Genomic DNA, 55721 nt, shown 5'->3' with positions numbered 1-55721 from the left:
GAGACGACTGTGCAGGAGATCGCGCAATTATGGACCGACGCGAGGGGGCTTTCGACCGCGCACATCGCAGACGGATGCGTGCGGGCGGGCCTAGAGGTCCGCTGCGGGCCCGCGGCGGTGACCGCCGTGGCTGATGACGCGCCGCGGCTCGCGGGGCGGTGTCTGCCAGTGCGCCATTTTGGCAGCGTGGACGTGTTCCTCGAGGCCATCGAACGGGCGCATCCCGGTGACGTGCTCATCGTCGACAACCAGGGGCGCACCGACGAGAGCTGCGTCGGCGACCTCGTCGCGCTCGAGGCGAAATCGGCGGGCCTCTCCGGCATCGCCATCTGGGGGTTGCACCGTGACACGCGAGATCTGCGCGACATCGGCCTCCCCGTGTTCAGCCTCGGGGCGCTTCCCGCGGGACCGAGACGCCTTGACGAGCGTCGTCGCAACACCTTCTCTTCGGCGGAGTTCGGCGAGCACACCATTCGCACGAGGGACACCGTTTTCGGGGATGAAGACGGGCTGATCTTCGTGCAGGAGGACCGAGTCAACGAGGTGCTCATGCACGCCCTGCAGATCCGCGACGTCGAACGGTCGCAGGCCTCGCGTATCCGCCTCGGTGCCACGCTCCGTGACCAGGTGCACTTCTCCGCCTACGTCCAGGCGCGCCGAAGCGAGCCTCAGCTCACGCTTCGTGAGCACCTGGTCCGGGTCGGCGGCGCAGTCGAGGTGTAGTGGGGGTCGCTGGCGTCAGCTCACTGTCTCGTTCAGGCGAAACGTCGCGGAGGTCGACTCCTCGCTGAGGCGCCAGAGGCGTTCGGCACGCTCGCGATCGCGCTGGGTGGCCGGCTTGTCGAGTTTCACCGGGGCGCCGCGCAGCGTGCGCGCAGGGCCGAGGTAGTCGCCGCCCGAGACGGCGTCGCTCGTGAGCGCGTGCACGGCGATGGCCGCCGCGCGGTGCTTGCCGTGCGCAAACGGGCCGGCGAGGCGAGAGGTGAACCTCTGCCACCCGGTCGGCTCGTTCACGCCTCGGCGCGCAGGGGTCGCGCCGTTCACCGGGATACCCGGGTCGACCACGAGCGCCTCGGCGGCGGCATCGGCCGCGCGAAGCCGGCGGTCGAGCTCGAAAGTGAACATCTCCAGCGCATGCTTCGATGCGGCGTAAGCGCGGCGCGGCTCGTAGAGGTGAGTGCTCTGCCAGTCCTCGAGGTCGAACGGGTAGATGCGAGTCGCGAGGCTGCCAACCGCGACGACGCGGCTCTTCCCGGACTCCTCGTCGTGTCCTGCCGGGTTCGAAGCGGCGAGCGCATCCATGAGCTGCGCCGTGAGCTCGAAGTGCCCAAGGTGGTTGGTCGACATCGTGAGCTCGCGGCCCGCGGAATCATACTCGCGCTGCGCGCCCGGCGCCATGTGCGCGGCGTTCAGCAGCAGGCCGTCGAGGCGCTCGCGGGTACTCAGCGAGGCGGCGGCGTTCGCGATGGATTCGCTCGAGGTGAGGTCGAGGAGGATGCGGCTCGTGCTCGCATCCGGGACCTGCTCGGTGATGGAGATGAGGGCCGTGTTGAGCTTGTCGATGTTGCGCCCGAGCAGGACAACATGATGGCCGCGGCGCGCGAGGTCTTCCGCGGCAAAGTAGCCGACGCCCTGCGTGGCACCGGTGATGGCGAAGGTCTTCATCGTCACACTCCTTCAAGCCTCGAACGTTTCGAGACTCAGAGTACAACGCTTCGATTGCTGAAATATTTCCGTGGCGTAAGGTACTGAATATGGATTCGCTGGAACGGGCGCTTCGTGCCGTCTACGAAACCGCGCAGAGCACCAACGAGGCTGCTGAGCGGGAACTCGAAGCGCTTGGCCTCACCTTCCCGACCGCGCAGGCCCTGTGGGCCATTGACCCTGACGCGCAGCCGCCGGCAATGAAAGAGCTTGCGACGAAGCTGCACTGCAATGCGTCGAACCTCACGTTCGTCTCGGACCGTCTTGTCGACCGCGGCCTCGTCGAACGTCGGGAGAGCGAACACGACCGCCGCTCGCGCGTGCTGACGTTGACCGTCGAAGGCAAGCGGGTCCGCAAGCTCGCGATCGCAGCGCTCAAACGGGCCTCGCCGCTCGCCGGCTGCTCAAGCACCGAGCTCAAGGCCATCGCGAAGAGCCTGAGTGCGCACAGCGTCTGACGGCAGCCCGGCCGCATTCGGAGGCGCGATCCCGTCGGAGCGGTGGACCACATCCTCCGTCGACGACATCGTCTGCGTCGAGCTCCCGCGCAGTTCGCGCCTGCTGGCGCTGACCATGGGGGCCGCGAACGTCATCATGCAGCTGTCCAACCCGGCCGTGGGTCAGGGAGTCGCGCACAGCCGAGTGGCGAGCGGGCGACTCGACGTGCATCCGATCAAACGCACCAGGACAACACTGAGCTACCTCGCAGTGGCGGTGCTCGGCACGGCTGACGAACGCCGCGCGTACCGCAGAGCTGTGACGCGCCAGCACGCGCAGGTCCGCTCCGACCGCGACCCGCGCGCTAGCGAGGAATATTCGGCGCTTCGGATCGACCTGCAGAAGTGGGTCGCGGCGTGCCTGTTCGTCGGGTCGCGTGACGTGCTCGAACTTGTCGAAGGGCCCCAGCCGGAGCCGGCCGCCGAGCGCTTCCTCCTTGAGGGGCGCGTGTTCGGCACGACACTGCAGATGCCGCCGAGCGCCTGGCCGGGCGGGACCGGCGCCTTCGAGGAGTACTGGCGGAGTGAACTCGCAAGGCTCCGCGTCGACGACGAGGTGCGCGCCTACCTGCTCGACGTGGCGCGGCTCGAGTTCGCGGCCGCGGTGCTGCCCGAGCGCATGCGGGCCTGGCACCAGCGACTCACGGTCGGCTTCCTCCCCGCCGAGTTCCGCCGAGCCCTCCGGGTTCGATGGACGGACGCCGACGAGGCCTGGTTCCTTCGTCAGCGGGCGGTTTTGGTGCGCGTCGAACGGTCGCTGCCGCTTGCCGTCTCCGGACTCGTCTACCGCCTGCTCCTCTCGGATGTCCGCAGGCGAATCCGACGCGGACAACCACTCGTCTGACCGGTTTTGCTCCCTCGGGGAGCCCCACAGCCCAGGGCGTGCACAGTCTCCCGACGCGTGAACGTAACGTGACGTCCACACTCCCGTAGCAGGGCCCCTTCAGGCTCACACCATGACCACCCGAGTAGACCCGTTCATCGGCACAGAGCCAACTGCGCTGCCGCCGCAGACGGGCCTCGCCGCGACCTGGTGGTGGCCGAAGCCGCAGATCGGCAACACGCATCCCGGTGCCACGTATCCGCTCGGGATGGTGTCGGCCTGCGCCTACTCCGGTGCCTACCCGACGGGGTACGGCAAATACGACCTCAGCCTCGAAGGCGTGCCTGAGACGATCTACGACCGGCCCCTCGCATCCGGGTTCACGCACTTCCAGCAGTCGGGAACCGGCGCGATCCGCAAGTACTACAACTACTTCCGCGTGACGCCCATGATCGAGCCGCTCGACGTGCTCGGCCGCACCTGGTCGCTCAACGACGAGGACGCCTCGCCCGGCTACTACGCGGCGACGCTCGGCAACGGGATCCGCGCCGAGATCACTGTCGGGCCCAAGAGCGCCGTGCACCGCTACACGTTCCCGAAGCACTCGAGCGCACGAGTTGTCGTCGACTTCTCCCTCGGCGGGCTCGCCATCCCGTACGGCGCGACGGTCCCGCTGCGGGCGCACCTCGAGACCGTCAGGCCCGGCGTCGCGACGGGGGAGATCGTCGCGGAGGGCGCGCCGCTCGCCGTGCACATCGAATGCGACACTCCGCAGTGGCGGCAGATGCTGTGGCACGACCGGCGCCTCATGCCGGGCGGCACGCGCCTCGACTTCGACCACATCCGACCCACGACTCTGCGCCCCTTCGGCCTCATGTGGGCGGGCCCGAGCGAAGAAGGGCAGGTTGTCGAGGTCCGCATCGGCTTCTCGCTGCGCGGCGTCGAACAGGCCGAGAAGAACCTCAGGGCCGACTGCGGCGACGGGGAGGCGCGGTTCGCCGACCGGCTCGCCGAGACTGAGCGCGACTGGCAGGACCTGCTCGACGAGATCGAGGTCGACACCGGGTCGACGGAGCGCGAGACGGTTTTCTCGACGGCCGTCTACCATTCGTTCGTCAAACCGTCGTTCGCCCTCAACGAGAGCCCGTTCTGGCCAAGCGACGGGCCGTTCGTCTTCGACCTCTCGACCATGTGGGACATCTACCGGACGCAACTGCCCCTCCTGACCGCGCTGCGCCCCGACAAGGCGGTGGAGCTCGCCAACGCGCTCCTCACGATCTGCGAGGAGGAGGGCAACTTCCCGATCGGCTACCGCATGGCGAAGGGCAGCGACCGGTTCTCGCGGCAGGGCAGCGCGCTCGCGCACACCTTCCTCGCCGACCTCTGCCAGCTCGGGCTGCCCGGCATCGACTGGGACTGGGCGCTTGTGCACATGGCCGACGACCTCCGGCGCACCTACGGCGAAGAGTTCCTGTTGCGCGGGGTCGCGCATCCCATCACCCACACGCTCGACCTCGCGTTCGGCTACTGGTGCACGGCTCGCGTCGCCGCTCGCGTCGGCGACCTGCAGCTTGTGCAGCAACTCGAGAAGCGCGCGGGGCAGTGGCGCAACGCCTTCGACCCCGAGACGGGGCTGCTCGTCGACTCGAACTTCTACGAGGGCTCGAAGCACAACTACTCCTTCCGCATCCTCCACGACATGGCCGGGCGGATGCAGCTGAGCGGCGGGGCTGAGGGCTTCGTCGCCCAGCTCGACGAGTTCTTCGGCTACGGTGCACCACCCGTCACGCAACCCGGTCGTTCGCCCGGCATCGAGGAGCTCGCCGCCGGCTACGCCCTCGGACGCTTCGAGGGGCTCAACAACGAACCGGACATGGAAGCGCCATGGGCGTACCACTACGCCGGCCGCCCAGACCGAACCGCCGAGATCGTGCACTCCGTCATCACCCAGCAGTACGCAACCGGCCGAGGCGGACTCCCCGGCAACGACGACTCGGGCGGACTCAGCTCCTGGTATGTCTGGGCGTCGCTCGGACTCTTCCCCGTCGCGGGGCAGGCGAGCTTCCTCGTCAACGCGCCGGCGTTCGCCGAATCGTCGCTCGCCGTCTACGGGGAGCGATTCCGCGTCACGACGACGGGCTTCCGTGAGCCAGCCCACGGCGGTCCCGTGCAATACGTGCAGAGCGCCCACCTCGACGGCCGCCCGCTCAGCCGCAGCTGGCTGTCACCGAGCGAGCTCATGGCGGCGCAGGAACTGCACCTCGAACTCGGCCCGGAACGGAGCGACTGGGGGACCCGCGAACAAGACCTGCCGACCTCGTTCCCAGCCCCCGCACTGAGCCCCACCACCACACCCGCACTACCACCCACCGTCGGCGGCCAGCCGTCGACCCCAACCCCGGGAGGACCCTCATGAACAAGATCCAGCACCGCCTCGTGATCGTCGTCCGCGCCGATCCAGTCATCTGCGGGCACTCCGTGGAGGCTCGCAACCTGGCGGAGGCCGCCCGCCTGCGCGGCTTCGACGAGGTGCGCATCGTCACCTGGCCCATCGAGCGCCTCCAGGCGGCAGGGTTGCCGCTCAAACCGCTCGACACCGTCATGCCGTACAGCGACGGCATCTTCGTCGACCGGCCAGCCCCGGTCGGCGACTACAAGGTGCCGGACGGCCGCTACCTCGCGGGCCTCGTCGGCCGTCTCGTCGAGCTCTTCACCGACGGGGTCCCGACGGTCTGCATGTCGTTGTACCTGAGCCCGCACACGCTCGCCGTGGCCGAGGCGCTCACCGTGGCGCGCTCGACGGGCCTGCCCGTCAACGTGACGACCATCGCCGAGGCCGTCGGCTCCGACGTCACCAACGTCGTCAAGCACGCCGTCGAGGAGGGCAGGCTCGGGGCCGCCGCCCACATCCTCTCCGCGTACCTGTCGCAGGATGTGTGCGTCGCCGTCTCCGAGTACACGCGCGACCTCATCGTGGGGGAGGCGGCCAAGGTGGATGCGCAGCACGGCACCCGCTACGCGCCGCAGTGCGAGGACCGCATCGACATCTCGTACCCAGCCATCGACTCGAGCGCGTACGTCGGGCTCGCGGACGCCGATATCACAGCCGCCGTCGAGGCGCGCGGGCTCAAGCGGGACGGCTACGTCATGTTCCTCTCGCGGCTCACAGAGGCGAAGGGCGTCGAGGACCTCATCGCTGGCTTCGAGCAGTCGCGCGTGGCCGACGACCCGGAAATCCAGTTGGTCATCGCCGGGCGCGGGCCGCAGGCCGAGGAGCTGAAGGCGATCGGGGCGGCCTCGCCGCTCGCGCACCGCATCCACTTCCTCGAGGACGTGGGCGACGCGGAGAAGCCGTTCCTCATGGCCGGCTGCGCCGCGTTTGTGCTGCCGACGAAGCCGCGTCCGGAGTTCATCGAGACGTTCGGCATCGCGCTCGCGGAGAAGATGCTCGCCGGCGGCGGGCCCGTCATCACTACCGTCACGGGCGGCGTGGGGGAGGCCGTTGGCGACCACGCACTCATCGTGCCGGTCAATAGCCCCTCGTCGATCGCCGAGGCGCTGAACACGGCCGTGCTTGAGACCAGCGCCGCCGAACGGCGGCTGCTCGCGGTGCAGGCGAGGGACTACGCGCTGCAGTTCGACCGGCTCGCCGTCTTCGACAAGCTCTTCGACCGGCTGCCCCAGGCGGCGCTCGCCGCCTGACGCAAGGAAGCCTGCCGCGCGGAAGCCTGCCGCAGGGAAGCCTGCCGCGCGTCCAGTGACCTGACCCCCTCCCCGCCTGACCAACGTGCGTGATGAAAGCCCCGGAGACCCGGCACTGAGTGCTGGATGCCGGGGCTTTCGTCACGCAAGTTCGCCGGTGATGGCGGCGCGAGCAGGAGCTGACGTCAGGAGGCGAGGAGCGCGTCGAGCTTCTCGTAGCCGGCGCGCACGCCGTGCTCCATGCCGCTCGCGACGAGGCCGTCGCGCATCTCGAACGACTCGAGCAGGCTGGTGCTCGTGACCCGCGTGCGACCGCCCTCCAGTGGCTCGAAGGTGATCGTCTCGAGCAGCACGCCGTCCGGGATCATCTCGAAGGTCTGCGTCTGCACGATGCGCTCGTTCTCGCGGATCTCGTGGAAGGAGCCGTAGAAGCTCGCGATCTCCTCGCCGTCCTGCAGGTTGGACCAGCGGTACGAGCCGCCCGTGACCGCGTTCCAGTGGTCGATGTTGGTGGAGACCTGGTGTGGCCCGACCCACTTCGTGAAGAGGTCTGGGTCGACAAACGCGCGGAACACGCGCTCAGGGGTGGCGTCGAACTCGCGCACGATGGCGACGTTCGGGAGGTCCTCGCCAACGGTGACGACGGTGTCCTTGGCTGATGTGCTGGTCATGATGGGGTTCCTTTCGTGGGTGCTGGTGCTGGTTGGTGCTGGCTCTCGTCGGCAGTCGCTTCGAGGAGCGCGTCGAGTCGGCGGAACCTGGCCTCGGCGTTCGCCTGGTAGCGCTCTATCCACTTGGTCATGAGGCTCAGGACCTCCGCTTCGAGGTGACGGGGGGCACGCACAGCGTCGCTCGTGCGGGACACGAGTCCCGAGTCTTCGAGGACTCGGAGGTGCTTCGAGATGGCCTGCACGGAGACGTCGTACGGGGCCGCGAGCTCTCCGACGGTCGCGTCGCCGTCTGCGAGCCTGGCGACGATGTCTCGCCGGGTCGGGTCGGCGAGTGCGGCGAAGACGGGGGAGAGTGCGTCGGCGGGCATGGCCCCTCATTTCGGTTCATCAACCTTTTGGTTGATGAATCGAGTCTGCATCGCCGGGGCGAAATTGTCAACCTTTTGGTTGATGAGTGGTCTGGATTGGCATCCGGACCCGGTTGAAGAGCGACCTGCGTTTGCGGGTGACCTGCGGACGTGCTCAGGCTCGGATCAGGGCCCTTGCCGCCTCGAGGGCGTCAGCTGCGGCGCGGCCGTCGACTCGGGCGATCGTGAGGGCGCCGACCACCGCGGCTGTCACGAGGGTGCCCATCGGGTCTGCATGACCGAGATGCTGAGTCCCTCGAGTGATGGCGTGCTCGAGTGTCGCGCGGTAGTCGGTGATGGATGCGCGAATCGCGGGATCCTCGGCAAGCGAGCTCGAGGCGGTTGCGAGGAGAAGGCACCCGCGAACGTCGTCGCGGCGGTCCTGTGTCAGGGCCGCCGTCGAGAGTCGCGAGAGGTAGTCATCGAGTGCGATGTTGGAGATCTGGTCCGCGCGGAGGGGGCTGAGGAGGGGGTGCACAACCTCGTCGAGGTAGCTCTGGATGGCGGCGTCGAAGAGCCCGCGCTTGCTGCCGAAGGTGTTGTAGATGCTCGAGCGGCTCAGGCCAGTGGCGGCTTCGATATCGCTGGTCGACGCCGAGTCGTAGCCCCGGCGCCAGAAGAGTGTCCTGGCGCCCGCGACCGCGTCCTGTCGGTCAAAGCCCGTCGTGCGTGCCATGCGGCCTCCGATACTGTAACGTTCGTTTCAGAATACACTGATCTAGGAGCATCCATGCTTGTCGCCGCCCTCGTCTTCGCCGCCCTCGCGGCCCTTCTGCACGTCTACATCTTCGTGCTCGAGTCAATCCGCTGGACCTCCGAGTCGACGAGGAAGACCTTCGGCGTGCCCTCACTCGAGGTTGCCGAAACGCTCAAGCCAATGGCCTTCAACCAGGGGTTCTACAACCTCTTCCTCGCGATCATGGCCGGCCTCGGGGTCGTGCTGGCATTCGATGGGCACACCGCGATCGGAGCAACGCTCGTCTTCGCCGGCGCAGGTTCCATGCTGCTGGCCGCCATCGTGCTCATCGCGAACGACCGCACGAAGCTGCGCGCCGGAGCCACGCAGGGCACCTTCCCGCTCATCGCGGTCGTCCTCCTCGGTATCGCTGCCGGAACCGGCGCGTTCGCGGGCTGAGCCGGGGTTCTCCGGGAGGGGAGCGGGTACGCTCGGTCCATGCAGGAAGCGTCCCTCGAGCGACAAGCATCGAACCAAGAGCAGCATGCGACGATCGCCGTCATCACGGTCTCCGATCGGTCGGCGCGGGGCGAGCGTGAAGACATCTCCGGGCCCGCTGCCCTCGAGGCGCTCGCGCGCCACGGCTACACGACGGTCACGCTGACGGTCGTCGCGGACGGGGCGACGGTGGTGCGGGACGCGATCGCGCACGCGGCGGATGCGGGTGCGCGGATCATCCTCACCCTCGGCGGCACGGGTCTCTCGCCGCGCGACGAAACCCCAGAGGCCACCTGGCCGCTCATTACGCGCGAGCTTCCCGGCATCGCCGAAGCGCTGCGAGCCACCGCCCGCGACCGGGTCCCGACCGCGGTGCTCTCGCGTGGACTCGCCGGGATCATCGACCGACCGGGCCGCGGGGCACCCAGCCTCGTCGTCAACCTTGCGGGCTCGCCGGGGGCAGCCCGCGACGGCGTCTCGGTGCTCGCGCCCCTCATCCCGCACGTTCTCGACCAGCTTCACGGCGGAGACCACGCTTCGTGAGCGCCAGCCCTCTCGCCCGCGTCACCACCGACGAGCTGCTGCTCGCGGAGCACCTTGCCGCCGTCGACGACCCCCACGCGGGCGCCGTCGTGACCTTCGTCGGGCAGATCAGGGACCACGACCCGGAGGCGGCTGGCAGGGTCGTCTCGCTCGACTACACCGCGCATCCAGAGGCCGAGCGTGTACTCGAGGGCCTGGTCGCCACGCACGCCCGCGACGGCGTGCGCGTCGCGGTCAGCCACCGCATCGGGCACCTGGAGGTCGGCGACATCGCCCTCATAGCCTGCGTCGCGAGCGCCCACAGGGGGGACGCCTACGACGTCAGCCGCTCCCTCGTCGAGGCGGTCAAGGCCGAGGTGCCGATCTGGAAGCAGCAGCACGAGGCTGACGGCAACGCCTCCTGGGTTGGCCTGCCATGACCGCAGTGCCCGTCACGATCGCGCGACGTCCTCGACTCGTGGAAGCCCAGCTGGCCGCCGCGCCCGGTGACCCGCTTGTCGACACCCATGGTCGAGTGCACCGCGACCTCCGCATCTCGCTGACCGACAAGTGCTCGCTGCGCTGCACCTACTGCATGCCCGCCGAGGGCAACGAGTTCCTCGAGAGGGACAGCATCCTCACGACCGACCAGATCGTGCGTCTGGCCCAGCTCGCCGCTGCCTCCGGCATCACAACGTTCCGACTGACCGGCGGTGAGCCGCTGCTGCGGCGCGACGTCGTCGACATCGTGCGACGCATCTCCGCGATCGAGGGTCCGGCCGGGCCCGTGCAGCTCGCGATGACCACCAACGGGATACTGCTGCCCCGTCTGCTGCCGCAGCTCATCGACGCGGGACTCGACCGACTCAACATCTCGATCGACACGCTCCGACGCGACCGCTTCGCGTCCCTCACGAGGCGCGACAAGCTCGACGAGGTGCTTGTCGGCATCAGGGCAGCCCAGGCCTCGTCGCTGCGCCCGCTCAAGCTCAACGCCGTCGCCATGCGGGGAGTGAACGACGACGAGATCGTGGAACTCGTCGAGTTCGCCATGGAGCACGACGCACAGATGCGCTTCATCGAGCAGATGCCCCTCGATGCCGGCCACACGTGGGACCGCACGCAGATGGTGACCAGGGAAGAGCTCCTCGACTCGCTCGGCGCGAGGTTCTCGCTCGAGCCGGTACCTGGCCGCGGCGGTGCGCCCGCCGAACGCTGGACGATCGACGGCGGCCCGCACACGGTCGGCGTCATCGCCTCCGTCACGGCACCTTTCTGCGGCAACTGCGACCGCCTGCGACTCACGGCAGACGGGCAGCTCCGCAACTGCCTGTTCTCGACAAGCGAGTACGACCTCATGCCGATCCTGCGCGCCGACAAGAACTTCGCGGCTGACGACGACGAAGCTGCGAGCGTGCGCCACTCCGCGGGGCGCTGGACCGACGCAGAGCTGGCGGCCGACTCCATGCTCCGCTCGTGCATCCACAACAAGCTGCCAGGCCACGCCATCAACGACCCGAGCTTCCTGCAGCCCGCCCGTGGCATGAACGCCATCGGCGGCTAAGGACGCCTGCGACATCGGCGGCGAGGCGTTTCCCGTCAGCCTCCTGCGAAGGGCGGGAGCACGTCGACGGATGCGCCTGGCGTGATGCGCGCCTCGGCGTCGGAGGTGCGCACTCCGTCCACGAGAAACGAGCAGCGGGCGAGCACCTCAGCCACTTGAGCGTCGGCCGTCGGGTTGAGTTTCTGGAGGAGCGACGCGATCGAGTCGACCTCGAGCGCGAATTCGCTGCCGCCGACGGCTTCCGCGGCGCCGGCGAAGACGCGCACTCGGGACGGCCCGCTCATGCGCCGTGCTCCCAGGTGAGGGCACGCGCGGTCACGAGTTCTGCGAGGCGAGCAAGGGCCTCGGGCGACTCGGCGGCGGAGCTCTGTCGCCCCAGTGCGACCCCAAGCGCGAACGTCGTCAGCGGCGCCGCTGGCCGTGCGACGTTGTGGGCGACGTCCCTGGCGACGTCGAGCAGGGCGCCGACATCGATGTCGTCGCCGATCTCGAGTACACGCTTCACCTCGGCGAGCCAGTCGTCGAGTGCCTCCGGCGGCAGGTGTTTCGGCTTCTCGGTCATCGTTGACGTTCCTTTCCGGTGCTGATTTCGGTGTGCATGAGGGCCGTCTGGCGAGCTCGGGCTGCCGCGAGCTGCTCTGGGGTGTCGATATCCTCGCTGGCACCCTGCGTGTCTGCCAGGGGCGTGAGGTCGAGCGACTCGAGGATCCGCCGGATGGGGAGACCATGCGCGTCTGACTCCGCGGTGGCGACTTCGAGCGGTTCCCTGACCGCCTGGGTCCGGTACAGCCCCGCGAGCCACTGGGGACGTCCGTCGGCGTCGACGATCAGTCTGCCGTCGGACCCGGACCCGGACCCGGACCCGGACCCGGACCCGGACCCTGACCCGGACCCGGACGGCGGATCGGCGCTCGGGCCCGATGCCTTTCCGGTGCCGTCGAGCAGGCGCGCGACGAGCTCTGCGGCCCTCGGGAGGTCGCACGCCAGGAGGAGCAGTCGCGGTGCGGTGACGCTGGGGAGCGCGGCCGCGAGGCCTGCCGCGGGGCCGCCGAACGGCGGGTCTTCGGTGACACTCACAGCCGGCGCATCCACGGCAACCGGACCGACGACAATGACGCGGCACGCCCCTGCATCCACTGCAGCACCGACCGCGATGTCGACGAGGCGGCGGCCACCCACCTCGAGGTCGCCCTTGCTGACGCCACCGAGCCGCGACCCGCGCCCACCCGCCAGGATGACCGCGTCGAATTCGCCCTCCGCCCCGGTGCCGCGGGTCGGCTGCGCTACTGCTCGCGCTTCCACGGGCCCGACTTTCCGCCGGTCTTCGCGATGAGCTTGATGTCGCCGATCGTCACCGACTTGTCGATGCCCTTCACCATGTCGACCAGCGCGAGCGCGGCGACCGACACGGCCGTGAACGCCTCCATCTCGACGCCCGTGCGGTCGGCCGTGCGCACGGTCGCGGTGATGAGCACGCCGTCGTCTCGCAGTTCGAGGTCGACGCTCGCCCCGTGCACGCCGATGATGTGGGCGAGCGGGAGGAGCTCGGCGCACTTCTTCGCGCCTTGGATGCCGGCGATCCGTGCAACCGCGAACGCGTCGCCCTTCGGCACCGAGTCGTTGGTGAGCGCCTCGAGCACCTTTTCACCGCAGTAGACCATGCCGGAGGCAGTCGCGGCCCGCACGGTGGGCTGCTTCTCGGTGACGTCCACCATGCGTGCGTGGCCGGCTGCGTCGAGGTGCGTGAAGTTCGTCATGCTCAGAGTCTGGCATCCACGTCCGACACCAGCCGAACCACCTGCACGACATCGCCCGCCTGCACCCGCTCGATGCTCGCGTCGACGACGGCGTAGCCGTTGGCGTCGGCGAGGCTGCCCACGAGGTGCGAGCCAGACCCCCTGGCGGCGGCGGGGGAGACCGTGACCCCCGCATCCGTGGTGCGGATGCGCGCGGGCAGGTACTGGCGGCGGCCAGGCGGTGTGCGCCAGCCGACGTCGGCGTGCGCGCTGAGCTTCGGGTCCTCGACCGTGGATGCTCCCTGCAGTGCGCGCAGGCAAGGGCGGACGAACACCAGGAACGAAACCCAGGCGCTCACCGGGTTTCCCGGCAGGCCGAAAACGAGCGGGCCGAGCTCGCCCTCGTCGACCCAGGGTGCGGCGAGGCGGCCGAAGCCCTGCGGCTTGCCTGGCTGCATCGCGACCTTCTCGAAGCGCACCTGCTCGCCGGGGGAGAGGAGCTCCTTGACGGGGTCGTAGGCGCCCATGCTCACGCCGCCCGTCAGGACGATGACGTCGCAGCGGCTCGCGAGTCCACGCAGCGCGGTTTCGAGCTCGGCGACCTCGTCGGACACCCGGACGACGTCGACAAGCTCCGCCCCGTGCTCGACGGCAAGCGAGGAGATGAGCAGCGAGTTGGAATCGGGGATCTGCCCGCGATCGAGCGGCTCGCCTGGCGCGACCAGCTCGCTGCCCGTCGCGATGACGGCAACCCGCGGGCGCCGCGCGACCTTGATTCGGCCGAACCCGGCGGAAGCGAGCGCCGAGAGCACCTCGGCGCCAGCTCGCGAGCCGGCTGAGACGAGGGCATCACCCGGTTGGCGATCTTCACCGGCCGAGCGGATGTGCACTCCAGGTGCAGCTGGTGCCGTGATGGTAACGCGCAGCTCGCCGCCGTCGGTCGCCTCGACGGGCACGATCGCATCGGCATCCGCGGGGACGGGAGCTCCTGTCATGATGCGAGCCGCCTGCCCTGGCAGGATCACCGGGTCGGCCGCGGTGCCGGCTGGCAGATCGGCGATGACCTCGAGCGAGACGGGGGCCGTCTCGCTGGCCGACGCCACGTCTTCCGAGCGCACCGCGTAGCCGTCCATCGCGGAGTTCGTCCACGGGGGGAGCGCGTAGCGCGACACCACGGTCTCGGCGATGACCCTGCCGTGGGCCGCGGCGAGCGGCACCGTGTCGCTCGGCAGGGGGCAGGCCTCCGCGAGCACGCGCGCCAGCTGAGTCTCGACCTCGATCATGCGCTCGCCCCGCCTTGTGATGCGTCCACGCGAGATGCCCCTGCTGGTCCACGAAGCACGCTGAGCTCTGGCGTCTGCACGACGCGGACCTCGATGCCGTGCGAAGCGATCAGTCGCGCCGCGCGTCGCGCCCGCGTCGACGACACGCAGTAGAGGTTGAGGGGCGAACCGTGCGTCCCGGCGTGCTCGCCGGCGATGCGGTGCAGGCGTGCCACCAGCTCGGACGGCTCGCGATCCAGCTGGAGCAGCTCGCTCAGCGGCAGCGACACGGCGCCTGGCAACGCATCAACCGCGTACTCGTCGGGCTCGCGCACGTCGACGAACCGGCCGCGAGCATCCCGAACCGCGTCGAAGTCGAGCGGACTCGGCTGCCCTGGCGGGGCCGTTTCCACCGGCCGATCCCGGGCGAGGGTCTGCGCCGAGGCCTGCGCCGAGGACTGCGCCGTGGGCTGCCCGGTGAGCTGCTTGGTGACCGCGCGGAGCGGCACCTCGGAGATCCGCATCGTGAGGGCCTCCACAACAACAAGCCGCCCGAGCAGCACGTCGCCGATGCCCGTGATGAGCTTGATCGCCTCGACCGCCATCATCGAGCCGACAACACCGCACACGGCGCCGAGCACCCCCGCCTCAGCGCAGGACGGCACGGACCCGGCCGGCGGCGGCTCGGGGAACACGTCACGCAGCGTGACGGCGTCGGCGGGGTCAGGCGGGGACGACCAAAAAACGCTGAGCTGCGCGTCGAAGCGCAGCACCGAGCCCCAGACCAGCGGGAGACCAAGGGCCACGCAGGCATCGGCGACGGCGTACCTGGTCGCGAAGTTGTCCGCCCCGTCGAGCACAAGGTCGTAACCGCCGAGGATCGCAGCGGCGTTCCCCTCGTCGAGGCGCTCGTCGTGCTCGATGACCGTCACGTCGGGTGCGAGCCTCCGCAGGCTGCCGGCGGCGCTCGCGGTCTTGCGCTCCCCGACGTCGCCGATGCCGTGGATGACCTGCCTGTGCAGGTTGCTCGGCTCGACCGCATCCGCGTCGATGATCCCGATGGTGCCGACTCCGGCCGCCGCGAGGTACTGCAGGGCAGGGGCTCCGAGGCCGCCGGCGCCCAGCACGGCGACTCGGCTCGCGGCGAGGCGGCGCTGCCCGATCTCGCCGAGCTCGGGCAGGCGTCGCTGGCGCGCGGTTCTGGCGAGCTCGTCACCGCCGAGTTCAGGGGAAGGTCCGACAAGCGGGGCGAGGCGCATGGCGTCACCCTACAGCCGCATCCCGAGCCGCTCACGACCGCGACGCGGCCTCTCCACTGGAATGCTGGTGCGGACGGAAGGCGTATCGGGTGCTCGGTGCAGATGCGCGGCGGCGGCTAGCATGGGCGCGTGGGTCGGATCACGGTGCGGCGAAGCGTCACTCGGCTGAGTCTCGGGAAGCCCCCGAGTCGGAAGGCCGATTTTCTCGCGGCCGAGGAACCCCTCGAGATCCGCGTCGGCGGCCAGCAGCTGGCCATCACGATGCGCACGCCGGGCAATGACTTCGAGCTCGCGGCTGGCTTCCTCGTCTCTGAGGGGGTCATCGCCCGAGGCGATCAGTTCCGGTCGGCGATGTACTGCGCGGGCGCCGACGGCACTGCCGACGGGCTCAACACCTACAACGTGCTCGACGTGCTCCTGTCGGCGGACACCCCGCAACCTGACCCCGACCTCGCGCGCAACTTCTACACGACAAGCTCGTGCGGCCTCTGCGGAAAGGCGAGCATCGACGCCGTCGAGCTGACCTCGAGCTACGACGTCTCGATCGACCCCGTGACACTCGACGCGGAGATTCTCGTGACGTTCCCCGACAAGCTCCGCGACCAGCAGGCGGTCTTCGAGAAGACGGGCGGCCTGCACGCCGCCGCGCTGTTCGACGCCGCGACCGGAAAGCTGCTCGTGCTGCGAGAGGACGTCGGGCGCCACAACGCCGTCGACAAGGTCGTCGGCTGGGCCGTGCAGAATCACCGGCTGCCGCTCACCGGGACGGTGCTGCAGGTGTCCGGCCGATCGAGCTTCGAGCTCGTGCAGAAGGCGAAGATGGCGGGCATCCCCATCCTTGCCGCCGTCTCCGCGCCGTCCTCGCTTGCCGCCGAGCTCGCCGAAGCCAGCGGCATGACGCTGATCGGCTTCCTCCGCGGGGAGTCGATGGTCATCTACTCGCGCCCCGACCGCATCCTTCACACGGAAGAGGCCGAAGCATGATCGTCGACACCTGGGAGAGCTTCTTCGTCGCGACTGTCGGTGCTGGCGCAGCCCTGGCCGGCCTCATCATCGTGGCGATGTCGGTGAACGTCGCGACGATCATCAAGATCAAGAGCATGCCGTCCAGGGCAGGCGCGACTATCGCATCCCTGCTGCTCATCGTCATCGTCGGAGCGACGGGCCTGATCCCCGGCATCAGCAACATGGCGTTCGGCGGCGTGACGCTCGCGTTCACCTTGATCGTGGTGGTCCTGTACTGGCGCACGAGCGTCATCGGCTTTCAGAATCCCCACGGGCACCTGCGGGAGCACGTGCTGCGCGCTGTGTTCAGCGCCCTGCAGCTCCTTCCCATGCTCATCGGCGGAGTCCTCGCATTTGGCACGTGGGAGGCGCTCTACTGGGTGGCCGCGGGATTCCTGCTCACCTTCGCCGGGGCGACCCTCAACGCGTGGGTGCTGCTCGTCGAGATTCTCCGGTAGCGCGGTGAGTTCGCGCTCATCCGACGAGCGTGAGCGCACCTGCGGGTCGAAACCCAAGCTGACTGACGCATCTGCGGTTCGCCGTGAGAGGATGCCCGCATGCCAGAACAGCGATACCGGGTCAGCGAGGCAGCGTCGCTCCTCGGGGTCAGCGACGACACGCTGCGACGCTGGGGCGCAAGCGGCCGCCTCGACCTCGAGGGCGAGGCTGGTGCGAAGACGGTCTCCGGCGTGCAGCTCGCCTCCCTGGCCAAGGACCTCGCGGAGAGCGACGCGCGTGGTGACCTCGTCGAGCTGCCACCCGCATCCGCTCGCAACCGGATGCGCGGCATCGTCACAAAGCTGACGCTCGACACCGTCATGGCCCAGGTCGATGTCCAGGCGGGGCCGTTCAGAATCGTTTCATTGGTCTCGCGTGAGGCCGTCGACGAGCTCGGCCTCGAGGTCGGAAGTCTTGTTGTGGCGAGCGTGAAGGCCACCAACGTGGGAATTGAAGGAGTGCACAGTGCGTAAGACGCGGAGACTCGGAATGGTGCGCGCGTTCGCCGCCTCCGCTGGCGTGCTCCTGCTGGCTGCCCTGGCGGGCTGCGCACCCGCGGGTGGTCCGGCAGCACCTTCCGGCAGCACCGAGTCCACGCCATCTCCCACCGAGACGGGCCCGACTGGCACCGTCACCGTCTACGCGGCCGCCTCGCTCACCGAGACGTTCACGCAGCTGGCGGAGGAGTTCGAGGCCGACCACCCCGGCGTCACGGTGACGCTCAACTTCGGGGGCAGCTCGACGCTGGCCGAGCAGATCGTGACGGGCGGAGCCCCGGTCGACGTGTTCGCCTCCGCGAGCGACGCGACGATGAAGCCGGTTGTGGATGCGGGGCTCGTCGAGTGGACACCGGCGACGTTCACCCGAAACGCGCTGGTCATCGTGACGCCGGAAGGGAACCCGGCCGGCATCACGGGGCTGAAGGACTTCGCCGACCCCAAGCTCAAGATCGCGCTCTGCGACGAAGAGGTGCCGTGTGGTGCGGCGGCCGCGAAGATCTTCGAGCAGACCGACATCGTGCCCCAGCCGGACACCCTCGAGAGCGACGTCAAGGCAGTGCTCACGAAGGTGAGTCTCGGGGAGGTCGACGCCGGCCTCGTCTACGCGACCGACGCGAAGTCGGCGGCTCTCGAGGTCGACCCGATCGAGTTCCCTGAGGCGCTCGACGCGGTCAACAACTACGGCATCGTCCCGCTCAAGGCGGCGCCGAACCCAGAGGCCGCGGCCGCGTTCACCGAGTTCATCCTGACAGCTCGCGGCGTTGAGGTCTTCGAGGAAGCCGGCTTCCTCAGCCTGACATGACCGGGGTAAGCCGCCGCCCGCCTGCGGCGCTGACGCCGTTCGCGCTCGTGGCTCTTGCGCTGCTCGCGTTGCCCATCCTGGCCCTCGTCCTCCGCGTGCCGTGGGCTGAGTTCCCGGAGATCGTCGCTCAGCCGGTCGTCGGCCAGGCCCTCTGGCTTTCGCTCTCCTGCGCCGTCGCGGCGACGGCCGTCTGCCTGGTCATCGGGGTACCGCTCGCGTGGTGGCTGGTCTCGCTCGCGGAGCTGCCCGGTCAGCGCCTTTACCGCGTCGTCCGGGTGCTGGTGCTTGTTCCGCTTGTGCTCCCGCCGGTCGTCGGTGGCCTCGCACTGCTGCTCCTCTTCGGCCGCTCCGGCCTCCTCGGCGCCCCGATCGCCCAGCTCACGGGGTTCAGCCTCCCGTTCACGAGCGCCGCGGTTGTCGTGGCCCAGACGTTCGTTGCCCTGCCGTTCCTTGTCATCGCCGTCGAGGGGGCGCTGCTGGGGGCGGACCGCCGGGTCGAGGACGCGGCGGCGACGCTCGGCGCGACCCGCTGGTTCACCTTCTCGCGGGTCACGCTGCCGATGGTCGGGCCCGCGATCGGGGCCGGGGCGGTGCTCGCTTTCGCCCGCGCCCTCGGCGAGTTCGGCGCGACCATCACCCTCGCCGGCAGCCTCCCCGGCGTCACGCGGACGATGCCGATCTCCACCTACCTCGCCATGCAGTCGGATCCGGATGCGGCAATCGCGCTTGCGCTCCTGCTCCTGCTCGTCTCGGTGGTTGTGCTCTTCGCGTTGCGCGGCCGTTGGGTGTCCGGCGTCGCAGGAAGTCCAGCGGTGCTCGGCGCCTCTGTGACCGCGCGGGCGAGGGGCGTGCGGACGAGCGGTGCGGGGCGCAGCGGATGAACGCGGGACTGGCCATCGGCGCGAGCGTTGCCGTCGGCGGCTTCCACGCGAGGTACGAGCTCGAGGTGCGGCCTGGCGAGGTGCTCGCCGTGCTCGGCCCGAACGGGGCAGGCAAGTCGACGCTCCTGCGCGCGATCGCCGGCCTGGCGCCACTCGAACGGGGCACCTTGGAGCTCGGAGGCCGACTCGCGGAAGAGGCGCCCGGGGGCGTCCGGCTTGGCGCGAGGGAGCGACAGCTTGGCGTCGTCTTCCAGGAATACGTCCTCTTCGGCCACCTCAGCTCGCTCGATAACGTGGCTTTCGGGCTGCGCGCTCGAGGAATCGGCCGCCGGGAGGCGCGCCGAGTCGCCGCCGAATGGCTGGAGCGCTTCGGCATCCACGACCTCGCGGCCCGTCGCCCAGCCCAGCTCTCGGGAGGGCAGGCGCAGAAGGTTGCGCTCGCTCGGGCGCTCGCGACCTCGCCGAGGGTCCTGCTGCTTGATGAGCCCCTCTCCGCCCTCGACGTGGAGGCTCGTTCGGAAGTTCGTGCCGAGCTCCGCCGCGTGCTCGCCGAATTCGAGGGGGCAGCCCTCGTCGTCACGCACGACCCGGCGGATGCTGCTGCGCTGGCCGACAGGATCGCGATCGTCGAACGCGGCGCGATCACCCAGCTCAGTACACCGGAATCCATCGCCGCGGGGCCGGCGAGCGCCTACGTCGCGGCGCTTGTCGGACGAACCGGGTTCGAGGTCGAGCTGCGCGAGCCGGGGGTCGCGACGCACAGCGACCTTGGTGAGATCCGTGGCCACCTCGTCGGCCAGGCGGGTGCACCGGGGGAGGCGCACGGCCCGGCCGGGCCTGGCGAGCGGCTGTTCGCGAGCATCCGCGCTGATCGTCTCGAGCTCGTTCTCCCAGGGACGGAGGATGCTCGGGCACCTGCCGCGGAGGCCCGGCTGCTCGCCCCGAACTCCTGGCACGCTGAAGTCCTGCGCCTCGAACGAGACCTCGGCTTCGTGACGGCTACACTCCTTGTTGGCGAAGAACGGACAACGACCCGCCTCACGGCGCGGCTTCCGCTCGACACCGGCTCGCGCATTCCAGGGGGACTGCACGAATGCCAGTCGGTGATCGTCCACCTTCCACCTGCTCACGTCGCTTTCGCCGCGACCCGCTGAGCGACGCGCCGGGGAATGCCGCGCGCGCTTTCAGCGTTAAGAGCGAACGTGCGGGCGTGCCCGCACGCCAAGACCTGAACCTTCCAAGGAGTACTGTGACCGACTCGCGCACCGCGACCCGCGACGCCGAACCGACCCCAGCCGGGTCCGCATCCGCGGGCCAAGCCACTTCCGCGAGCCAGCAGGGCACCGACCCGCGCACTCGCTTCGTCATCCCGCTCCTTCTGGTCTCGGCGTTTGTCGTCATCCTGAACGAGACGATCATGGGTGTGGCGCTGCCAGCCCTCAACGCCGACCTCGGAATCCCGCTCGCCACCGGCCAGTGGCTCACGACGGCTTTCATGCTCGTCATGGCCGTCGTCATCCCGATCACCGGTTTCCTGCTGCAGCGTTTCCACGTGCGCCAGGTGTTCATCGCCGCGATGGTGCTCTTCTCCGTCGGAACGCTCATCTGCTTCCTCGCGCCCGGCTTCGAGCTGCTGCTCCTCGGCCGCATCGTGCAGGCCTCGGGAACCGCCATCATGATGCCGCTGCTGATGACGACCGTCCTCAACATGGTTCCGCCGGAGCGTCGCGGCCGCACCATGGGCAACATCTCCATCGTCATCTCCGTCGCACCCGCGATCGGACCGACGGTTTCCGGCCTCATCCTGCAGGTCTTCGAGTGGCGCTGGATGTTCGGATTCGTGCTCCCGATCGCCATCGCCGCGCTGGTCCTCGGCGCGCTGTTCATCAAGAACGTGACGGAGCCGCGCCAGGCGAAGATCGACGTCCTGTCGATCATCCTGTCGGCCTTCGCGTTCGGTGGGCTCGTCTACGGCTTCTCCGGACTCGGCGAGAGCTCGGCGACGGCGCTCATCCCGGCGTTTGTGCCCATCACGGTGGGCGCGCTTGCACTCGGCGCCTTCATCTGGCGCCAGATCTCGCTGCAGAAGCGGGACGTCGCGCTGCTTGACCTCCGCGTCTTCACGAGCCGCCAGTTCACGGTCTCGCTTGTGCTGCTCGCCGTGAGCTTCATGTCGCTCTTCGGGACGATCATCCTGCTGCCGATCTACATGCAGGAAGTGCTCGGCTACGACACCCTGCGTGCCGGCTTGACCCTGCTGCCCGGTGGCCTCACGATGGGGCTCCTCGCGCCGTTTGTCGGCCGCCTGTTCGACCGCTTCGGCACGAAGCCGCTCATCATCCCAGGCTCCCTCGTCGTGAGCGCGGCGATCTGGGGCATGACGATGCTCAGCGAGAACTCCGAGCAGTGGATGGTCATCGCAGCTCACGTCACGCTGTCGGTTGGCCTCGCGCTCATGTTCACGCCGCTCATGACCAGCGCGCTCGGCGACCTGCCGAAGTCGCTCTACTCCCACGGTTCCGCCGTCGTCACGACGGCGCAGCAGCTCGCGGGTGCAGCAGGCACGGCGATGTTCGTCGTCGTCATGGCGAACTCGACGGTTGCCGCTGTCGGCCAGGGCTTCGGCCCGATCTCGGCCGAGGCGCAGGGCATCCACTCGGCGTTCCTCGTGGGCGCCTGCATCTCGCTAGTCACGATCATCGGCACGTTCTTCGTGAAGTCGACACCGAAGCGCGAGGGCGCCGAGGCGCCCGCAATGCACTAGCACCGCTGACTTCAGCGGTTCGCGCACGCAGGGCCCAGCACCAGGTTTCTCCTGGCGCTGGGCCCTGCTGCGTGTCTGGCTGGACCGGGTGGACGCGCTTTGCGGGGAGGTTTGCGAGGATGGGGAGTCGAACATCCACCGAGCTGAGGAGCGACCATGGCTGACGCGCCCGAGATCGTCGAGAAGTCCATCACCTTCGAGGCTGCGCCCGAGCGCCTGTGGAGCATGCTGACGGAGCAGGAGTCGTTCGCCAGCTGGTATGCGTTTGGTGGGGCGACGATCGAGGCCGAGCCTGGCGGAGTGCTTGCCGTGCATTGGCCAGAGCACGGCACGTTCCGCGGCGAGGTGACGCTCGTGGAGTCACCGCGCCGTTTCGGCTACCGGCTCGCCGCCGTGCCGGAGGAAGACCCGCAGCCGCAGAACAGCACGGTTGTCGAGTTCACGATCGAGCCAGCGGATGGCGGCTCCGCGCTGACCGTGCGTCACTCTGGCTTCGAGGACCTCGAGGGGCTTGCCGCCGACTCGACGTCAGCCGAGATCGAAACGATGGCGTGGACGGCGGCGCTGCCGTTGCTGCGCGAGGCGCTCGGGGAAGCTCCCGCGGAGGACCTGCCGCTGCTCTGAGCCGAGGCCATTCGGCGCTGCTGCCGCTGCCGCCGCTGCCGCGCGGGTTGCCTCAGGCTGGCTCAGGCGACGGCCGCCGCTTCGAGCTGGCGCAGGCCGCGCTCGAAGTCGGGGCCGAGGAACTTGTCCATCGACATGAACTTGAAGACGAGGGCCGCCATGCCCTTGTGCTCGCCGGACATGACCCATCGCACGTGGGTGCCGCCGTCGATGGGTTCGAGGATGAACGAGGTCGGGTTGTGGGCCTTGAACGGCTTGTCGAAGTCGATGACGAGGTCGACGCGCTGGGGTGCTGAGGCGACGATCGTCATGGAGCCTTTGCCGGCCTTGCGGTTGCCCTCCCACTCGTAGTGGGCGTCCTTCCCAGCCTCTGGGCCAGAGAATCGGCGGTCCATGGCGGGGTCGACGTCTTCCCACGGAGACCAGGAGCTCCACTTGTGGAACGAGTTGATGAGGGCGTGAACGCGCTCGATGTCTGCCGGGATGACGGCCTCGCGCTGCACTTCGTACTGGGTCATGTCTGCATAGTGACAGAAACGTGGCTATGCATGGACTCAGCAGAAGTTACGGGCCGGAAACATGAGTGTCACGCGCCCGGAAACAGGCAGTCGTAGTTTCGCACTAGACAACGCATGATGTCGTGAGCGAAACTTCTTGGAGTCGCAACGACGCGACCACGAAAGGTTTTCACATGACCGACGTCGACCCCACCCTCGAGATGTCAGACGGCGCCTTCCACCGCCTCCTCGGCCCTGAAGCTGAACCCGGCTTCCTCGCCGACACGGAGCTGCCCACCTACTGGGGCCGCAAATGGGGCGCGCAGGACGAAGTCGGTCGACTCCGCACGATCATGATGCGCCGCCCCAGCGCCGGCCTCGAGGCCGTCGAGAAGGCGGGCGAATCCACCTGGATGCCCGAGATCGGTGCGTACGTCGACCCGGACCGCCGCTGGTACTGGTCAGGCCGCGGGTTCCCTGACCTCGAGAAGCTGCACTCCGAGTTCGACAGCTTCGTCACAGTGCTCGAAGACAACGATGTCGAGGTCGTCATGGCCCCTGACCTCGCCCCGAGCTTCACGAAGTCCGTCTTCACGCGGGACCCGCTCGTCACGATTCCTGGCGGCGCGATCATCGGCCGTCTTGCGCCGCGCATGCGACGCGGTGAGGAGCAGTCGATCACCCAGACGGTCGCGGCCCAGGGCATGCCCATCCTCGGCACGATCACCGGCACGGGTCTCGTGGAGGGCGGCAGCTTCATCAAGGTTCGCCCCGACCTCGCGTTCTTCGGCACCTCCGTGCGCTGCAACGTTGAGGGCTACCGCCAGCTGAAGAACATCCTGGACGAGCAGGGCATCGAGCTCATCCACTCGCAGATGCCCGGTTACCAGATCCACCTCGACCTGTGCTGCGCCATGCTCGACGATGACCTCGCTCTCGTGAACTCGCGCATCGCGCCGTACGACTTCCTCGATGCGCTCTGGAAGCTCGGCATTGAAACGGTCGACGTGGCGCCCCAGGAGGACTGGGCGTGCAACCTCCTGACGCTCGATCGGCGCAAGCTGCTCTTCCCGTCGCACCTGCCTCGCACCGCGGAGCTCCTCAACTCGAAGTACGGCGTGGAGATCATCCCCGTCACCTACCGCGAGATCAACAAGAACGGCGGCGGGCTGCACTGCTCGACGATGGAACTCCAGAGGGACTGGTAAGCGATGTCAGAAAACGTCACCGGCGGGGAACTTGTCATCCGGACGCTCGAGGCACTCGGCGCGGAGCGTGTCGTCGGACTCCCCGGGCAGCACGCGCTCCCCATGTTCGACGCGCTTGGCGACAGCTCGCTCGACTACCTGGGCGCGCGAGTCGAGAACAACGCGGCGTTCATGGCGGACGGGCACGCACGGGTCACGGGAACGGTCACCCCGTTGCTGCTCTCGGCGGGGCCAGGCGCGCTGACGGCACTGCCCGGCCTCCAGGAAGCGGCGACCGCCAGCTCTCCCGTGCTCCTCATCTCCGCGCAGGTGCCCACTCCGGGCATCGGCGGCCAGGCGCACGGCTACCTGCACGAGCTGCGCGACCAGGAAGCGCACTTCCGCGGAATCGCGAAGGGCACGTGGAGCATCCGCTCGGTCGAGCAGATCGTGCCGACGCTGGTCGAGGCGTGGCGCACGGCGCAGAGCGCGCCAGCTGGCCCCGTGTACGTCGAGGTGCCGCACGACGTGCAGCAGGCGAGCATCGAGCTCGCCGATGGGCAGCTGAACGGCATCGCTGCCGAGGCCTACGCGCTTGCGCCTGAGGCGTCGGATGCGCAGCTCGCGGCGGCCGCGAGCCTGCTGGCGGCGTCGGCGAACCCCCGCATCTATGCGGGTGGAGGCGTCGTCCGCTCTGGCGCTGGCGAGCTGCTCGAGCAACTTGCAGAGCAGCTGCAGGCTCCGGTGGTCACGACCTACGGCGGGCGCAGCGCGTTCCCGTGGGCGCATCCGCTGTCGGCCGAGGGCTGGATCGAGGACATCGCGACCACCGAGTTCCTTGAGGCGGCCGACGTGCTGGTCGTCATCGGCACCGGTCTGAGTGAGCTGTCCTCGAACTACTTCCGCCTCGCGCCGACCGGCACGGTCATCCATATCGACGCCGACGCTCGTGTGCTCGGTGCCAACCACGCCGGCACGATCACGCTGCGCTCCGACGCCGGGCTGGCGCTGCAGGGCATCCTCGACCGGCTGCGCGCGAGCGGGGCCGGCGAGCGAGCGGATGCGCGCCCTGCGATCGACGAGCTCCTCCAGGCGGTGCGCACACGTCTCGACGCGCAGCCGCTGCAGAAGGAGCGCCAGCTCCTCGACACGCTCCGCTCGGCGATCCCCGACGACGTCGCCACCTTCTGGGACATGACGATCAGCGCCTACTGGGCCTGGTCGGCGTGGGATGCACGCGGCGGGGTCTACGAGAACGGGCAGTGCGGCGGCCTCGGCTTCGGTCTCCCCGGCGCTATCGGCGCATCGTTCGCCTCTCGATCGCGGGACAACCCCAACGGTGCGCCAGTTGTTGCCATCTCCGGAGACGGCGGCGGCCTTTACGGGGTCGCCGAGCTGTCGACGCTCGCGCAATCCCAGCTCAGCGTCACCTGGCTGGTAGTCGACGACGGCGGCTACGGCGTGCTGCGCGGCTACATGAACGAGGCGTACGGACGCGCCACGGCGACTGAGCTCACTGGCCCGGACTACCTCGCCGTCGCACGCGCGTTCGGAGTCGAGTCGAGGCCCGTGGAGCTCGACACCCTCGCCGCAGAACTCGCCGAGAGCATCCGCACCCCAGGTCCCCGCGTGCTGGTGCTGCCAGCGACCCTTGAGCTGTTCGAGCCGACCCACACGCATCGGCCCGCGGTGCACCGGTGAGGGCCCTGCCCGTCGTGCCCCGCAACGAGCCGGCCGCCATCGGCGGCAGGCTTCGATCGGTGCGCCAGCTTCGGCAGATGACGATCGAGCAGCTCGCCAGTGCAACGGGGCTCAGCAAGAGCTTCCTCAGCCGAGTGGAGCGCGACCAGACCTCACCGAGCGTCTCGACGCTCGTGCTGCTCTGCGACGTGCTCAACATCGAGGTCGGCGAGCTCTTCAGCGCACCGGATGCGAAGCTCGTGCGCTTCGAGGACGCCCCGCAGATCAACCTCGGCGGCACGAACGTGTACGAGCGCCTGCTCAGCCCCCGCAACGACCCGCGGTTCCAGGTGGTGCGATCCCGTGTCGACGCCGGCATGTCGGGGACCGGGGGAGAGGAGCTCTACTCCGTGAACTGCGAGGTCGACTTCCTGCACGTGCTGCGCGGGTCGATCACGGTTGTGCTGGCGTCGGAGACGTGGGAGCTCGAGTCCGGCGACTCGATCACACTTGACGGGCGCGAGCCGCACACGTGGCACACGCTCGACTCGACCGAGGGAGTCGAACTCCTCTGGGTGCTCGCTCCCGCAGCGTGGGGAGGCACCACCTGAGTTCCTTTGATGCAATCCCGAACTCGACGGACGCAGTACTGTCGGTTCCCTGAACAGACCGAGCGTTTGCTCGGCACGTAACGCCCTTGTAAACCCTGCGTGACTTGGCGCCTCCGGCGGCAAGTTGCCTCCTAGATTACGCATGTTGCCTACAGATGATCACTGCTGGTGATCAAGAGAAGGAGAAATTCACATGGCATCCAAGAAGCTCATGAAGGCGGGCCTGGCTGGCGCCTCGTTCGTCGCACTCACCGCACTGCTCGCAGGATGCGCGTCAGGCGATGCACCGGAGGCGGACGTCTCTGAAGTCGCCGTCGACGAGGCGGCAGTCGCGCTCCTCCCGCAGGAGATCGCCGACGCCGGCACCCTCACCGTCGGCACCGAGGCGTACTACCCGCCATACGAGTACCTCGACGCCGACGGCGCAACCGTCATCGGTCTCGACATGGACCTCATCAAGGCCGTCGGCCAGAAGCTCGGCCTCGAGGTCACGATCGAGAACGTCGCGTTCGACACGCTCCTCCCGTCGCTCGACACGGCTCGCTACGACGTCGTCGTCGCCGCCATGACCGACACCCCGGAGCGCCAGGAGAACTACGACTTCGTCGACTACTTCAACGCCGGCCAGGGCATCGTCGTCGCCGAAGGCAACCCGGAGGGCATCGCGGCCGAGGCCGACCTCTGCGGCAAGGCTGTCTCCGTGCTCCGCGACTCCGCGCAGCAGGGCATCCTCGAGGCCTTCAACACCGACATCTGCGCCTCCAGCCCGATCGAGATCTCGGCGCAGTCCACCGACAACGACGCGCTCATCCAGGTGCAGTCCGGCCGCGCAGTCGCGTCGGTCAGCCAGTACCCGGTCGCGAGCTACAACGTCGAACAGGCAGGCGGCTTCGAGCTCGCCAACGAGGAGCCCTTCCAGCCAGAGCCCCTCGGCATGGCAGTCGCTAAGGACAACACGCTGAGCGCCGCCATCCAGGCAGCACTCCAGTCGCTCATCGACGACGGCACCTACGCCGACATCCTGGCCTCCCACGGCCAGGAAGGCGGAGCTGTCACCGAAGTCGTCATCAACGGCGCCGAGTAACAGCGACAGGCACGAAGAAACACAACGGAGCTGAAGAACAGTGACTCACTCGACCGGCCCCTCCACGGGCGCGACGGGAGCGGTCTCCACCGCCCCCGCCGCGCCCGCGGCCGACGCCCCAAAAATCGTCCCACTGCGGCACTACGGCCAATGGATCTTCGCCGCGATCGTGCTCCTCTTCGTCGGGAAGCTGATCTACGACGTCGCGACGGGATCGAGCATCCGCTGGGAGAAGGTCGGCTCGAGAGTCTTCGCAGAGGCCATCATGCAGGGCCTCCTCATCACGATCATGCTGACCGTCGTCAGCATGATCCTCGGCATCATCGGCGGCATCACGCTCGCCGTGATGCGCATCTCCAGCAACGGGGTGCTGCGCGCCATCTCGAGCGGATTCGTCTGGATCTTCCGCGGGACGCCGATCCTGGTCCAGATCCTCATCTGGTTCAACCTGGCCCTGTTCTTCCCGCAGATCGACCTGGTGTTCGTGCAGCTCGACACGAACGACCTCATCCTCCCGCTCACGGCGGCCGTGCTCGGCCTCGCCGCCAATGAGTCCGCGTACATGTCGGAGATCATCCGCGGCGGCATCATCTCCATCGACCCCGGTCAGAAGGAGGCGGCCGAGGCGCTCGGCATGACGCAGGGCAAGATCATGTTCCGCATCATCCTGCCGCAGGCGCTGCGCTCGATCGTCCCGCCCATGGGCAACGAGCTCGTCACGCTGCTCAAGGAGACCTCGCTCGTGTCGGTGATCGGCGCGGGCGACCTGCTGACCAGAGCCCAACAGATCGGTGCCGCGGACTTCAGCCGCATGGAGATGCTGCTCGTCGCGAGCATCTGGTACCTGATCCTCACCTCGATCGCGAGCATCGGCCAGGGCTTCCTCGAGCGCAAGCTCGGCAAGTCGCGGGGCTTCGCGACCCCAGAACCCGTGTGGAAGCGAGTCCTCAACTCGATTCTGCCCAACCGCAGGTCTTCAGGAACAAGCAGAGAGGTGCTCCGCTGATGCCAGCATCCACGCAGGCTGCCCCCATGATCGAGCTGCGCAACGTCGCCAAGTCGTTCGGCAGCGTCGAAGTGCTCAAGGACATCTCGCTCGACGTGCACGCCGGCGAGGTCGTCAGCATCCTCGGCCCCTCCGGCTCGGGTAAGTCGACGCTCCTGCGCTGCCTCAATCACCTCGAGACCGCCGACCGCGGGATCATCCGGGTAGCGGGTGAGCCCGTTGGCTACAAGGAGAAGAACGGCAAGCTCTACGAGCTGCGCCCGAACGAGATCGCGAAGCGCCGCCGAGACATCGGCATGGTCTTCCAGCGCTTCAACCTCTTCCCGCACATGACGGCGATCGAGAACATCATCGAGTCGCCCGTGCAGATCCTCGGCCACAAGAAGTCGGAGGCCATCGCGGCGGCGAAGGTGCTGCTCGAGCAGGTCGGCCTTGCGGACAAAGGCGAAAACTACCCGTCTCAGCTCTCCGGCGGCCAGCAGCAGCGGGTGGCGATCGCCCGCGCGCTCGCCATGAAGCCGAGCGTGCTGCTCTTCGATGAGCCGACATCGGCGCTCGATCCCGAGCTTGTCGGCGAGGTGCTGCAGGTCATGACGAAGCTCGCGAAGGAGGGCATGACGATGGTTGTCGTGACCCATGAGATCGGCTTCGCGCGCGACGTCTGCGACCGCGTCGTCTTCATGGACGGCGGCGTCATCGTCGAAGAGGGCGCCCCTGAGGACGTCATCCAGAACCCGCAGCACGAACGCACGAAGCGCTTCCTGGCGCGCGTCCTCAAGTAAGAGAGCTGACATGACGCGCCCACTGGTCATCTTCACCGACACCACCGACCTGTCGCAGGAGCCTGCCGCCAGGCTCCTGCGGGAAGCCGGGTACGCGACCGCCCACCTCGAGCTGCCGACCTCACCAGGGCTCGACGCCGTGGTGCCACGCGAGCACCTCGACGCCGTCGCGGCCGTCGTCGGCTACGCGCGCATCACGGCGGATGTCCTGGCCCAGCTGCCGTCGCTTCGCCTCCTCGCGACGAGCTCCGTCGGCACCGACATGATCGACGCGGATGCCGCCGCCGCGCGAGGCGTGAAGGTCGTGACCCTCGCCGGGGTCGCGACGGAAGAGGTCGCAGCCCACGCGCTCACGCTGCTGCTCGCCGCCGAAAGATCCCTGCTGCGCAGCCTGCAGCTCGTGCGCAGCGGGGAATGGACCGATGAGGCAACCGCGCGGCTGCAAGTGCCGCGCCGCCTCAGCTCCCTCACACTCGGGCTCGTCGGACTCGGGCGCATCGGCGGCAGGCTCGCCGAGATCGCACGCCCCAGCTTCGGGCGGGTCCTCGCCTTCGACCCCTACGCCAAGGAGGCTCCGGAGGGTGTCGAGCTCGTCGAGTCGCTCGACGAGCTCCTCGCCGCATCCGACTCGCTGAGCCTCCACCTGCCCCTGACTGCCGAGTCGCGCGGCATCATCGGCAACGACGCGCTCGCGTTGCTGCCCGCCGGCGCGGTCGTCGTCAACGTCTCCCGGGCCGGGCTCGTCGACGAGACGGCCATTCAAGCGGCCCTCGCGAGCGGCGCGCTGCGCACCTACGCGGCCGACGTCCTCGACGGGGAGCCACCGCATCCGAGCGACTCCATGCGCACCGACCCAGGCACCGTCATTACACCGCATACGGCCTGGTGGTCGGATGCTGCCCTCGCCGGCTACGAAACCCAGCCGGCCCTCAACATCATCGCCGAGCTCGGCGCACCAGCCGACCCCAACTGGAGCACTCAATGATCGACAAGCATGACCGCGCGACGGCGCAGGCCGACAGCGCTGCATCCACCGCCACGTCCTCGGCGAGCGGCGACGCGCACGAGAGCTTCCTGCGCGACTTCGACACCATGGGCGGTTTCGGGGCGACGGGCCATGGCGGCGTCGACCGCCAGGCCGCGAGCGAGGCAGACAACGAGCAGCGCCGCTGGTTCCAGGGGCTGCTGGAAGGCCGAGGGTTCACGGTCGAGTACGACAGGATCGGCAACCAGTTCGGGCTGCTCGAGCTCGTGCCCGGGGCGCCCTACGTGCTGATCGGCTCGCACATGGACTCGCAGCCGACCGCGGGCAAGTACGACGGTGCCTACGGGGTGCTGGCCGCGGCGCACGCCGCGTTCCGCATCGCCGACGAAGCTTCGGCCGGCGGTGCTTCGGCCGGTGTCGCCGAGGGCGCGAAGTACAACGTGGCCGTCGTGAACTGGTTCAACGAAGAGGGCTCGCGGTTCGTGCCCTCCATGATGGGCTCGTCGGTCTACACGGGCGTGCTCCCACTCGAGGATGCGCTGGCGGTGCGCGACAAGGCAGGTATCAGCGTCGAGGAGGCGCTGCGCCCCACCGGATTCCTGGGAGAAGGCGCCGGCCCTGTTGCCGCGCTCTGCGCCGAGATCCACATCGAGCAGGGGCGCCTGCTCGAGAACGCCGGCACGACCATCGGTCTTGTCACCGCGACCTGGGCAGCCAGCAAGTACCGGGTTGTGGTGCGCGGCGAGCAGGCGCACTCCGGCGCGACCGTTATGGAGGACCGCAAGGACGCCCTCTACGGCGCCTCGCTGCTGGTCGTCTTCGCGCGTGAGCTCACCGACCGCTTCCCAGGCAAGCTGCACACGGCGGTCGGGCAACTCGACGTATACCCGAACTCGCCGGTCGTCGTCGCCAGCGAGGTGACGCTGCTGCTCGACCTACGCTGCGACGACGAGGCGCTGCTCGCGGAAGCCAACGCCCTCCTGGATGCGCGCTTCGCGGAGATCGAGGCGAAGGCCGACGTCGAGATCGAGCGCACGCTGTCGCACTCGTGGGACATCAACCCGTACCAGCCGGCAGGCGTCGACCTGGCGCGCTCGGTCGCCGAGGAGCTCGGCCTGTCGAACGACGAGATCATGACCGTCGCCGGGCACGACTCGACGAACATGAAGGAGCTCGTGCCGACGGTGATGCTCTTCGTGCCGTCCGTCGACGGGATCTCCCACAACGAGGGGGAGTACACGGAGCCAGGCGACCTCGTCGCTGGGCTCGACGTGCTGACCGGCGTCGTGCGGCACCTCATCCGAGGCAACCTCTCCTAGCCCTCCTCCGAGGCGCCGCCCCTCCCGCGCGCCCCTCCAGCGCGCCCCTCCCGCGCATCGCTGCCCGGCGATTCGCCCTCTGACGGCGGCCGCAGAGGGCGAAACGCCGGGCAGCGATCGCTTTGGGCGGGTGTGGCTTCCGCGTCGGCGTGGGCGGCGCCTCTGCGGCATCAGCGGGCGGCGCTTGCTTGTTGCCGCCGGCCAGGTGAGGGCGTCCATGCGTGGCGTCCATCGCTGCCAGGCGAGTGGCCCTTTCGGTTGGCTCAGGGGGATCGCTGCCAGTCGAATGGCCCAGAACGCCGCTTCTGAAGGGCGTTTCGATTGGCAGTGAACGCGACCGCGGGCGACGCAGCCGGGGCGTCGTCGGGCTCGGCCGGGCTTGGCCCGGCTCAGCGTGGATGCGCGGAGTGACGGCCGTCGGCATTGGTCGGGACGAGATTGCCTGGAAGGGTGCGCTTTGCACCCGTCGTCATCGAGTCTGGTGCAAAGCGCTCGCGACTCGGATGCCTCGTTTCGCTAACTTCAGACCAGAAGCACGCGGCAAGGAGGCCCCACAGTGAGCAACGATTTCTTCTGGACGAACCCGCCACGGGTGACGCAGAACGGCAACGTCGGACCAACCGACTCGGCCCAGGTTCCGCGCTTCGCGGGCCCCCCGACGTTTGCGCTGCTGCCGCGAGTCGACGAGGTTGAGAAGCTCGACGTCGCGATCCTCGGCGTTCCCTTCGACAGCGGCGTCTCGTACCGCCCCGGAGCTCGCTTCGGCCCGGCGCACGTGCGACAGTCGAGCCGTCTCCTGCGGCCGTACCACCCAACGCTCGACGTGTCGCCGTTCGCGGCGCAGCAGGTCGCGGATGCGGGCGACGTTCCCGTGAACCCGTTCGACATCGAGGAGGCGCTCGGCACGATCGAGGCGGCCGCCAAGGCGCTGAGCGACACCGGCGCCAAGATCGTCACGATCGGCGGCGACCACACGATCGCCCTGCCGCTCCTGCGCAACATGGCGCGCGTCCACGGCCCCGTCGCGATGCTGCACTTCGACGCGCACCTCGACACGTGGGACACGTACTTCGGCGCCGCCTATACGCACGGCACGCCGTTCCGTCGCGCGTTCGAGGAGGGGCTGCTCGACACTGATGCGCTGAGCCACGTCGGTACCCGCGGGCCGTTGTACGGCAAGCAGGACCTTGAGGACGACAAGCGCTTCGGCTTCGGCATCGTCAGCTCGGCCGACATCTACCGCCGCGGGGCTGACGCCGTCGTGCAGCAGCTGCGCGAGCGCATCGGGGACCGACCGCTCTACATCTCGATCGACATCGACGTGCTCGACCCCGCCCACGCGCCCGGCACCGGTACGCCGGAGGCTGGCGGCATGACGAGCCGCGAGCTGCTCGAGATCCTTCGCGGTCTCGCGGACCTCAACGTCGTCGGCGCGGATGTCGTCGAGGTGTCGCCCGCGTACGACCACGCTGAGCTCACGGGTGTCGCCGCGGCGCATGTCGTGTACGAGCTCGTGTCGATGTTCGCGGTGCGTAGCTAGAACATTCACGGAGGCGGCTCGCCGCGTGCGCTGTCCAACATCAGTGCAATATCGAGCCTGATCGGCGTTCTGAAGACTGTTTTTGCCGATATTGCATCGATGTTGGTCACGCTGCGTGGTTAGCTACAGCTCCGGGTGGCCCGGACGCCTGCAGCTGACCGCGGGCGCGCGGCGTCCTAGGCTTCTGGCATGGGATGCACTACTCGAGCCACTCCGCACGCCCCGGTGACTGCGTCATGACGACGAGCGGGGTCGTGGCCAGCCGCGCCGCGCAGGGGTCGGCCTGGAACGACGGGGGAGTCGCGCCGCTCGACTTCGTTCGGGACGGCATCTGGACCGTCGGCGTCGCAATGCCAACGGGCCCGACGCCGGGAGGGCGCATTCCGTGCACGCTGGCGTCGATCGTCGCCGACGACGCAGGTGGCGTGCACGTCATCGACCCGGGCTCGGGGTCCGACGACAACCTCGCCGCGCTGGCCACCGCACTCGAGGGATCAGGTCACCGGCTCGACCAGGTCCGCTCGATCATCGTGACGCACCTCCACCACGACCATCTCGGCCTGGCCGAGCGGCTCCGGGACGTCTCTGGTGCGCCGATCGTGCTGCACCGCGACGAGCAGGCGGCGCTTGATCGGCTCGCGGCCGACCGCCCCTCCGTCGAGACCGAGCGGGCGAGACTCCTCGGCTGGGGCGTGCCCGCCGAGCGGCACACCGAGATCCTGCAGCTTGTCGGCCGGTCGGCGACGCCTGTGCTGCTGCGCGCCGACGTGGTCGTTGATGACGGGCAGCTGCTGGACGTGCCGGGGCGGCGGATGCGCGCCATCCACACACCCGGCCACACGCCGGGGCACCTCACCGTCGTTGACGAGGACACGCGGCTCGTTTTCACCGGCGACCACGTCTCGCCCGTCCTGCACCCGGGGCTCGGACTCGGGGGCGATGACGGGCACAACCCGGTTCTCCAGTATCAGCGTTCGTTGCGCCGCATCATCGACCTCGGCGTCGACGAGGCTGTTCCGGGTCACGGATACCGCTTCGTCGGCCTTGCGCAGCGCTGCGCCGAGCACGCGCAGCACCACCAGCGGCGCACCGACGAAGTCGCGAGCGCGCTTGACTCGTCGCCAGGGGCTTCGATCTTCGAGGTCGCTTCCCGCCTCACCTGGTCGGTCGGCTGGGAGAACCTCGCCGGCTTCACGCTGGTCTCGGCGCTTCAGCAGACGGCGATGCACGCGGATGCGGTGCGCTCACGGTAAGCGGGCGTGCCCCGGCAACACCCCGTCATGGAGCCGGCGCGGAGGTTCCGATGATGTGCTGGGGCGGGAATTGGTTCTCGGCCATTGTGGGCCCTGAACCGCACATGGAATGCGGGAGGCACTGATGGGTACGAGAACGGAACGCCGGTTGATACTTGGCGGGCTCATCCTCTTGTCGGTGCTTGTTCTCTACGCTTCTTTCCAGACCGGCGACATTTTCCTGCGTCTCCTTCTTGTCATGCCGACGGTGATTCTCTGGGTCGTGTACCGAGAGGTATCGCGCCGTCGTCGGGTCGCCTCGCGCGCGAACGCCTCTGAGGTCGCAGAGAACAGCTGAGGCGGCCGTTGCCGCCGAACGCGAGAATCTTTCGCATATGGGGGACCTAGGTCCCTTCCCGGGCGCACCCTCATCCGGGAGTCTGGGTGCTGAGATGTCATCCCCCGACGCGTCTCAGGGAACCTCGACGAATGAGGAATCATGCCGACCCAACCTGCGCCCACTGACGGTCTTCACCGAACTAGGCAGGCCCGCCTTTTCGGTCTGGCAGCGATGGCAGCTGTCGTCGGTCTTCTGGCGAGCGGATGCGCGAATGCTGGCGGCGACGCAGCTGGCAGTACTGCAGACCCCGCCTCGCCGGAGGTGACCCGCCCCGCAGCGCCCGAGGGTGAGCTGCCCGCGGAGCTCCAGGACGAATTGCAGGCGGCGCTCGACAAGGTCTTGGCGGAGCATGACGTGCCGGGAGCGGCCGCCGGCGTCTGGATCCCGGGTCAGGGCTCGTGGACGACCGCGACCGGGCTGGCCAACGTGGAGGAGAGCACGCCGGTCACGACCGACATGTCGTGGCCCATCCGCAGCATCACGAAGTCGTACACGGTGACGCTCATCCTGCAACTCGCCGACGAGGGCAAGCTGAGCCTCGACGACACGATCGACCAGTACGTGGACGGCATCACGAACGGCGACAAGATCACGCTGCTGGAGCTCGCGAACATGTCGAGCGGCAACGTCGACTACGTGACGCAGGCGTTCTCGGACGAGTTCGAAGCGGACCCCACCAGGATCTACACGCTCGAGGACCTCAACAGCTTCGTCATCGACCAGCCTGCGAAGTTCGAGCCGGGCACCGAGTACCTGTACACGAACGCCAACACGAACCTGCTTGGCGCGGTCATCGAGAAGGTCACGGGTCAGCCGTACGAGGAGACGCTCGACGAGCGCATCCTCACCCCGCTCGGTCAGACGGGCACGTCGTACCTGACGGATGTCGCCGACTGGACGGGCCCGCATCCCACGGGCTACGTCATCGTCGACGGCAAGCCGGTTCCCATGGACGAGAACCCCTCGATCCTGGGAGCTGCGGGCTCGCTGTTCTCGACGCTCGAGGACGGCAGGGCGTGGGCAGAGACTCTCGGGAGCGGTGCGCTGCTCAAGCCGGAGACGCAGGAGCTGAGGGAGATCGGCCACGAGATACCGAGTCCGCCCTACGACGTCTACGCCGTGGGGATGGGTGAGACGAACGGGTGGCTGGGGCATAACGGCGAGGGGCTCGGCTTCACGGCCGCGACCTTCCACGACCCGGCGACCGGCGCGAGCATCGTCGTCTACATGAACGAATCGAACAACCCGGATGCGCATCCAGCGGATCAGGGCTTCCGTGCGCTGGCTGAGGCCCTCGCGAACGGAATGGGCGCATGATCGCCGGCCAGCCCAACTCGGGCAAGGGCGCCGCGCGGATGCGCCGACCAGAATTCGGCCGCGGCGTAAGCGTCCTGACGGCGGGGGCCGTCACGATGCTGCTGCTCACGGGGTGCGTCGCGGCCGATGCAAACAACGCGGACGTCCCGGTCTGGGACGGCACGACGCTCGTCTCGGTCCCGGGGCTCCCGGACGAGGCGCTCGAGGTGATGAACCAGCCGCAGTTCTCGAGCGGCCGCTGGTCGATCTCTGTCGAGGACCTGGACACGGGGGAGACGCTCATCGACCTCGACGGAGGCAAGCTCGCGGAGCCGGGCTCCTTCGTGAAGACGTACAGCGCGGGCGCGGCCTGGGTGAAGTGGGGGCCGGAGCACACGGTCACGACGCCCGTGAAGCAGCTGGGTGAGGTCACGGCGGGGACGCTGGATGGCGACCTCGTGCTCGTCGGACAGGGCGACCTGACGATGGGCGGGCGCACGAAGGACGACGGCACGGTCAGCTTCACGAACCTCGACCACAACGACGCCAACCCGCTGCCTGGTGCGACGCTCACGACGCAGGACCCGCTCACGGGCCTCGACGATCTGGCGGCGCAGGTGAAGGCATCCGGCATCACGACGGTGAACGGCGACGTCGTGATCGACGACCGCCTCTTCCAGGGCACGCTTGCGGAGCAGCCGATCACGCCGATCGTCATCAACCAGAACCTCCTGGACGTGCTCATCACGCCGGGGGAGGCGGGCCAGCCGGCGACGGCTGCGCTCACGCCAGCGGTCGGCCAGTGGACGCTCGACCTGCAGGTACAGACGGTGCCGGCAGGCGAGGAGTACAAGGTCGAGGCGCCGAAGGTGTCGGCGAGCGAGCCCAACAAGATCGTTGTGACCGGCACGATCGCCGCGGATGCTGACCCCGTGCTGCGGGTCTTCGAGTTCGAGGACCCGTCGACCTTCGCGCGCACGGCCTTCATCGAGGCACTCGAGCGCGCGGGAGTTAGCGTGACTGCTGACCCGTTCGCTGAGAACCCGAAGTCGGCGCTTCCCGAGTGGGACGCCGTCGAGGCGCTGCCCGCGGTTGCCGAACTCGAGTCGCTTCCGCTGGCTGAGGAAGTGACGTACGTCATGAAGGTCAGCTACAACCGCGGCGCCCAGACCCTCATCTGTCGCCTCGCGGTCGACGCAGGCAAGAACGACTGCGACAAGCAGGGCATGGGCGTCGCCCAGGCGATCTGGGCTGAGGCTGGCCTCGACACGACCGGCGCATCCCTCATCGATGGCTCGGGGCTCGATGGCAACTACATCACCCCGAAGAACGCCGTGCAGATCCAGACGCTCATGGCGGAGCGACCGGATGCCGAGCAGTGGCGCGACACGATGCCCATCCTGGGCGTCGACGGTTCTCTTGCCGACGTGCAGAAGGACAGCCCCGCGGCCGGGAAGGTGTACGCGAAGACAGGAACGCTCGCGAGCGCCGACGCCTTCAACGGGCGGTTGCGGCTCGGCACGAAGACCCTCGGTGGTGTCATGCAGACCGAGGGCGGCCGCAACCTGGCCTTCACGATCATCGTCAACCAGGGCTTCTATGACGGCATGCCAGGCGTCTTCGAAGCGAACGACAACGTCGGCCAGGTCGCGGCGATCATCCAGCAGGCGTACTGACCAAGCATTCCCCACGCAATCCCTGAGGAGACAGCGCATGTCCAAGATCGCGAGAAGAACGACGTACACGGCGGCCGCCATGGTCGCGGCCCTGGCGCTGGTCTCGTGCTCGGCACAGGCCGCCGAGACCGAAGCGCCCGCATCCACGCTGAAGCCCTTCGATGAGGCCGCGGTCACGGCCGTCTTCGAGGAGACGGCAGAGGCTCTTGGTCAGCCGGGCGCCGTGATGCTGCTGCGCACGCCGGAGGGCGAGTTCACGGCGACCTACGGCGTGACGAAGCCGGGCGGCAGCACGCCCGTCTCGGTCGACGACCATATCCGCGTCGGCTCCAACACGAAGACGTGGACCGGCACCGTCATCCTGCAGCTCGTGCAGGAGGGCAAGATCGCGCTCGAGGACCCGGTGTCGAAGTACCGGCCCGACGTGCCGAACGGCGACAACATCACGATCGAGCAGATGCTGCTCATGCGTAGCGGGCTCGCCAACTACACGGAGACCCTCGAGCTCAACACGGCGCTGGACGAGAACCCCGACCGCGTGTGGGAACCGGAGGAGCTCATCAAGATGGCGTTGCCGCTGCCGGTGGACTTCGAACCGGGCACCGACTACCACTACTCGAACACGAACACGATCCTCCTCGGCCTCATCGCCGAAGACCTCGACGGCAAGCCCCTTGCCGAGATCTACCAGGAGCGGATCTTCACGCCGCTTGGCCTCGACGAGACGTCGTTCCCGGAGATCGGCGACAGCAGCATCCCGACGCCGCACTCCGATGGCTACTTCTGGTGGACCAACGTCAACACGATCGGCTCGTCGAAGCTCCCGCCCGACCTCATGAAGCAGGTCGAGGAGGGCACGTTCACGCCGAACGACGGCACCCTCGACAATCCGTCATGGGCGTGGTCGGCTGGCTCAGGAATCTCTACCGCGGGTGACCTCGCCGACTGGGTAGAGGCGCTCGGAGGGAAGAGCGGCGACATACTCGAGCCGGACATGCAGCAGGCGCGGATGGACAGCTTCCAGCCCACGAGCAAGAACCCGGCAGACCCGACGTACGGGTACAACATCGCCCACTTCGGCCAGTTCTATGGCCACACTGGTGAGCTGCCCGGCTTCAACTCCTTCATGGGCTACGACCCGGAGGCCGACGTGACGCTGGTGGTCTGGGCGAACCTCGCCCCGGCGGCGAACGGCGCGGGACCGGCCACTGAGATCGCGAAGGCACTCATCGGGGCGCTCTACACGAAGCCGGTAGCGAGCTAGCCGAGTCAGGGCACCTGCCAGAAGGCCATCGGCTGTGCCGGGCCCCCGCAGACCGCGGGGGTCTCAGGCGCGGCCGAATCGACTCCGCCGCCGCCCTCGATCGTGTCGCCCACCCCGACAACGCCGACGCCAGGAACTTCCACGCCACGACCATCCGGCGTGAGGGCGGAGCCGAAGGGGAACTGCAGCAGGGTCTGGTACTCGCCCTGGATCACAACCCAGCAGCCGCCCTCGTTGAGCCCGAGCGTCCCGCTGATCCGACCCTCCATGACCGTTGCCGGAGCATGCTTGGCGGCGAGGAGCACCGTCCCACCGATCGTCGTGGTCTGCGTTTCTTCGATCGTCGGCCAGTCCTCGTAGCCATTGGTGTAGATGATCACGACGTCGTCGGACGACGTGCAGTAGAGATTCCATTCCGCTTCCACCTGCTGCGTTGGCACGAGCGTGATCTGCCATTCGCCGTCGACGATGTTCGTGATCGATCTGTCGTTCACGTAGAAGCTCTCGTACTGCTCCTTCGACTGGATATCCGAATCCGGGCGCCACGCCTCGACGCAGCCGGCGATGGCTTCCGCCTCGGTGAGCTGCGGCTGATCTGCGGGTGAGGGTGTCGACGGTGACGGCTCGCTCGTCGCGTTCGGCGTGGTGCCGACGACAGGCGCCGGGTCGCCGAGGTAGGTGGTCGCGGCGAAGACCAGTGCTGCCACGGCCGCGCCCGTCACGGCGACGAGGCCGACGCTCCACGCGAGGCGCGAGCGAGTGCGTGTGCGGCTCTTCCGTGATCGGGCGGAGGGGCCCGGCTGCGCTTCACCCTCGAGCGGGGTGGCGAGGATGCTCGCCTTGCCGGACCGTGCCCTTGCGCGCTGCTTCTCGGTCAGGGTCGTGAACGATGCAGCGTCGAGCTTGCGCAACTGCTTCAGGGCTTCGTCGTCGACGCTCATGCCTGGTGCTCCGTCACGGTCGAGGGGGAGTGCGGTGGTGGTGTCGGGTCGTCGAGGTGTTGCCGCAGGGCCGAGCGTGCGCGATGCAGACGAACGCGGTAGCTCTGCGCGCTGATGCCGAGTACGGTCCCCGCGAGCGAGGAGGGGAGCTGTTCCCAGATCGCGAGCGAGAGGACCTCCTGATGGCTGGGGTCGAGCCGGCTCCAGGCGGTGGCAAGGTCGAGGCGGGTGTCGGCTGTCTGTGCTTCGTCGCTGAGCGGTAGGGCAGATGCTGCGTCCGCGATCCGCACGCTGAGCTCGTTCCGCTTGCCGCTCTCGCGCCACTCGCGCAGCAGACAGTTTCGCGCGGTGCCGAACAGCCAGGCGCGCGCCTCATCGCGGAGCTTCGGCACGTCATCGAGCCGGCGCCAGGCGGTCAGAAAAACCTCGTGCGCGACGTCTTCAGCCGCGTCGAGAGTCGTGCGGCGGGCGAGGAAGCGCAGTACGTCGACATAGCTGTCGTCGTACAGCGCGGAGAAGCGCTCCGCGCGTTGATTCTCGAGTCTGTTCGGGCTCACATCTCCTACATGCCCAGAAACGCGCGCCTGTTACAAATCTCGGCCGCTTTTGGTCGTGCCGCTCGCGCTCGCGCTCGAGCGCCTAGAGTGCCTAGCGCGACAGGATGCGAGGCACTCCGGACTCGAACGCCGCGTCGATGCGCTCGGTGTCGCCCGTGATCGCGAGGTCGATCTGCAAGCCGTGCGCAAGTCCGACGAGCAGGGTCCCTATCGACACCGACTGCTCCTTCGAGTAACCGTCCGCGATGAGTACCTCCTGCATCTCGGCGATCCAGTCCGCGATGAGTTCAGATGCGATCGACCGCCGTTGGGTCTCGTCGGCGGGATGCGCGTTGGCGAGCTCCAGCAGCACTGCGATCCTGCGAACCTCGCGCGGGGTGCGGAGGATTCGCCAGGTCGCGCGGACGACTTCTTCCGCGCCAGATGCTGCTTGGAGATCGGGATCGGCCTGCAACTTCTCCTGCAGCTCAGCTCGTGCAAGCTCTGCCACTTCCACGAGAAGTTGCTCCTTCGAGGTGAAGTGTCGAAGCAGTGTGGCGTGCGTGACTCCGAGTGCCTTGGCAACCGGTCGCAGCGAGAATGCTGCCACTCCGTGCTCGAGCAGGTGCTCGGTGGCTTGAGTCAGCAGCTCTGGACGCCGGGCCTCGAACCTCGTCGTTCGACCGTCGCGCTCCGGAGAACTCTTCGTCACTGCACTCCTGAACTGTCGATTGCCCCTGCCAATCCTAGACATGGTTCGCCTCTCGAGTGCGCGGACCCCCGTTTTCTCGTACCATGTGGTGCTAGTACCGATCGGTACGCTAATTTGGTCGCGGTGCAGGTCACCGATCCGGCGGGAAGGTGCTGGAGAACGGACCGACCCGAACTGAGCGTTGGCGGCTGACCAGCACGGACGCGCGACTCCAACGCATGAGAAGAACGGATCAGCAATGACAGAAGAAACCAAGAACGTCGTCAACCCGACGGGGAATGACGTGAGCCGGCGAGGCCTGCTGCGGGCCTCGGCTTGGTCGATCCCCGTGCTTGCCGTCGTGACTGCCGCCCCCTTGGCCTCGGCTTCCACGTCTCAGTGCCAGCTGACCGCAGTCCTGGTCGCGTCGGACCAGCCCGTGAACCAGGTCGTGCTGCAGACCTCGGTGCCCGGAGTCACGGTGACGCTCACATCCACTCGGGCGCTCGGGACCGTCACTGAGCAGAATGGACAGAACTTCAACTTCACCGCGAACGGCTCCGGCTGGAACGGAGATGCGGACGGATTCGACTTCGTCTTCACTGACTTTGCCGTGCCCGGGGCGATCGTGCTGAATCAACGGGGAAGCGCCAGTAGCGTTTCCCCCCGCCAGGACGTGCAGTTCGTCGTCAAGAACAACGGCGTGCCGATCGGCGTCAGCTCGATGAAGATCACGGTGTTCGACATCAGCTCGGTCGAGGAGACGTTCGGCGCTTACGCCTGGACTGCGACCTATCGCGATGCCGTCGGGTTCAGCCAACAGCCCGAGAGCATCGCGCACGTGTCCGCACCACCGCTTGCAGACCCAGGGGTTGGGTCCGGCACCTACACAAATCCGTTCCGGCGCGTCAGCGTCAACGCGCAGACCGAGGATGAACCCTACATCGAGGAGTTTTCGTTCGATTCCGTCGCGAGCACAGGACTCGGCCTCCGATACACGAGCTACGGCAGCAAGGCCGGCTGGCAGTTCATCGCGCTCAACGCGATCTCATTCAACGTGTGCCTCTAGCTCGTACCTGTTCGGAAATCTCGAGCTGGTCCCGTCGGCTTCAGATGCGCGCATCCAAGTCACCCGCGGCGGCCAGGTATCGGACCACGGCGAGCACGCGCCGGTGGTCGTCGGCGGCGACGGGCAGGCTGAAGGTGTCGTAGATGTTCGAGGTGTGGTGCACGATGGCCTTCTCGGACGACCCGAGGTGCGCGGCGATGTACCTGTTGCTTCGCCCCTCCGCCATGAGGCTGAGCACCTCGAGCTGGCGGGGTGTGAGCTCGCCGACGGGCCCGCTGATCTTGGTCGCGCGGGCCACCAGTACCGCGACGACGTCCGGGTCGAGCACTGTGCCGCCAGCCTGCACGTGGCGCAGGTCGGCGGTGAACGCCCGAACGTCGGCGATGCGCTGCTTGAGCAGGTAGCCGACGCCGCCCCCGCGCTGCCCGATGAGCTCGCTCGCGTACCTCCGCTGCACGTGCTGCGAGAGCACAACAACCGCAGCCTCAGGGTGGGCTTGGCGGATGCGGAGCGCGGCGACCAGCCCCTCATCGGTGAACGTCGGCGGCATGCGGATGTCGGTGATCACGAGGTCGGGCGTGTGGCGCGCGACCTCGACCTCGAGCTCGACCGCCGTGCCGACGGAGGCGACAACCTCGAAGCCGTCGTTGGTGAGGACATGCCCGAGCCCCTCGCGCAGCAGCGCCTCGTCTTCGCCGATCACAACCCGCATGGCAGCTCCACTCGCAGTTCCGTTCCTGATCCGACCGGTGAGATGAGCTGGAAGGAGCCGCCGAGCGTATCGATGCGGTCGACGAGCCCCTTCAACCCTGAGCCGTCCTCGATGCGCGCCCCGCCCCGTCCGTCGTCGCTGACCGTCACGCTCAGCAGCCCGCCCGTCTGGGTGATGCGCACATCCACCGACCGAGCGTCGGAGTGCTTGACGGCGTTGGTGAGGGCCTCGGCGAGGATGAGATACGCCGACTGGGAGGTCGCGGGCGCGAGCCTGCGCTCGTCGGCGTCGCTCACGAGCCTCGTCGGAATCTCGAGCCGGTCGACGAGGTCCTCCGCGGCGGCCGTCAGCCCGCGTTCGACCAGCGCCGACGGCAGCACGGCGTGCACGAGGCTGCGAAGCTCGGCGGCGGCCGCGTCGATGCGGCGGCGCAGGGCTGTCGCCTCGGTCACGGTCGAGGGATGCGCGTCGGCGGAGTTCGCGATCTGCTGAGCTTCCAGCGCGAGCAGCACAAGCTGAACCTGGAGTCCGTCGTGCAGGTCTCTCGCGATGCGGTTGCGTTCGCGGTCTGCCGTCTCGACGATGCGCAGCCTCGACTGCTGCAGGGCCTCGTTGCTGGAGAGGAGGGCGGCGGTGAGGCGCTCGCGGTCGAGCGCGATGGCGAGCACGCGGCCGGCCCGGCGCACCGAGTCGGGGTCGGCGATCATCCGGCTGTCGTAGCTGATCGCGCCGACCAGCCGTGACTCGACGTGCACTTCCTCCCAGAGGCGCGGCTCGGCTTGGGCGTGCACGTCGACGTCGAGCCCTTCCTCGTCGACAAACGATTGCCGGTCCTCGGCCCAGTACGAGACTCGCAGCGAGTCGTCGCCGAGGGAGCGGGCGAGCGCCGGACCCACGACGGTCCTCGCGGAGCCGGCGAGGCTGAGCCAGGAGCTGAGGGCTTCCGCCTCGACGGTCTGCGTGAACCCGCCAATGAGCACGCCGAGCAGGAACGCGATGGGGATGCCGGCGATGACCACCAGCTGGATCGAGCCGATCACCTCGCCCGGGGCGCCGAGCACCCGGAGGACGTTGGCGGAGAGGGGGATGCTCAGCACCGCCAGGATCCCGTACAGGTACAGCGGCAGCAGCACGCGGAGGTTCTTGGGGTCCGCGGAGCGCAGGCGACGGATGAGCAGCGCGGCCGTGACGCCCATGACCCCGAGTCCGACGGCCGCCTGCACCCAGACGGCGACGAGGTGCGACGTCGACTCGGGCGGCAGCAGGTAGAGCGGCATCTGCAGCAGGAGCGTCACTCCGTAGCCGACGGAAACCGTGGCGATGGAGAGGCGCCCGTGGAGTCGTCCGGAGGGGAACGCGTGCAGCAGGTGCACGGTCACCGAGAGGATGAGGGTCGCGAAGACGGTGCTCAGCTCGACGAGCACGGGGAGGCCGAGGTTGCCGACGCCGCCGAGGAACATCGCGACGGCGCCCACGAGCAGCAGCCCGCCGACCATGCTCAGGGGGCGGCGCCACCAGGCGATGACTCCGGCGGCCGTCCACACGAAGAAGACCGCGGTGAAGGCGGCCGGCACCCAGAACGGCACGGGGGAGTTGGCCCCGACGGCGAGCTGCACGCCGCCGAGGGCCAGTGCGAGCACGGCGATGAGGAGCAGCGCGGGGCGAAGGGCGTCACCACGTGCAGTCCGCAGGGGGACGGGCAGGGCTCGCGATTCGGTGGAACGGGTCACGTCGAAGTCACCTCAGCTCGTGCCAAGTGATGCAGCGGGGGTCACGCAACACGAAGAAGCGTGGATGTGCGGTGCTGCGCGCCGGGGGAGCGTGGACGAAGCCTACCCCGGCGGCGGGTCGCTGCGGTGTGCCGCGGGCTACCCTGTTGGCTTGCCATGGGCATCGACACGTGAGCGGTGCGGGGCGGAAAGACCCGGCCAGCGGCGCTCGCGGCGGGGCGAACGGAGGAGACGCATGTCGGTACGGGCTGGGCGATGGTTCCTTGTTCTCTCTGCCGTTGCGTTCCTCGTCGGCCTCGCGTGGTTCGCGCTTGTCGAGGCCGCCGCGGGGCCGTGGGCGCAGGGCTCGGCGGGCGGCGCGGTGCTGGCGCTCCTCGGGGCCGTGGCGCTCGCGGTGGGGGCGGTGCTCTTCGGTCGGTTCGTCGAAGCGAGGGTCGAGGAGACGGGTCTCGTGATCAGGTCGGTTCGGCGACGGCAGCGGGTCATCCCGCTCGCCGTCATCGACGAGGTCGTCGTCGTCGAGCGCCTCATGCTCCCGACGCGGATCGGGCCGGGAACTGCCGCGCGAGTGGTCGTGAGGCGCGATGGCGACACGATTGCGGCGTTCACGCCGCATGGTCGCGTGGTCGTGGATGCGCTTCGCTCGGCGGGGTGCCGCGTCACGCTCGTCAGCGAACCGCTCTCCCCGCTGCAGGTGCGGCGTCGATATCGAGGCGGGGCGAGCATCGGTGAGGTGCTCGTGGCGGGGGCGCCGTTGTTCGCGATCCTCGTCGGAGCGCTCGTCCTGCTCTGGGTCTTGACCGAGTGGTTCGCCGGGTAGCTATTCCACGTAGTCCAGGGCGATCACGAGTTCCGCGCGCACGCGTGCGTCGTCGAGGTCGAGCCCAAGCAGCCCCCGTAGCTGGTCGATGCCGCGGCGCACGCTGTTGCGGTGCATCCCGAGTTCGCGGCCCGTCGCATCCCAGTGCCCGTTGGCGTGCAGCCAGGCGCGGAGGAGCGAGAGGCGCGCTTCGCGGGTCTCGGGCTCGAGGGCGAGGATCGACTCGAGCCGCCGGTCGGCGAGGGCCCTGCCGGAGGCTGCGCCGATGAACGAGTGCACGGGGGCGAGGTCGGCGCCGACGCGCACCACCCCGCCGTCTTCCCTCGCGCGACGCTCGAGCGCACGTACTTCGGCGGCGGATGCGCGCAGCTGCTCGGGTGCGACGGGGCGCCCCACGACGAAGCTCCAGCCCTCGTCGAGAAGCGACGAGAGCCGCCGTTCCGTGACATCGAGGCGTGTGATGAGGGTGACCGTCGCGTGCTCTGCCGAGATCGTGACGAGTTTCGTGTCGAAGAGGCTGCGCCAGCGGTGCAGCTCGCTGGTTCCCTTCGCGGAGGCGGGGGCGCACGCGACGACGACCCGCAGGGTGCGGGCGCGCGCGTCGCCGCCGGCCGCCTGCGTCAGCAGCTCGCGCCACAGCTCGCCGTCCTGGCCGACGTTCTGCCGCGCGAAGACGTCACCTTCTTCAAGGAGGAGCGGGACGAGCAGCTGGCCAGGCGCGACGCTGCCCGAGGTGCGCTGCCTGGCGATGAGCTCGAGCATGCCGTGGGCCGTCGTGAGGAAGGCGTGCGCCGTTGATCCTGCCGGGGGAGCGGCCTCGACGAGCAGGGTGCCGAGGGCTGCCCCGCCGAGGCTGCGCAGCGGGTAGGCCGCGGCCCCGCCCCTGGCAGGGTCAGCGGATTCCGCGAGAGCGCCGAGGACGGGCGCCGGCGGCACCTGCCCCGCCCTGGCCCGGACCGTTCCGCCCTGCCCGACGATCGCTGCCCAGGAATGGAGGCGCTCGGCGAGGGCCGCCGCGACGGCCGTCTCGGGCTGGTCGGCGGAGGCTGCGCGCAGGAGCCGCCGGGTCGCGTCCGCGAGCGTGCGCAGGGAATCTACTCGCCGGAGCTCGGTCATCTCGGCGAAGGTGCGGGTAACAGAGACGAAGGGGGTGTCGTTGGGCACCATGACCAGGGTGAGCTCGCGCGCCGCGCACGCCTCGGCGAGCGCCGTGGGAACGGAGGTGAAGACGGGGCCGATGCCGATGCCGATCGCGACGACTCCGATCGCGACGGCCCGGTCGACGTAGGTGGTGAGCTCTTCGTCGCCCAAGCCGCGGAGGCCGACGCCGGCGGTCAGGAGGAACTCGCCGCCGAGCAGGTAGGGGGTCGGGTCGGGCAGGTCACTCGAGGCGACCCAGCGGATGCTGGTCTCCAGCGCGCCTTCGACGACGACCTCGAGGTGCAGCTCGGACCGGGCAAGGAGCTGGGCGAGGGTGATTTGGCCGTGCGGTGACGATGGTGATGGCATGAGAGCTCCCGTGCATTCTGTCGCATCTTCGCAACGAACCGAGCATATCGCCCGTGTCTGCGTTGCGCGGTGCGACCATACGATGGCCACGCTCACCAGAGCTGATCGATCCCTGATCACGCTGCACCCTCCCAAGAAAGAAGGGGAACCGTCAATGGCGACATCACCCACCACGACCGGTAGAACACGCACGCCGCTGGGCGCGCAGCTTCTGCGTCGCAAGCCGCTGGAGCAGCTCACCGACGAGTCGCTGACCGAGTCGGGCGAGGGCGGTCTCAAGCGCACCCTCGGCATGTGGCAGCTCACCATGATCAGCGTCGGGGCGACCCTCGGCACGGGAATCTTCGTGATCCTCGGCACCGCGGTCCCGCTTGCAGGACCGGCCGTCTGGATCGCGTTTGCCGTCGCAGGGCTCGCAGCTCTCCTCTCCGCCCTCTCGTACGCCGAGATGGCGAGCTCCGTGCCCGTCTCTGGCTCGAGCTACTCGTACTCCTACGCCACGATGGGCGAAGGTGTCGCCTGGGTGTGCGGGTGGTGCCTTGTGCTCGAGTACGGTGTCTCAGTCGCGGCAGTCGCGGTCGGTGCCGGCCAGTACGTCAACGAAGCGCTCGGCGTCTTTGGTCTCGCCCTTCCGCCCGCGCTTGCCAACCCGATCGGCCTCGACGGCGGCTTCTTCAATCTGCCCGCCGCGGCCCTCGTGATCGTCGCGATGCTGCTGCTCGTGCGCGGCGCGAAGGAGAGCGCCTGGGTGAACACCGTCATGGTCGCCATCAAGGTCATCGTGCTGCTCGTCTTCGTGTTCATCGCCTTCACGGCGTTCACGATGCAGAACTTCGAGCCGCTCGCCCCCATGGGCGCCGCCGGAGTCGCAGCCGCCTCGAGTCGCCTCTTCTTCTCGTACATCGGCTTCGACGCCGCCTCGACGGCAGGCGATGAGGCGAAGAACCCGCAGAAGGATCTGCCGCGCGCGATCATCCTCTCGATGGTCATCGTCACGGTCGTGTACATCCTCGTCGCGGTTGCCGCGATCGGCGCGCTCCCGTGGACCGAGTTCAACGACGGCGAGGCAGCGTTTGTGCGCATCCTCACCGACATCACCGGCCAGCCGCTGCTCGCGCTCATGTTCTCGGTCGGCGCCGTCATCGCGATCGCGAGCGTCGTCCTCACCGTCTACTACGGGCAGACGCGCATCCTGTTCCGCATGGCACGCGACGGCATGGTGCCGAAGATCTTCGGCCGCGTCCGCCCCTCGACGGGCACCCCGGTTGCCGGAACGGTGATCGTGGGCGTCATCATCGCGGTCGTCGCGGCGTTCATCCCGCTCGGCGAGCTGGCGGATGCGACGAGCATCGGCACCCTGTTCGCGTTTGCGCTGGTCAATCTCTCGGTCATCTACCTGCGCCGCGCCCGCCCCGAGCTGCCGCGCAGCTACAAGGTGCCGTTCTTCCCTGTCGTGCCGATTCTTGGCATCGTCATGTGCCTCGGCCTCATGGTCACCCTCGGCGGCACCACGTGGATGGTGTTCGGTCTGTGGATGGTCGTGGGCGTCGCCCTGTACTTCGCGTACGGTCGGAAGCACTCCATCGTCGGCGCCATGAGCGAGAACGACTACGTCAACGCGGCAACGGCCGCGACCCCCGTCATCATGAAGGAGCACAAGTGACCATCGCGACCCCGATGCCGAGCGGCCCGCAACGCGCGGAAGGTGCATCCACGCCGCAGGACCCGCAGCCTGTGACCATGCTCAACCCGGACTTCCCGTTCAGCTACGACGACTTCCTCTCGCACCCGGCCGGCCTCGGCTCGGTGCCGGAGCACCGCCACGGCACGGAGGTGGCCGTCGTCGGCGCGGGCGTCGCCGGGGTTGTCGCCGCGTACGAGCTCATGAAGATGGGGCTCAAGCCCGTCATCTTCGAGGCCGACAGCATCGGTGGGCGCCTCAAGACGCGCTCGTTCGACGCGGCGCCGAGCGTCATCGCCGACCTTGGCGGGATGCGCTTCCCCGAGTCGGGCCGGGCGTTCTACCACTACGTCGATCTGCTTGGCCTCGAGACCCAGGCGTTCCCGAACCCACTTGCCGAAGTGACCCCCTCGACGGTCATCGAGCTCGCCGGCAAGTCGTTCTACGCTGAGACTCCTGCCGACCTGCCCCCATTCTTCACGGAGGTGGCGGAGGCGTGGAAGCGTGCGCTCACGGAGGAGGCCGACCTGGTTCGCATCCAGGACGCCATCCGGGCGCGCGACACCGAGACCCTGAAGGCTGCCTGGAACGAGCTGGTCGACAAGTTCGACAACCGCTCGTTCTATGGATTCGTGGCAGAGAGCGCGGCCTTCAGGGATCTCAGTTTCGAGCACATCGAGGCGTTCGGCCAGGTGGGCTTCGGCACCGGCGGGTGGGACACCGACTTCGGGAACTCGATCCTCGAGATCCTGCGGGTCGTGTTCACGAACGCTGATGACGCGCACCGCCGCATCGTGGGCGGAGCGCAGAAGCTGCCCGTCGACCTCTGGCACCACGAGCCGGTGGAGCTCGAGCACTGGCCCGAGGGTACGAGCCTCGCGAGCCTGCACGGCGGGGTTCCGCGCGGGGCGGTCGCGGCGATCAAGCGCGGGCCGAACGGCGGCGTCAGCATCACGGAGAAGTGGGGGCGCACGCAGGAGTTCGCCTCCGCCATCGTCACCTGCCAGTCGTGGCTGCTGTCGGCGCGCATCGACACCGACGAGGAGCTCTTCTCGCCGGAGATGTGGACGGCCATCGAGAAGAGCCACTACATGCTCTCGTCGAAGACGTTCGTGATGGTCGACCGCCCGTTCTGGCGCGACCTCGACCCGGAGACCGGCAAGCCGGTCATGAGCATGACGCTCACCGATCGCCTGCCGCGGGCCACCTACCTGATCGACGAGGGGCCGGACAAGCCCGCCGTGATCCTGCTCTCCTACACGTGGAACGACGACGCCCTGAAGTGGCTGGCGCTCGACGCGTCGGAGCGCACGCGGCTCATGCTGCACTCGCTCGACAAGATCTACCCTGGCCTCGACATCGGCGCGCACATCGTGGGGGAGCCCATCACGGTGTCGTGGGAGGCCGACCCCAACTACATGGGTGCCTTCAAGAACAACCTGCCAGGCCACTACCGGTACCAGGAGCGCCTCTTCGGGCACTTCGTGCAGGACGAGCTCGACACGCACCAGCGGGGCATCTTCCTCGCGGGCGACGACATCTCGTTCACGGCCGGCTGGGCGGAGGGCGCGGTCACGACCGCGCTGAACGCCGTGTGGGGCGTCGCGAAGCACCTGGGCGGCGCATCCGCTGCAGAGAACCCTGGGCCGGGGGATGTCTGGTCGGAGCTTGCTCCGGTACGCCTCGATTAGCCTGGCCCGGTGACTGACACCGGGAACAGATCCATAGACGCGACGCACATGTTCGGCGACGAGCCGGAGATGGTGCACTCGAGCCGCTCGGCGATCTCGACGGGGCAGCTGCCCGACTCCGGCGACGTGAAGACGGCGGTCGACGAGACCTACGAGCAGTTCGCGTCGGTCGACGACGGCGAGGTGCCCGACTACATTCCGGCGTTGGCGGATGCGGATCCCGACCTGTTCGGGATCTGCATCGTCTCCACGGAGGGGCAGGCGTACAGCCGCGGCGACGCGGAGCTGCTCTTCACGATCCAGTCGATCTCGAAGGCGTTCGTGTTTGCGCTCGTGCGCGAGGAGGTGGGCCACACGAAGGCGCGCGAGCTCGTGGGCGTCAACAACACGGGGCTGCCGTTCGACTCGGTCATGGCGATCGAGCTCAACGGCGGCCGCACCATGAACCCGCTCGTCAACGCGGGCGCGCTTGCCACGTCGGCGCTCGCGCCGGGGGAGACGTGGGAGGAGAAGTGGGACTTCATCCTCCGAGGCCTCTCGGCCTTCGCGGGGCGCGACCTCGAGATCGATCAGGATGCGTTCGAGTCTGAACGCGAGAACAACATCCGCAACCAGGGCATCGCGCGCCTCCTGCAGAGCTACGGGCACATCACCCTCGACCCGCACGAGGTGACGGAGCTGTACACGCGCCAGTGCGCGCTGCTCGTGAGCACGGAAGACCTCGCCGTCATGGGCGCGACGCTCGCCGACGGTGGAAAGAACCCGAAGACGGGCGAACAGGTCATCGGGCAGGGTGCATCCAGGGATGCCCTCGCCGTGATGGCAGCGAACGGCCTGTACGAGGCGAGCGGTGAGTGGCTGTACGAGATCGGGATGCCCGCCAAGAGCGGCGTCTCGGGCGGGCTCGTGACGATTGCGCCCGGTAAGGGCGGGTTCGCGAGCTACTCGCCGCGCCTCGATGACGCCGGGAACAGCGTGCGCGGCATCAAGGCGGCCAGGCACCTCTCGAACGAGCTCGGCATGAACCTCTTCGCGTCGGGCACCGTTCACGACTAGATTCGGGGTCGTGACGACTCTCCCCGACGCTGCCCGCCCAGGACAAGCCGCCAGCTCCGCACCATCGACGCTGCTCGAGCATCCGACCGAGTTCCCGCACGAGCCCGACCTCGTGGCGCCGGATAGTCGCGTCGTCTCAACAGGCAGCCTTCCCGCCGCGGGGCAGGTGCGCGAGATCCTCGCGGAGACCTACGAGCGCTACCGCGACGTGCAGGACGGGCGGGTCGCCGACTACATTCCGGCGCTCGCGGAGGCCGATTCCTCGTGGTTCGGACTGAGCCTCACCTCGGCGACGGGGCACCGCTTCTCGTTCGGGGATGCGCAGCTGCAGTTCTCGATCCAGTCGATCTCGAAGGCGTTTGTCTACGCGCTTGTCGTGCAGGAGCTCGGCCACGTGGAAGTGCGGGAGCGCATCGGCGTGAACAACACGGGCCTGCCGTTCAACTCGGTCATGGCGATCGAACTCAACGGGGGCCGCACCATGAACCCGCTGGTCAACGCGGGAGCGCTCGCCACGACGTCGCTCGTGCCCGGCAAAACGTGGGACGAGAAGTGGGACTTCATTCACGAGGGGCTCTCGAAGTTCGCGGGGCACACGCTCGAGATCGACGAGCGGGTCTACGAGTCGGAGATGGAGACCAACACACGCAACCGCGGCATCGCGCGTCTGCTGGAGAGTTACGGGCACATCTCCCTCGACCCCATGCAGGTCACCGAGCTGTACACGCGCCAGTGCTCGCTGCTCGTCACGGCCGAGGACCTCGCGACGATGGGAGCCACGCTCGCAGACGGCGGCGACTGCCCCGTCTCCGGCGTCGACGTCGTCGACCCGTCCGTGAGCCGCGACGTGCTCTCCGTCATGGCGACGAACGGCATGTACGAGGCGAGCGGCGACTGGCTGTTCGAGGTGGGCATGCCGGGCAAGAGCGGCGTCTCCGGCGGCATCGTCACGATCGCGCCGGGTAAGGGCTCGCTTGCGACGTTCTCCCCGCCGCTGGATGCGGCAGGAAACAGCGTGCGCGGCATCCGCGCCACGAGGCACCTGTCGAACAAGCTCGGGCTGAACCTCTTCGCATCGACCGTGCAGTAGCGCGCCGGGTCCGGCCGTGTGCCGAGGGCTGTCGGCGGTGGGCCGTCGCTGCGCAATGATCCGGCGCGCTGAACGCTGCCCGTCGCGGGCCTGGGCTCCCTTAGTGATCGCTGCCCGGCGTTTCGCCCTCTGAAGGTCACCTCAGAGGGCGAAACGCCGGGCAGCGATCGGTACTTCAGGCTCCGACGTCGGCGCGCTCGGCTGCGGGGATGGTGCGGAGGCCGGTCGTGTCGAGCGAGTGGCGCTTGTCGCGTCGCTCGACGGAGACGCCGAGCGCGGTGAGTGCCATGCCGAGGACGGCGAGGACAACGCCGACCCAGCCGGGCGCGAGGTAGCCGAGGCCGCCCGCGATGACCATGCCGCCGAGCCACGCGCCGAGGCTGTTGCCGACGTTGAAGGCGGCGTGGTTGATGGCTGCCCCGAGGAGTGCGGCCTCGTCGGCGATGCGCACGAGTCGCGACTGGATGGCGGGGAGCAGCGACGACGAGGTGAGGCCGAGGAAGAAGACGGCGATGAACAGGCCGACCGGGTTCGAGGCGATGAGGCTGTAGAACACGAGTGAGGCGATGAACGAGCCGAAGCCGACGAACATCGTGCGCGTGAGGTTGCGGTCGGCGGCCCATCCGCCGATGAGGTTGCCGAGCGTCATGCCGACGCCGAGGGTCGCGAGCACCCACGGCACGATGCCGGCGCCGAGGCCTGTCTCGCGGGTCGTGACTTCTGCGATGTACGAGTAGACGGCGAAGAAGCCGCCGAAGCCGATGGCGCCGACGGCGACCATGATCCACAAGCGCGGGTTCTTGAACGCGATGAGTTCCTTCATGGCGCTGCGCTCGGGGTTGCCGGGGTAGCGGGGCACGAAGAAGAAGACGAGGAGGAACGTGACGAAGAAGATGGCGGCGACGAGGATGTACGCGTAGCGCCAGCCGCTGGCCTGGCCGAGCCAGGTCGCGAGGGGCACGCCGAAGATGTTGGCGATCGTGAGGCCGGAAAGGGCGAGCGCGACGCCCTGGCCCTGCTTGCCTGGGCCCATGATGCGGGCGGCGAGCAGCGAGGCGACGCCGAAGTACGCGCCGTGGGGGAGCGCGGCGATGAAGCGCATGACCGCGGTCGTGCCGAAGTCGGGCATCAGGGCGGATGCGGCCGAGGCGACGATGAAGATGCCGAGCAGCCAGAAGGCGAGCTTCGTCTGCGACATGCGCGCCGCGAGCACCGCGAACACGGGGGCGCCGACGACAACGCCGAGCGCGTAGGCGGAGATGAGGATGCCCGCCTGCGCGATCACCGCATCCGGGTTCTGTTCGAAGCCGGGCAGCAGTTCGCGCGCGATGTCGGGCAGCAGGCCCATGGTGGCGAACTCGGTGACGCCGATGCCGAAGCCTCCGAGCGCGAGCGCGAAGAGGGCGATCCCTCGCCGGAAGGGGGTGAGTTCGGGCATGACCTGCATGTTGCGGACCTCTGGTTCTGAGTTCGGTGACTGGGTTCGCAACGCTGCGCAGGTACCAGGCTATTCCCAGGAAGCCGATTGTGCGAACAATTGGGCGGGTAGATGCGGTGGGTCAGCTGTTCGCAGCAGTGACCAGGATGCCAGGCGCGAACCGGTATGGGGCAGCGACAAGCACGTCCCCGAGGTGGCGGCGCAGGCGGCTGATCTCGACTCGCACCGTCACGTCGTGTTCCGGTGTTCCGTAGAGGCGGGTGGAAAGCTCGGGAGCTGTGAGTCCTCGGGGTGCGGCGGCTAGGAGGAAGAGGATGTCGGCCTGGCGGGAAGGGATGCGCACTTCGCGCGAGCCGGTTGGGGTGCGCAGCTCGACAAGCGCACCCGTGCCCGTTGCCGACAGGGTGATCGAGGTCTTCGCTGGTGCATCCGCTGGTTTCGTGGATGCGCGTGCCGGGCCGAGCAGGAACCCCCGGTCGAGCCCCGTGACCAGTACCTCGCCCGATGGGGTGGTCCAGGTGTCGCCTGCTTGAATGCCGCGGGGGAGCGGGATACGGGAGCTCACGTCGACGCCGTGCGAGACGGCAACCCAACCCCATTCGTCGACGACGGCCCACGGGTGATCGAGTTCGCGGGTGGCGCTGAAGCTCGCGGCTCGCAGGGCTGCGATGTCGCGGCGGTGGCGCTCGCGGAGGTCGTGTGTCGCCGCCTGAGCGAGGAGTGAGATGAGGCCGAGCGACATGGGGTGCGCGTCGGCGACTTCGAAGGAGAGGTCGACGGTGCCGAGGGTTCGGCCGTTTCTGGGGTCGCGGACTGGGGCTGCGGTGCAACTCCAGAGGTGCTGCGATCGGGAGTAGTGCTCGGCGCCGTGTACCTGCACCGCGCGGCGGGCGGCGAGGGCTGTGCCGATGGCGTTTGTTCCGACGCTGTTCTCGCCCCACGCTGCGCCTTCGACGAACCCGAGGTCGTCGGCGCGGGAGAGCATCTGCGCGCCGCCGCTGCGGGCGACGATGCGGCCGTGGCGGTCGCTGACGACGAGGACGGCGGTGTCGTCGCGGAGCAGGGTCGAGAGGTGGCCGAGGTTCGCGCGGATAAGCGAGGTCAGCAGGAGGGCGTCGGAGCTGAGCTCGCTTGCGGCGGTGGCTTCAGTGGAGGCGGGCTCGGCGTGCTTTGCGCTCGCGGGCCCGCGACTCGGTCGGACTCCGCGGCGGCGAAGTCGTGCCCACGAGTCGGCGATGATGTCGCGCGGGTGCGCCGGTGCGCGTTCGCCTGAGAACTCAGCGTCGTAGACGTCGCTGAGGAGCCGCGAGTAAGACGTGAGGTCGGACGTGGAGGGGAACGCCGCTTCGAGGGGGAGCGTCATGCGGTCGCCTTTCTGGCGGACCGGCTCGCGTCGCTGCGTCTGCTGGCTTCGTGTTGGAGTCGGGGCGCCAGGAGTCGATTCAACCCCATTCGCGTGCGGGTTGCCTGGAGGGGGTGGTCAGGGGTTGCCGAGGGTTGCGTGTGGTGTCCTCGGGCGGGGTGCCGCGGGGGAGCCGAGGCGAGCATCCGGTGCCTTCGCGGGCAGCGTGGATGCGCGCTTACCGTGGCGTCGTTCAGCGGTCGCAGGCGAAGCCTGCTCGGCCGCACCTCGAGTTAGGAGTTGTCATGACCGTCACACAGGTCGCGCTTGTCACCGGAGCGGGTCAGGGAATTGGGCGCGGGATCGCGCTGAAGCTGGCTGCGGATGGCTACGACATCGTGGTTGCCGACCTCGACTTCCAGGCGGAGAAGGCTGCTGGGGTAGTCGCCGAGATCGAAGCG

The 55721-nt window shown here is 68.5% G+C and carries 56 protein-coding genes (1 of these 56 running past the window's edge); 37 read left to right on the top strand and 19 right to left on the bottom strand.

What is annotated here, in order from left to right:
• Positions 1 to 9: 9 nt before the first annotated feature.
• Positions 10 to 723, top strand: a complete 714-nt coding sequence (locus C5B85_RS09340) for an RraA family protein (protein WP_104285748.1) — start codon at positions 10 to 12, stop codon at positions 721 to 723.
• A 15-nt stretch (positions 724 to 738) separates the two neighbouring features.
• On the opposite strand, the gene C5B85_RS09335 is transcribed toward C5B85_RS09340, so the two are convergent.
• Positions 739 to 1665 (bottom strand): SDR family NAD(P)-dependent oxidoreductase, encoded by a 927-nt coding sequence (locus C5B85_RS09335; protein WP_104285747.1) that lies wholly within the window; start codon positions 1663 to 1665, stop codon positions 739 to 741.
• A gap of 89 nt (positions 1666 to 1754) precedes the next feature.
• On the opposite strand from C5B85_RS09335, the gene C5B85_RS09330 reads away from it, so the two are divergent.
• The 4 genes from C5B85_RS09330 (at position 1755) to C5B85_RS09315 (ending at position 6726) form a co-directional block, all read left to right on the top strand.
• A complete protein-coding gene (locus C5B85_RS09330; RefSeq protein ID WP_104285746.1) occupies positions 1755 to 2162 on the top strand; it encodes a MarR family winged helix-turn-helix transcriptional regulator in 408 nt (135 codons plus the stop codon).
• Positions 2146 to 3045: an oxygenase MpaB family protein gene (locus C5B85_RS09325; RefSeq protein ID WP_104285745.1), complete on the top strand. Its 900-nt coding sequence runs from the start codon at positions 2146 to 2148 to the stop codon at positions 3043 to 3045. Before C5B85_RS09330 ends, C5B85_RS09325 begins: the two co-directional genes overlap by 17 nt.
• 112 nt (positions 3046 to 3157) lie before the next feature.
• Positions 3158 to 5440: a glycoside hydrolase domain-containing protein gene (locus tag C5B85_RS09320; protein ID WP_104285744.1), complete on the top strand. Its 2283-nt coding sequence runs from the start codon at positions 3158 to 3160 to the stop codon at positions 5438 to 5440.
• Complete coding sequence (locus C5B85_RS09315; protein ID WP_104285743.1) at positions 5437 to 6726, top strand: glycosyltransferase; 1290 nt, start codon at positions 5437 to 5439, stop codon at positions 6724 to 6726. The genes C5B85_RS09320 and C5B85_RS09315 overlap by 4 nt, the downstream gene beginning before the upstream one ends.
• A gap of 185 nt (positions 6727 to 6911) precedes the next feature.
• Here the strand turns inward: C5B85_RS09315 and C5B85_RS09310 are convergent, their stop codons facing one another.
• From C5B85_RS09310 to C5B85_RS09300, 3 genes are all read right to left on the bottom strand, one after another.
• A complete protein-coding gene (locus tag C5B85_RS09310) occupies positions 6912 to 7397 on the bottom strand; it encodes an SRPBCC family protein (RefSeq protein ID WP_104285742.1) in 486 nt (161 codons plus the stop codon).
• Entirely contained in the window at positions 7394 to 7765 is a 372-nt protein-coding gene (locus C5B85_RS09305; protein ID WP_104285741.1) for a helix-turn-helix transcriptional regulator, read from the bottom strand. The genes C5B85_RS09310 and C5B85_RS09305 overlap by 4 nt, the downstream gene beginning before the upstream one ends.
• A gap of 154 nt (positions 7766 to 7919) precedes the next feature.
• Positions 7920 to 8480 carry a TetR/AcrR family transcriptional regulator gene (locus tag C5B85_RS09300; RefSeq protein WP_104285740.1) on the bottom strand — a complete coding sequence of 187 codons (561 nt, stop codon included), beginning with the start codon at positions 8478 to 8480 and terminating at the stop codon, positions 7920 to 7922.
• 54 nt (positions 8481 to 8534) lie between these two features.
• Here C5B85_RS09300 and C5B85_RS09295 point away from each other — a divergent pair, with 54 nt between their 5' ends.
• From C5B85_RS09295 to moaA, 4 genes are read left to right on the top strand one after another with little or no spacing between them, the layout of a single operon-like run.
• Positions 8535 to 8939, top strand: coding sequence for a DUF1304 domain-containing protein (locus C5B85_RS09295; protein WP_104285739.1), 405 nt, complete (start codon positions 8535 to 8537; stop codon positions 8937 to 8939).
• Between the two features lie 39 nt (positions 8940 to 8978).
• Positions 8979 to 9521, top strand: a complete 543-nt coding sequence (locus C5B85_RS09290; protein ID WP_104285738.1) for a molybdenum cofactor biosynthesis protein B — start codon at positions 8979 to 8981, stop codon at positions 9519 to 9521.
• Positions 9518 to 9940 (top strand): molybdenum cofactor biosynthesis protein MoaE, encoded by a 423-nt coding sequence (locus C5B85_RS09285; RefSeq protein WP_104285737.1) that lies wholly within the window; start codon positions 9518 to 9520, stop codon positions 9938 to 9940. Before C5B85_RS09290 ends, C5B85_RS09285 begins: the two co-directional genes overlap by 4 nt.
• Entirely contained in the window at positions 9937 to 11064 is a 1128-nt protein-coding gene (gene moaA, locus C5B85_RS09280) for a GTP 3',8-cyclase MoaA (protein WP_104285736.1), read from the top strand. Before C5B85_RS09285 ends, moaA begins: the two co-directional genes overlap by 4 nt.
• 35 nt (positions 11065 to 11099) lie before the next feature.
• Here the strand turns inward: moaA and C5B85_RS09275 are convergent, their stop codons facing one another.
• Genes C5B85_RS09275 through C5B85_RS09250 form a run of 6 tightly spaced genes read right to left on the bottom strand, consistent with a single transcriptional unit; the run spans position 11100 to position 15321 of the window.
• Positions 11100 to 11348, bottom strand: coding sequence for a MoaD/ThiS family protein (locus tag C5B85_RS09275; protein WP_104285735.1), 249 nt, complete (start codon positions 11346 to 11348; stop codon positions 11100 to 11102).
• Positions 11345 to 11626, bottom strand: a complete 282-nt coding sequence (locus C5B85_RS09270) for a DUF6457 domain-containing protein (protein ID WP_104285734.1) — start codon at positions 11624 to 11626, stop codon at positions 11345 to 11347. The genes C5B85_RS09275 and C5B85_RS09270 overlap by 4 nt, the downstream gene beginning before the upstream one ends.
• Positions 11623 to 12366, bottom strand: a complete 744-nt coding sequence (locus tag C5B85_RS09265) for a molybdenum cofactor guanylyltransferase (RefSeq protein WP_104285733.1) — start codon at positions 12364 to 12366, stop codon at positions 11623 to 11625. Before C5B85_RS09265 ends, C5B85_RS09270 begins: the two co-directional genes overlap by 4 nt.
• Entirely contained in the window at positions 12348 to 12821 is a 474-nt protein-coding gene (moaC, locus tag C5B85_RS09260; RefSeq protein WP_104285732.1) for a cyclic pyranopterin monophosphate synthase MoaC, read from the bottom strand. The genes C5B85_RS09265 and moaC overlap by 19 nt, the downstream gene beginning before the upstream one ends.
• 2 nt (positions 12822 to 12823) lie before the next feature.
• The gene (gene glp, locus C5B85_RS09255; RefSeq protein WP_104285731.1) at positions 12824 to 14083 is read right to left on the bottom strand and encodes a gephyrin-like molybdotransferase Glp; all 1260 of its coding nucleotides are present in this window, start codon (positions 14081 to 14083) and stop codon (positions 12824 to 12826) included.
• On the bottom strand, positions 14080 to 15321 hold the full coding sequence (locus C5B85_RS09250; RefSeq protein ID WP_104285730.1) for a ThiF family adenylyltransferase: 1242 nt from the start codon (positions 15319 to 15321) through the stop codon (positions 14080 to 14082). Before C5B85_RS09250 ends, glp begins: the two co-directional genes overlap by 4 nt.
• A gap of 129 nt (positions 15322 to 15450) precedes the next feature.
• Here C5B85_RS09250 and fdhD point away from each other — a divergent pair, with 129 nt between their 5' ends.
• The 8 genes from fdhD (at position 15451) to C5B85_RS09210 (ending at position 22395) form a co-directional block, all read left to right on the top strand.
• Positions 15451 to 16305 carry a formate dehydrogenase accessory sulfurtransferase FdhD gene (fdhD, locus tag C5B85_RS09245; protein WP_104285729.1) on the top strand — a complete coding sequence of 285 codons (855 nt, stop codon included), beginning with the start codon at positions 15451 to 15453 and terminating at the stop codon, positions 16303 to 16305.
• Positions 16302 to 16784, top strand: coding sequence for a hypothetical protein (locus C5B85_RS09240; RefSeq protein WP_104285728.1), 483 nt, complete (start codon positions 16302 to 16304; stop codon positions 16782 to 16784). The genes fdhD and C5B85_RS09240 overlap by 4 nt, the downstream gene beginning before the upstream one ends.
• A 99-nt stretch (positions 16785 to 16883) precedes the next feature.
• Positions 16884 to 17297, top strand: coding sequence for a molybdopterin-binding protein (locus C5B85_RS09235; RefSeq protein ID WP_104285727.1), 414 nt, complete (start codon positions 16884 to 16886; stop codon positions 17295 to 17297).
• Positions 17290 to 18126, top strand: coding sequence for a molybdate ABC transporter substrate-binding protein (gene modA / locus C5B85_RS09230; protein WP_258070689.1), 837 nt, complete (start codon positions 17290 to 17292; stop codon positions 18124 to 18126). Before C5B85_RS09235 ends, modA begins: the two co-directional genes overlap by 8 nt.
• A complete protein-coding gene (locus C5B85_RS09225; RefSeq protein WP_104285725.1) occupies positions 18123 to 19007 on the top strand; it encodes an ABC transporter permease in 885 nt (294 codons plus the stop codon). Before modA ends, C5B85_RS09225 begins: the two co-directional genes overlap by 4 nt.
• Positions 19004 to 20161, top strand: a complete 1158-nt coding sequence (locus tag C5B85_RS09220) for an ABC transporter ATP-binding protein (RefSeq protein WP_104285724.1) — start codon at positions 19004 to 19006, stop codon at positions 20159 to 20161. The genes C5B85_RS09225 and C5B85_RS09220 overlap by 4 nt, the downstream gene beginning before the upstream one ends.
• 95 nt (positions 20162 to 20256) lie before the next feature.
• Positions 20257 to 21771: an MDR family MFS transporter gene (locus C5B85_RS09215; protein ID WP_258070688.1), complete on the top strand. Its 1515-nt coding sequence runs from the start codon at positions 20257 to 20259 to the stop codon at positions 21769 to 21771.
• A gap of 156 nt (positions 21772 to 21927) precedes the next feature.
• Positions 21928 to 22395, top strand: coding sequence for an SRPBCC domain-containing protein (locus C5B85_RS09210; protein ID WP_104285722.1), 468 nt, complete (start codon positions 21928 to 21930; stop codon positions 22393 to 22395).
• A 62-nt stretch (positions 22396 to 22457) separates the two neighbouring features.
• Here the strand turns inward: C5B85_RS09210 and C5B85_RS09205 are convergent, their stop codons facing one another.
• Positions 22458 to 22913, bottom strand: coding sequence for an SRPBCC family protein (locus C5B85_RS09205; RefSeq protein ID WP_104285721.1), 456 nt, complete (start codon positions 22911 to 22913; stop codon positions 22458 to 22460).
• A gap of 173 nt (positions 22914 to 23086) precedes the next feature.
• Here C5B85_RS09205 and C5B85_RS09200 point away from each other — a divergent pair, with 173 nt between their 5' ends.
• From C5B85_RS09200 to C5B85_RS09135, 13 genes are all read left to right on the top strand, one after another.
• Complete coding sequence (locus tag C5B85_RS09200; protein ID WP_104285720.1) at positions 23087 to 24100, top strand: dimethylarginine dimethylaminohydrolase family protein; 1014 nt, start codon at positions 23087 to 23089, stop codon at positions 24098 to 24100.
• A 3-nt stretch (positions 24101 to 24103) separates the two neighbouring features.
• Entirely contained in the window at positions 24104 to 25780 is a 1677-nt protein-coding gene (locus tag C5B85_RS09195; protein ID WP_104285719.1) for a thiamine pyrophosphate-binding protein, read from the top strand.
• Positions 25777 to 26370, top strand: coding sequence for a helix-turn-helix domain-containing protein (locus C5B85_RS09190; RefSeq protein WP_068477661.1), 594 nt, complete (start codon positions 25777 to 25779; stop codon positions 26368 to 26370). Before C5B85_RS09195 ends, C5B85_RS09190 begins: the two co-directional genes overlap by 4 nt.
• Before the next feature lie 193 nt (positions 26371 to 26563).
• A complete protein-coding gene (locus C5B85_RS09185) occupies positions 26564 to 27454 on the top strand; it encodes an ABC transporter substrate-binding protein (protein WP_104285718.1) in 891 nt (296 codons plus the stop codon).
• A 40-nt stretch (positions 27455 to 27494) separates the two neighbouring features.
• On the top strand, positions 27495 to 28460 hold the full coding sequence (locus tag C5B85_RS09180; protein WP_104285717.1) for an amino acid ABC transporter permease: 966 nt from the start codon (positions 27495 to 27497) through the stop codon (positions 28458 to 28460).
• Positions 28460 to 29242: an amino acid ABC transporter ATP-binding protein gene (locus C5B85_RS09175; protein WP_104285716.1), complete on the top strand. Its 783-nt coding sequence runs from the start codon at positions 28460 to 28462 to the stop codon at positions 29240 to 29242. The genes C5B85_RS09180 and C5B85_RS09175 overlap by 1 nt, the downstream gene beginning before the upstream one ends.
• 10 nt (positions 29243 to 29252) lie before the next feature.
• Positions 29253 to 30227, top strand: coding sequence for an NAD(P)-dependent oxidoreductase (locus tag C5B85_RS09170; RefSeq protein ID WP_104285715.1), 975 nt, complete (start codon positions 29253 to 29255; stop codon positions 30225 to 30227).
• The gene (locus C5B85_RS09165) at positions 30224 to 31546 is read left to right on the top strand and encodes a M20 family metallo-hydrolase (RefSeq protein WP_104285714.1); all 1323 of its coding nucleotides are present in this window, start codon (positions 30224 to 30226) and stop codon (positions 31544 to 31546) included. The genes C5B85_RS09170 and C5B85_RS09165 overlap by 4 nt, the downstream gene beginning before the upstream one ends.
• A gap of 556 nt (positions 31547 to 32102) precedes the next feature.
• Complete coding sequence (gene speB, locus C5B85_RS09160; RefSeq protein WP_219819387.1) at positions 32103 to 33086, top strand: agmatinase; 984 nt, start codon at positions 32103 to 32105, stop codon at positions 33084 to 33086.
• A gap of 194 nt (positions 33087 to 33280) precedes the next feature.
• Positions 33281 to 34339 (top strand): MBL fold metallo-hydrolase, encoded by a 1059-nt coding sequence (locus tag C5B85_RS09155; protein WP_146077913.1) that lies wholly within the window; start codon positions 33281 to 33283, stop codon positions 34337 to 34339.
• Positions 34340 to 34889: 550 nt separating this feature from the next.
• Complete coding sequence (locus C5B85_RS09145; RefSeq protein WP_181064364.1) at positions 34890 to 36035, top strand: serine hydrolase; 1146 nt, start codon at positions 34890 to 34892, stop codon at positions 36033 to 36035.
• A complete protein-coding gene (gene dacB, locus C5B85_RS09140; protein ID WP_104285710.1) occupies positions 36032 to 37690 on the top strand; it encodes a D-alanyl-D-alanine carboxypeptidase/D-alanyl-D-alanine-endopeptidase in 1659 nt (552 codons plus the stop codon). Before C5B85_RS09145 ends, dacB begins: the two co-directional genes overlap by 4 nt.
• A gap of 37 nt (positions 37691 to 37727) precedes the next feature.
• On the top strand, positions 37728 to 38954 hold the full coding sequence (locus C5B85_RS09135) for a serine hydrolase (protein WP_104285709.1): 1227 nt from the start codon (positions 37728 to 37730) through the stop codon (positions 38952 to 38954).
• Positions 38955 to 38959: 5 nt separating this feature from the next.
• Here C5B85_RS09135 and C5B85_RS09130 read toward each other — a convergent pair whose 3' ends face one another.
• The 3 genes from C5B85_RS09130 to C5B85_RS09120 all read right to left on the bottom strand — a co-directional run bounded on the left by C5B85_RS09130 (position 38960) and on the right by C5B85_RS09120 (position 41143).
• Complete coding sequence (locus C5B85_RS09130; protein WP_104285708.1) at positions 38960 to 39895, bottom strand: hypothetical protein; 936 nt, start codon at positions 39893 to 39895, stop codon at positions 38960 to 38962.
• Complete coding sequence (locus C5B85_RS09125; RefSeq protein WP_104285707.1) at positions 39892 to 40452, bottom strand: RNA polymerase sigma factor; 561 nt, start codon at positions 40450 to 40452, stop codon at positions 39892 to 39894. Before C5B85_RS09125 ends, C5B85_RS09130 begins: the two co-directional genes overlap by 4 nt.
• A gap of 91 nt (positions 40453 to 40543) precedes the next feature.
• A complete protein-coding gene (locus C5B85_RS09120; protein WP_181064363.1) occupies positions 40544 to 41143 on the bottom strand; it encodes a TetR/AcrR family transcriptional regulator in 600 nt (199 codons plus the stop codon).
• Between the two features lie 238 nt (positions 41144 to 41381).
• Here C5B85_RS09120 and C5B85_RS09115 point away from each other — a divergent pair, with 238 nt between their 5' ends.
• Positions 41382 to 42191 carry a hypothetical protein gene (locus C5B85_RS09115; protein ID WP_104285705.1) on the top strand — a complete coding sequence of 270 codons (810 nt, stop codon included), beginning with the start codon at positions 41382 to 41384 and terminating at the stop codon, positions 42189 to 42191.
• A 40-nt stretch (positions 42192 to 42231) separates the two neighbouring features.
• Here the strand turns inward: C5B85_RS09115 and C5B85_RS09110 are convergent, their stop codons facing one another.
• Together C5B85_RS09110 and C5B85_RS09105 are read right to left on the bottom strand one after the other, a co-directional pair.
• Positions 42232 to 42903, bottom strand: coding sequence for a response regulator transcription factor (locus C5B85_RS09110; RefSeq protein ID WP_104285704.1), 672 nt, complete (start codon positions 42901 to 42903; stop codon positions 42232 to 42234).
• A complete protein-coding gene (locus tag C5B85_RS09105) occupies positions 42891 to 44633 on the bottom strand; it encodes a sensor histidine kinase (protein ID WP_104285703.1) in 1743 nt (580 codons plus the stop codon). The genes C5B85_RS09110 and C5B85_RS09105 overlap by 13 nt, the downstream gene beginning before the upstream one ends.
• Before the next feature lie 235 nt (positions 44634 to 44868).
• Between C5B85_RS09105 and C5B85_RS09100 the strand changes: the two genes are divergently transcribed.
• Positions 44869 to 45453, top strand: coding sequence for a hypothetical protein (locus tag C5B85_RS09100; protein ID WP_104285702.1), 585 nt, complete (start codon positions 44869 to 44871; stop codon positions 45451 to 45453).
• Here the strand turns inward: C5B85_RS09100 and C5B85_RS09095 are convergent, their stop codons facing one another.
• The gene (locus C5B85_RS09095) at positions 45454 to 46962 is read right to left on the bottom strand and encodes a PucR family transcriptional regulator (protein WP_104285701.1); all 1509 of its coding nucleotides are present in this window, start codon (positions 46960 to 46962) and stop codon (positions 45454 to 45456) included.
• A 154-nt stretch (positions 46963 to 47116) separates the two neighbouring features.
• On the opposite strand from C5B85_RS09095, the gene C5B85_RS09090 reads away from it, so the two are divergent.
• The 4 genes from C5B85_RS09090 to glsA (C5B85_RS09075) are packed head-to-tail and all read left to right on the top strand — an operon-like array spanning position 47117 to position 52480.
• On the top strand, positions 47117 to 48625 hold the full coding sequence (locus C5B85_RS09090; RefSeq protein ID WP_104285700.1) for an amino acid permease: 1509 nt from the start codon (positions 47117 to 47119) through the stop codon (positions 48623 to 48625).
• Positions 48622 to 50334, top strand: coding sequence for a flavin monoamine oxidase family protein (locus C5B85_RS09085; protein WP_374953089.1), 1713 nt, complete (start codon positions 48622 to 48624; stop codon positions 50332 to 50334). The genes C5B85_RS09090 and C5B85_RS09085 overlap by 4 nt, the downstream gene beginning before the upstream one ends.
• A 9-nt stretch (positions 50335 to 50343) precedes the next feature.
• Positions 50344 to 51390 (top strand): glutaminase A, encoded by a 1047-nt coding sequence (glsA, locus tag C5B85_RS09080; protein WP_258070687.1) that lies wholly within the window; start codon positions 50344 to 50346, stop codon positions 51388 to 51390.
• 10 nt (positions 51391 to 51400) lie between these two features.
• A complete protein-coding gene (gene glsA / locus C5B85_RS09075) occupies positions 51401 to 52480 on the top strand; it encodes a glutaminase A (protein WP_308471332.1) in 1080 nt (359 codons plus the stop codon).
• 175 nt (positions 52481 to 52655) lie between these two features.
• On the opposite strand, the gene C5B85_RS09070 is transcribed toward glsA (C5B85_RS09075), so the two are convergent.
• Both C5B85_RS09070 and C5B85_RS09065 read right to left on the bottom strand, forming a co-directional pair.
• On the bottom strand, positions 52656 to 53918 hold the full coding sequence (locus tag C5B85_RS09070) for an MFS transporter (protein ID WP_104285786.1): 1263 nt from the start codon (positions 53916 to 53918) through the stop codon (positions 52656 to 52658).
• 121 nt (positions 53919 to 54039) lie between these two features.
• The gene (locus C5B85_RS09065; protein ID WP_104285699.1) at positions 54040 to 55281 is read right to left on the bottom strand and encodes a helix-turn-helix domain-containing protein; all 1242 of its coding nucleotides are present in this window, start codon (positions 55279 to 55281) and stop codon (positions 54040 to 54042) included.
• A gap of 284 nt (positions 55282 to 55565) precedes the next feature.
• Here C5B85_RS09065 and C5B85_RS09060 point away from each other — a divergent pair, with 284 nt between their 5' ends.
• Positions 55566 to 55721, top strand: the 5' portion of a protein-coding gene (locus tag C5B85_RS09060; protein WP_104285698.1) for an acetoin reductase. 627 nt of this gene lie beyond the right edge of the window; the window shows 156 of its 783 coding nt (coding positions 1-156); it begins with the start codon at positions 55566 to 55568; the stop codon falls past the right edge of the window.

The sequence above is a fragment of the Pseudoclavibacter sp. AY1F1 genome (assembly GCF_002931075.1).
GTDB lineage: Bacteria > Actinomycetota > Actinomycetes > Actinomycetales > Microbacteriaceae > Pseudoclavibacter.
The sequence above is the reverse complement of the archived record's forward strand: the minus strand, read 5'-3'. Positions and strand labels throughout refer to the sequence as shown.

Bases quoted from the DNA above. Each gene is read 5' to 3' on its own strand.
- C5B85_RS09335 (WP_104285747.1), bottom strand. From the start codon at position 1,665: ATGAAGACCTTCGCCATCACCGGTGCCACGCAGGGCGTCGGCTACTTT.
- C5B85_RS09330 (WP_104285746.1), top strand. From the start codon at position 1,755: ATGGATTCGCTGGAACGGGCGCTTCGTGCCGTCTACGAAACCGCGCAG.
- C5B85_RS09320 (WP_104285744.1), top strand. From the start codon at position 3,158: ATGACCACCCGAGTAGACCCGTTCATCGGCACAGAGCCAACTGCGCTG.
- C5B85_RS09315 (WP_104285743.1), top strand. From the start codon at position 5,437: ATGAACAAGATCCAGCACCGCCTCGTGATCGTCGTCCGCGCCGATCCA.
- C5B85_RS09310 (WP_104285742.1), bottom strand. From the start codon at position 7,397: ATGACCAGCACATCAGCCAAGGACACCGTCGTCACCGTTGGCGAGGAC.
- C5B85_RS09305 (WP_104285741.1), bottom strand. From the start codon at position 7,765: ATGCCCGCCGACGCACTCTCCCCCGTCTTCGCCGCACTCGCCGACCCG.
- C5B85_RS09300 (WP_104285740.1), bottom strand. From the start codon at position 8,480: ATGGCACGCACGACGGGCTTTGACCGACAGGACGCGGTCGCGGGCGCC.
- C5B85_RS09295 (WP_104285739.1), top strand. From the start codon at position 8,535: ATGCTTGTCGCCGCCCTCGTCTTCGCCGCCCTCGCGGCCCTTCTGCAC.
- C5B85_RS09290 (WP_104285738.1), top strand. From the start codon at position 8,979: ATGCAGGAAGCGTCCCTCGAGCGACAAGCATCGAACCAAGAGCAGCAT.
- moaA (WP_104285736.1), top strand. From the start codon at position 9,937: ATGACCGCAGTGCCCGTCACGATCGCGCGACGTCCTCGACTCGTGGAA.
- C5B85_RS09275 (WP_104285735.1), bottom strand. From the start codon at position 11,348: ATGAGCGGGCCGTCCCGAGTGCGCGTCTTCGCCGGCGCCGCGGAAGCC.
- C5B85_RS09270 (WP_104285734.1), bottom strand. From the start codon at position 11,626: ATGACCGAGAAGCCGAAACACCTGCCGCCGGAGGCACTCGACGACTGG.
- moaC (WP_104285732.1), bottom strand. From the start codon at position 12,821: ATGACGAACTTCACGCACCTCGACGCAGCCGGCCACGCACGCATGGTG.
- glp (WP_104285731.1), bottom strand. From the start codon at position 14,083: ATGATCGAGGTCGAGACTCAGCTGGCGCGCGTGCTCGCGGAGGCCTGC.
- C5B85_RS09250 (WP_104285730.1), bottom strand. From the start codon at position 15,321: ATGCGCCTCGCCCCGCTTGTCGGACCTTCCCCTGAACTCGGCGGTGAC.
- C5B85_RS09240 (WP_104285728.1), top strand. From the start codon at position 16,302: ATGATCGTCGACACCTGGGAGAGCTTCTTCGTCGCGACTGTCGGTGCT.
- C5B85_RS09235 (WP_104285727.1), top strand. From the start codon at position 16,884: ATGCCAGAACAGCGATACCGGGTCAGCGAGGCAGCGTCGCTCCTCGGG.
- C5B85_RS09225 (WP_104285725.1), top strand. From the start codon at position 18,123: ATGACCGGGGTAAGCCGCCGCCCGCCTGCGGCGCTGACGCCGTTCGCG.
- C5B85_RS09220 (WP_104285724.1), top strand. From the start codon at position 19,004: ATGAACGCGGGACTGGCCATCGGCGCGAGCGTTGCCGTCGGCGGCTTC.
- C5B85_RS09210 (WP_104285722.1), top strand. From the start codon at position 21,928: ATGGCTGACGCGCCCGAGATCGTCGAGAAGTCCATCACCTTCGAGGCT.
- C5B85_RS09205 (WP_104285721.1), bottom strand. From the start codon at position 22,913: ATGACCCAGTACGAAGTGCAGCGCGAGGCCGTCATCCCGGCAGACATC.
- C5B85_RS09200 (WP_104285720.1), top strand. From the start codon at position 23,087: ATGACCGACGTCGACCCCACCCTCGAGATGTCAGACGGCGCCTTCCAC.
- C5B85_RS09195 (WP_104285719.1), top strand. From the start codon at position 24,104: ATGTCAGAAAACGTCACCGGCGGGGAACTTGTCATCCGGACGCTCGAG.
- C5B85_RS09185 (WP_104285718.1), top strand. From the start codon at position 26,564: ATGGCATCCAAGAAGCTCATGAAGGCGGGCCTGGCTGGCGCCTCGTTC.
- C5B85_RS09175 (WP_104285716.1), top strand. From the start codon at position 28,460: ATGCCAGCATCCACGCAGGCTGCCCCCATGATCGAGCTGCGCAACGTC.
- C5B85_RS09170 (WP_104285715.1), top strand. From the start codon at position 29,253: ATGACGCGCCCACTGGTCATCTTCACCGACACCACCGACCTGTCGCAG.
- C5B85_RS09165 (WP_104285714.1), top strand. From the start codon at position 30,224: ATGATCGACAAGCATGACCGCGCGACGGCGCAGGCCGACAGCGCTGCA.
- C5B85_RS09155 (WP_146077913.1), top strand. From the start codon at position 33,281: ATGCACTACTCGAGCCACTCCGCACGCCCCGGTGACTGCGTCATGACG.
- C5B85_RS09145 (WP_181064364.1), top strand. From the start codon at position 34,890: ATGGCAGCTGTCGTCGGTCTTCTGGCGAGCGGATGCGCGAATGCTGGC.
- dacB (WP_104285710.1), top strand. From the start codon at position 36,032: ATGATCGCCGGCCAGCCCAACTCGGGCAAGGGCGCCGCGCGGATGCGC.
- C5B85_RS09135 (WP_104285709.1), top strand. From the start codon at position 37,728: ATGTCCAAGATCGCGAGAAGAACGACGTACACGGCGGCCGCCATGGTC.
- C5B85_RS09130 (WP_104285708.1), bottom strand. From the start codon at position 39,895: ATGAGCGTCGACGACGAAGCCCTGAAGCAGTTGCGCAAGCTCGACGCT.
- C5B85_RS09115 (WP_104285705.1), top strand. From the start codon at position 41,382: ATGACAGAAGAAACCAAGAACGTCGTCAACCCGACGGGGAATGACGTG.
- C5B85_RS09110 (WP_104285704.1), bottom strand. From the start codon at position 42,903: ATGCGGGTTGTGATCGGCGAAGACGAGGCGCTGCTGCGCGAGGGGCTC.
- C5B85_RS09100 (WP_104285702.1), top strand. From the start codon at position 44,869: ATGTCGGTACGGGCTGGGCGATGGTTCCTTGTTCTCTCTGCCGTTGCG.
- C5B85_RS09095 (WP_104285701.1), bottom strand. From the start codon at position 46,962: ATGCCATCACCATCGTCACCGCACGGCCAAATCACCCTCGCCCAGCTC.
- C5B85_RS09090 (WP_104285700.1), top strand. From the start codon at position 47,117: ATGGCGACATCACCCACCACGACCGGTAGAACACGCACGCCGCTGGGC.
- C5B85_RS09070 (WP_104285786.1), bottom strand. From the start codon at position 53,918: ATGCCCGAACTCACCCCCTTCCGGCGAGGGATCGCCCTCTTCGCGCTC.
- C5B85_RS09065 (WP_104285699.1), bottom strand. From the start codon at position 55,281: ATGACGCTCCCCCTCGAAGCGGCGTTCCCCTCCACGTCCGACCTCACG.